This is a genomic window from Arthrobacter sp. P4_H3 (assembly GCF_056400885.1).
Genome location: NZ_JBFUKK010000020.1, coordinates 1 through 55,915 on the forward strand (window position 1 = coordinate 1; position 55,915 = coordinate 55,915).

Annotated in this window: 54 protein-coding genes; 29 read left to right on the forward strand and 25 right to left on the reverse strand. The window is 66.1% G+C overall.

Annotated features, from left to right (window positions below; all coding sequences use genetic code 11):
- Window positions 1-925 (forward strand): transketolase-like TK C-terminal-containing protein (locus tag AC1DRE_RS20200; RefSeq protein WP_476986285.1); only part of this gene is annotated, 925 nt, incomplete at its 5' end.
- 129 nt (window positions 926-1,054) lie between these two features.
- On the forward strand, window positions 1,055-1,663 hold the full coding sequence (gene nboR, locus AC1DRE_RS20205; RefSeq protein ID WP_476986286.1) for a nicotine blue oxidoreductase: 609 nt from the start codon (window positions 1,055-1,057) through the stop codon (window positions 1,661-1,663).
- Window positions 1,664-1,695: 32 nt separating this feature from the next.
- On the opposite strand, the gene AC1DRE_RS20210 is transcribed toward nboR, so the two are convergent.
- On the reverse strand, window positions 1,696-2,346 hold the full coding sequence (locus AC1DRE_RS20210; RefSeq protein ID WP_476986287.1) for a uracil-DNA glycosylase: 651 nt from the start codon (window positions 2,344-2,346) through the stop codon (window positions 1,696-1,698).
- Window positions 2,347-2,444: 98 nt separating this feature from the next.
- On the opposite strand from AC1DRE_RS20210, the gene AC1DRE_RS20215 reads away from it, so the two are divergent.
- Window positions 2,445-2,969, forward strand: coding sequence for a DUF488 domain-containing protein (locus AC1DRE_RS20215; protein WP_476986288.1), 525 nt, complete (start codon window positions 2,445-2,447; stop codon window positions 2,967-2,969).
- A gap of 46 nt (window positions 2,970-3,015) precedes the next feature.
- Here the strand turns inward: AC1DRE_RS20215 and AC1DRE_RS20220 are convergent, their stop codons facing one another.
- Together AC1DRE_RS20220 and AC1DRE_RS20225 are read right to left on the reverse strand one after the other, a co-directional pair.
- Complete coding sequence (locus tag AC1DRE_RS20220; protein WP_476986289.1) at window positions 3,016-3,756, reverse strand: HEAT repeat domain-containing protein; 741 nt, start codon at window positions 3,754-3,756, stop codon at window positions 3,016-3,018.
- Between the two features lie 51 nt (window positions 3,757-3,807).
- On the reverse strand, window positions 3,808-4,791 hold the full coding sequence (locus AC1DRE_RS20225) for an aldo/keto reductase (protein WP_476986290.1): 984 nt from the start codon (window positions 4,789-4,791) through the stop codon (window positions 3,808-3,810).
- Window positions 4,792-4,871: 80 nt separating this feature from the next.
- Between AC1DRE_RS20225 and AC1DRE_RS20230 the strand changes: the two genes are divergently transcribed.
- Complete coding sequence (locus tag AC1DRE_RS20230; RefSeq protein ID WP_476986291.1) at window positions 4,872-5,300, forward strand: DUF3592 domain-containing protein; 429 nt, start codon at window positions 4,872-4,874, stop codon at window positions 5,298-5,300.
- A 3-nt stretch (window positions 5,301-5,303) separates the two neighbouring features.
- Window positions 5,304-5,735 (forward strand): DUF3592 domain-containing protein, encoded by a 432-nt coding sequence (locus AC1DRE_RS20235; protein ID WP_476986292.1) that lies wholly within the window; start codon window positions 5,304-5,306, stop codon window positions 5,733-5,735.
- Window positions 5,736-5,748: 13 nt separating this feature from the next.
- On the opposite strand, the gene AC1DRE_RS20240 is transcribed toward AC1DRE_RS20235, so the two are convergent.
- The 5 genes from AC1DRE_RS20240 to AC1DRE_RS20260 all read right to left on the reverse strand — a co-directional run bounded on the left by AC1DRE_RS20240 (window position 5,749) and on the right by AC1DRE_RS20260 (window position 13,040).
- Window positions 5,749-8,622 (reverse strand): molybdopterin-dependent oxidoreductase, encoded by a 2,874-nt coding sequence (locus tag AC1DRE_RS20240; RefSeq protein ID WP_476986293.1) that lies wholly within the window; start codon window positions 8,620-8,622, stop codon window positions 5,749-5,751.
- Window positions 8,623-8,624: 2 nt separating this feature from the next.
- The gene (locus AC1DRE_RS20245) at window positions 8,625-9,599 is read right to left on the reverse strand and encodes an FAD binding domain-containing protein (protein ID WP_476986294.1); all 975 of its coding nucleotides are present in this window, start codon (window positions 9,597-9,599) and stop codon (window positions 8,625-8,627) included.
- Entirely contained in the window at window positions 9,590-10,843 is a 1,254-nt protein-coding gene (locus AC1DRE_RS20250; RefSeq protein ID WP_476986295.1) for an XdhC family protein, read from the reverse strand. Before AC1DRE_RS20250 ends, AC1DRE_RS20245 begins: the two co-directional genes overlap by 10 nt.
- Window positions 10,844-11,034: 191 nt before the next feature.
- Complete coding sequence (locus tag AC1DRE_RS20255) at window positions 11,035-12,531, reverse strand: NCS2 family permease (protein ID WP_476986419.1); 1,497 nt, start codon at window positions 12,529-12,531, stop codon at window positions 11,035-11,037.
- A gap of 14 nt (window positions 12,532-12,545) precedes the next feature.
- Entirely contained in the window at window positions 12,546-13,040 is a 495-nt protein-coding gene (locus tag AC1DRE_RS20260; protein WP_476986296.1) for a nucleoside deaminase, read from the reverse strand.
- 397 nt (window positions 13,041-13,437) lie between these two features.
- Between AC1DRE_RS20260 and AC1DRE_RS20265 the strand changes: the two genes are divergently transcribed.
- Together AC1DRE_RS20265 and ligD are read left to right on the forward strand one after the other, a co-directional pair.
- The gene (locus AC1DRE_RS20265) at window positions 13,438-14,820 is read left to right on the forward strand and encodes an 8-oxoguanine deaminase (protein WP_476986297.1); all 1,383 of its coding nucleotides are present in this window, start codon (window positions 13,438-13,440) and stop codon (window positions 14,818-14,820) included.
- A gap of 46 nt (window positions 14,821-14,866) precedes the next feature.
- Window positions 14,867-16,138: a non-homologous end-joining DNA ligase gene (gene ligD, locus AC1DRE_RS20270; protein WP_476986298.1), complete on the forward strand. Its 1,272-nt coding sequence runs from the start codon at window positions 14,867-14,869 to the stop codon at window positions 16,136-16,138.
- A gap of 80 nt (window positions 16,139-16,218) precedes the next feature.
- On the opposite strand, the gene AC1DRE_RS20275 is transcribed toward ligD, so the two are convergent.
- Window positions 16,219-16,434, reverse strand: coding sequence for a hypothetical protein (locus tag AC1DRE_RS20275; RefSeq protein WP_476986299.1), 216 nt, complete (start codon window positions 16,432-16,434; stop codon window positions 16,219-16,221).
- A 337-nt stretch (window positions 16,435-16,771) separates the two neighbouring features.
- Between AC1DRE_RS20275 and pucL the strand changes: the two genes are divergently transcribed.
- The 4 genes from pucL (at window position 16,772) to AC1DRE_RS20295 (ending at window position 22,047) form a co-directional block, all read left to right on the forward strand.
- Window positions 16,772-17,680, forward strand: a complete 909-nt coding sequence (gene pucL, locus AC1DRE_RS20280) for a factor-independent urate hydroxylase (RefSeq protein ID WP_476986300.1) — start codon at window positions 16,772-16,774, stop codon at window positions 17,678-17,680.
- A gap of 183 nt (window positions 17,681-17,863) precedes the next feature.
- Window positions 17,864-19,366, forward strand: a complete 1,503-nt coding sequence (locus AC1DRE_RS20285; protein WP_476986301.1) for a nucleobase:cation symporter-2 family protein — start codon at window positions 17,864-17,866, stop codon at window positions 19,364-19,366.
- 171 nt (window positions 19,367-19,537) lie between these two features.
- Window positions 19,538-20,362 carry a MurR/RpiR family transcriptional regulator gene (locus tag AC1DRE_RS20290; protein WP_476986302.1) on the forward strand — a complete coding sequence of 275 codons (825 nt, stop codon included), beginning with the start codon at window positions 19,538-19,540 and terminating at the stop codon, window positions 20,360-20,362.
- 122 nt (window positions 20,363-20,484) lie between these two features.
- Window positions 20,485-22,047 carry an NCS1 family nucleobase:cation symporter-1 gene (locus tag AC1DRE_RS20295; protein WP_476986303.1) on the forward strand — a complete coding sequence of 521 codons (1,563 nt, stop codon included), beginning with the start codon at window positions 20,485-20,487 and terminating at the stop codon, window positions 22,045-22,047.
- A 162-nt stretch (window positions 22,048-22,209) separates the two neighbouring features.
- Here the strand turns inward: AC1DRE_RS20295 and AC1DRE_RS20300 are convergent, their stop codons facing one another.
- Window positions 22,210-22,965 carry an IclR family transcriptional regulator gene (locus AC1DRE_RS20300; RefSeq protein ID WP_214951036.1) on the reverse strand — a complete coding sequence of 252 codons (756 nt, stop codon included), beginning with the start codon at window positions 22,963-22,965 and terminating at the stop codon, window positions 22,210-22,212.
- Between the two features lie 221 nt (window positions 22,966-23,186).
- On the opposite strand from AC1DRE_RS20300, the gene AC1DRE_RS20305 reads away from it, so the two are divergent.
- From AC1DRE_RS20305 to AC1DRE_RS20335, 7 genes are all read left to right on the forward strand, one after another.
- Window positions 23,187-24,611 carry an NAD-dependent malic enzyme gene (locus tag AC1DRE_RS20305; protein WP_476986304.1) on the forward strand — a complete coding sequence of 475 codons (1,425 nt, stop codon included), beginning with the start codon at window positions 23,187-23,189 and terminating at the stop codon, window positions 24,609-24,611.
- A gap of 27 nt (window positions 24,612-24,638) precedes the next feature.
- Entirely contained in the window at window positions 24,639-26,237 is a 1,599-nt protein-coding gene (gene aceB, locus AC1DRE_RS20310) for a malate synthase A (protein ID WP_476986305.1), read from the forward strand.
- A gap of 3 nt (window positions 26,238-26,240) precedes the next feature.
- Entirely contained in the window at window positions 26,241-27,515 is a 1,275-nt protein-coding gene (locus AC1DRE_RS20315; RefSeq protein WP_476986306.1) for a DUF6986 family protein, read from the forward strand.
- Window positions 27,516-27,525: 10 nt separating this feature from the next.
- Window positions 27,526-28,338 (forward strand): bifunctional allantoicase/(S)-ureidoglycine aminohydrolase, encoded by an 813-nt coding sequence (locus AC1DRE_RS20320; RefSeq protein ID WP_476986307.1) that lies wholly within the window; start codon window positions 27,526-27,528, stop codon window positions 28,336-28,338.
- A 143-nt stretch (window positions 28,339-28,481) separates the two neighbouring features.
- A complete protein-coding gene (locus tag AC1DRE_RS20325) occupies window positions 28,482-29,645 on the forward strand; it encodes a serine hydrolase domain-containing protein (RefSeq protein ID WP_476986308.1) in 1,164 nt (387 codons plus the stop codon).
- Window positions 29,646-29,718: 73 nt separating this feature from the next.
- Window positions 29,719-30,624 (forward strand): CHAD domain-containing protein, encoded by a 906-nt coding sequence (locus AC1DRE_RS20330; protein WP_476986309.1) that lies wholly within the window; start codon window positions 29,719-29,721, stop codon window positions 30,622-30,624.
- A 94-nt stretch (window positions 30,625-30,718) separates the two neighbouring features.
- Entirely contained in the window at window positions 30,719-30,937 is a 219-nt protein-coding gene (locus tag AC1DRE_RS20335; RefSeq protein ID WP_476986310.1) for a hypothetical protein, read from the forward strand.
- Here AC1DRE_RS20335 and AC1DRE_RS20340 read toward each other — a convergent pair.
- The 4 genes from AC1DRE_RS20340 to AC1DRE_RS20355 all read right to left on the reverse strand — a co-directional run bounded on the left by AC1DRE_RS20340 (window position 30,934) and on the right by AC1DRE_RS20355 (window position 34,867).
- A complete protein-coding gene (locus AC1DRE_RS20340; protein WP_476986311.1) occupies window positions 30,934-31,635 on the reverse strand; it encodes an HAD family hydrolase in 702 nt (233 codons plus the stop codon). The two genes, AC1DRE_RS20335 and AC1DRE_RS20340, sit on opposite strands and share 4 nt — an antisense overlap.
- Before the next feature lie 14 nt (window positions 31,636-31,649).
- On the reverse strand, window positions 31,650-31,961 hold the full coding sequence (locus tag AC1DRE_RS20345) for a hypothetical protein (RefSeq protein ID WP_476986312.1): 312 nt from the start codon (window positions 31,959-31,961) through the stop codon (window positions 31,650-31,652).
- A 101-nt stretch (window positions 31,962-32,062) separates the two neighbouring features.
- On the reverse strand, window positions 32,063-32,935 hold the full coding sequence (locus tag AC1DRE_RS20350) for a fumarylacetoacetate hydrolase family protein (RefSeq protein ID WP_476986313.1): 873 nt from the start codon (window positions 32,933-32,935) through the stop codon (window positions 32,063-32,065).
- Window positions 32,936-33,073: 138 nt separating this feature from the next.
- Complete coding sequence (locus AC1DRE_RS20355; protein WP_476986314.1) at window positions 33,074-34,867, reverse strand: glycoside hydrolase family 15 protein; 1,794 nt, start codon at window positions 34,865-34,867, stop codon at window positions 33,074-33,076.
- Window positions 34,868-34,991: 124 nt separating this feature from the next.
- Here AC1DRE_RS20355 and AC1DRE_RS20360 point away from each other — a divergent pair, with 124 nt between their 5' ends.
- Together AC1DRE_RS20360 and AC1DRE_RS20365 are read left to right on the forward strand one after the other, a co-directional pair.
- Entirely contained in the window at window positions 34,992-35,723 is a 732-nt protein-coding gene (locus AC1DRE_RS20360) for a DUF72 domain-containing protein (RefSeq protein WP_476986315.1), read from the forward strand.
- Between the two features lie 120 nt (window positions 35,724-35,843).
- Entirely contained in the window at window positions 35,844-36,902 is a 1,059-nt protein-coding gene (locus tag AC1DRE_RS20365) for an App1 family protein (protein WP_476986316.1), read from the forward strand.
- A gap of 35 nt (window positions 36,903-36,937) precedes the next feature.
- Here AC1DRE_RS20365 and AC1DRE_RS20370 read toward each other — a convergent pair whose 3' ends face one another.
- The 4 genes from AC1DRE_RS20370 to AC1DRE_RS20385 form a co-directional block, all read right to left on the reverse strand.
- Window positions 36,938-38,446 carry a GH1 family beta-glucosidase gene (locus tag AC1DRE_RS20370; protein ID WP_476986317.1) on the reverse strand — a complete coding sequence of 503 codons (1,509 nt, stop codon included), beginning with the start codon at window positions 38,444-38,446 and terminating at the stop codon, window positions 36,938-36,940.
- Window positions 38,447-38,487: 41 nt separating this feature from the next.
- Complete coding sequence (locus AC1DRE_RS20375; RefSeq protein WP_476986318.1) at window positions 38,488-38,877, reverse strand: hypothetical protein; 390 nt, start codon at window positions 38,875-38,877, stop codon at window positions 38,488-38,490.
- Window positions 38,874-39,287: a J domain-containing protein gene (locus AC1DRE_RS20380; protein WP_476986319.1), complete on the reverse strand. Its 414-nt coding sequence runs from the start codon at window positions 39,285-39,287 to the stop codon at window positions 38,874-38,876. Before AC1DRE_RS20380 ends, AC1DRE_RS20375 begins: the two co-directional genes overlap by 4 nt.
- 66 nt (window positions 39,288-39,353) lie before the next feature.
- The gene (locus tag AC1DRE_RS20385; RefSeq protein ID WP_476986420.1) at window positions 39,354-39,779 is read right to left on the reverse strand and encodes an Hsp20/alpha crystallin family protein; all 426 of its coding nucleotides are present in this window, start codon (window positions 39,777-39,779) and stop codon (window positions 39,354-39,356) included.
- Window positions 39,780-39,920: 141 nt separating this feature from the next.
- On the opposite strand from AC1DRE_RS20385, the gene AC1DRE_RS20390 reads away from it, so the two are divergent.
- Window positions 39,921-40,226 (forward strand): MerR family transcriptional regulator, encoded by a 306-nt coding sequence (locus tag AC1DRE_RS20390; protein ID WP_476986320.1) that lies wholly within the window; start codon window positions 39,921-39,923, stop codon window positions 40,224-40,226.
- Between the two features lie 7 nt (window positions 40,227-40,233).
- Here AC1DRE_RS20390 and AC1DRE_RS20395 read toward each other — a convergent pair whose 3' ends face one another.
- Entirely contained in the window at window positions 40,234-40,536 is a 303-nt protein-coding gene (locus tag AC1DRE_RS20395) for an MmcQ/YjbR family DNA-binding protein (RefSeq protein WP_476986321.1), read from the reverse strand.
- A gap of 6 nt (window positions 40,537-40,542) precedes the next feature.
- Complete coding sequence (locus AC1DRE_RS20400) at window positions 40,543-41,325, reverse strand: phosphatase PAP2 family protein (protein ID WP_476986322.1); 783 nt, start codon at window positions 41,323-41,325, stop codon at window positions 40,543-40,545.
- A gap of 147 nt (window positions 41,326-41,472) precedes the next feature.
- Between AC1DRE_RS20400 and AC1DRE_RS20405 the strand changes: the two genes are divergently transcribed.
- The 5 genes from AC1DRE_RS20405 (at window position 41,473) to AC1DRE_RS20425 (ending at window position 47,229) form a co-directional block, all read left to right on the forward strand.
- Window positions 41,473-42,588, forward strand: a complete 1,116-nt coding sequence (locus AC1DRE_RS20405) for a DNA alkylation repair protein (protein WP_476986323.1) — start codon at window positions 41,473-41,475, stop codon at window positions 42,586-42,588.
- Between the two features lie 310 nt (window positions 42,589-42,898).
- Window positions 42,899-44,023, forward strand: a complete 1,125-nt coding sequence (chvE, locus tag AC1DRE_RS20410) for a multiple monosaccharide ABC transporter substrate-binding protein (RefSeq protein WP_476986324.1) — start codon at window positions 42,899-42,901, stop codon at window positions 44,021-44,023.
- 100 nt (window positions 44,024-44,123) lie between these two features.
- Complete coding sequence (gene mmsA / locus AC1DRE_RS20415; protein WP_476986325.1) at window positions 44,124-45,653, forward strand: multiple monosaccharide ABC transporter ATP-binding protein; 1,530 nt, start codon at window positions 44,124-44,126, stop codon at window positions 45,651-45,653.
- Window positions 45,654-45,658: 5 nt separating this feature from the next.
- A complete protein-coding gene (gene mmsB / locus AC1DRE_RS20420; protein WP_476986326.1) occupies window positions 45,659-46,972 on the forward strand; it encodes a multiple monosaccharide ABC transporter permease in 1,314 nt (437 codons plus the stop codon).
- Window positions 46,973-47,019: 47 nt separating this feature from the next.
- Window positions 47,020-47,229 carry a hypothetical protein gene (locus AC1DRE_RS20425; protein WP_476986327.1) on the forward strand — a complete coding sequence of 70 codons (210 nt, stop codon included), beginning with the start codon at window positions 47,020-47,022 and terminating at the stop codon, window positions 47,227-47,229.
- A gap of 141 nt (window positions 47,230-47,370) precedes the next feature.
- Here the strand turns inward: AC1DRE_RS20425 and AC1DRE_RS20430 are convergent, their stop codons facing one another.
- The 3 genes from AC1DRE_RS20430 to AC1DRE_RS20440 all read right to left on the reverse strand — a co-directional run bounded on the left by AC1DRE_RS20430 (window position 47,371) and on the right by AC1DRE_RS20440 (window position 49,786).
- Entirely contained in the window at window positions 47,371-48,402 is a 1,032-nt protein-coding gene (locus AC1DRE_RS20430; protein ID WP_476986328.1) for an aldo/keto reductase, read from the reverse strand.
- Window positions 48,403-48,410: 8 nt separating this feature from the next.
- Window positions 48,411-49,283 (reverse strand): NAD-dependent epimerase/dehydratase family protein, encoded by an 873-nt coding sequence (locus AC1DRE_RS20435; protein WP_476986329.1) that lies wholly within the window; start codon window positions 49,281-49,283, stop codon window positions 48,411-48,413.
- Between the two features lie 185 nt (window positions 49,284-49,468).
- Window positions 49,469-49,786, reverse strand: coding sequence for a DUF3040 domain-containing protein (locus AC1DRE_RS20440; RefSeq protein WP_476986330.1), 318 nt, complete (start codon window positions 49,784-49,786; stop codon window positions 49,469-49,471).
- A gap of 200 nt (window positions 49,787-49,986) precedes the next feature.
- On the opposite strand from AC1DRE_RS20440, the gene AC1DRE_RS20445 reads away from it, so the two are divergent.
- Both AC1DRE_RS20445 and AC1DRE_RS20450 read left to right on the forward strand, forming a co-directional pair.
- Complete coding sequence (locus AC1DRE_RS20445; protein ID WP_476986331.1) at window positions 49,987-50,694, forward strand: hypothetical protein; 708 nt, start codon at window positions 49,987-49,989, stop codon at window positions 50,692-50,694.
- Entirely contained in the window at window positions 50,675-51,307 is a 633-nt protein-coding gene (locus AC1DRE_RS20450; RefSeq protein WP_476986421.1) for a response regulator, read from the forward strand. The genes AC1DRE_RS20445 and AC1DRE_RS20450 overlap by 20 nt, the downstream gene beginning before the upstream one ends.
- A 53-nt stretch (window positions 51,308-51,360) precedes the next feature.
- On the opposite strand, the gene AC1DRE_RS20455 is transcribed toward AC1DRE_RS20450, so the two are convergent.
- Window positions 51,361-53,031 carry a GAF domain-containing protein gene (locus AC1DRE_RS20455; protein ID WP_476986332.1) on the reverse strand — a complete coding sequence of 557 codons (1,671 nt, stop codon included), beginning with the start codon at window positions 53,029-53,031 and terminating at the stop codon, window positions 51,361-51,363.
- Window positions 53,032-53,299: 268 nt separating this feature from the next.
- Here AC1DRE_RS20455 and AC1DRE_RS20460 point away from each other — a divergent pair, with 268 nt between their 5' ends.
- On the forward strand, window positions 53,300-54,343 hold the full coding sequence (locus AC1DRE_RS20460; protein ID WP_476986333.1) for a glycosyltransferase family 4 protein: 1,044 nt from the start codon (window positions 53,300-53,302) through the stop codon (window positions 54,341-54,343).
- Window positions 54,344-54,365: 22 nt separating this feature from the next.
- On the opposite strand, the gene AC1DRE_RS20465 is transcribed toward AC1DRE_RS20460, so the two are convergent.
- Window positions 54,366-55,691, reverse strand: coding sequence for a phosphoribosyltransferase family protein (locus AC1DRE_RS20465; protein WP_476986334.1), 1,326 nt, complete (start codon window positions 55,689-55,691; stop codon window positions 54,366-54,368).
- Window positions 55,692-55,915: the final 224 nt, after the last annotated feature.

The window sequence follows — 55,915 nt, forward strand, 5'->3', positions numbered from 1 at the left end:
CTACTCCATGTTCGGCTTCCAGCGCACCGGCGACGCCTTCTGGGCCGCCGCGGACCAGATGACCCGAGGCTTCATCATCGGGGCCACCGCCGGCCGCACCACCCTCACCGGCGAAGGACTCCAGCACGCCGACGGGCACTCCCCCATCCTCGCCGCCACCAACCCGGCAGTGGTCACCTACGACCCCGCCTACGGCTACGAAATGGGCCACATCATGCGCAACGGCATCGAGCGCATGTACGGACCGGAGGTTGCCGCAAGCGGCGAAGGAACCGGAGCTGCATCCGATAAGAACCTGATGTACTACCTCACCGTCTACAACGAACCCATCACCCAGCCAAACGAGCCCGAGAACCTCGATGTCAACGGCGTGCTAAAAGGCATCTACCGGGTGTCGGCGTCGGGCGCTGAGGGTCCCAAGAGCCAGATCCTGGCCTCGGGTGTTTCGGTGCCGTGGGCGCTGGAAGCCCAGCGGATCCTGGCCGAGGACTGGGGCGTCTCCGCCGACGTCTGGTCCGTCACGTCCTGGAACGAACTGCGCCGCGACGGCCTCGCCGCGGAGGAGGAAGCATTCCTGAACCCCGGCGAACCTGCCCGGATCCCGTTTGTGGTCCAGCAGATGGCCGATGCGCAAGGTCCTGTCGTGGCGGTCTCGGACTACATGAAGGCCGTCCCGGACCAGATCCGCCAGTTCCTCCCCCACCAGTTCGCCTCCCTCGGCGCGGACGGCTTCGGCTTCTCCGACACCCGGGCCGCGGCACGACGCTTCTTCAAGAACGACACCCACTCCATCGTGGTGAAGACGCTGCAACTGCTCGCGGCGAGGGGCGACGTGGAGGAGGGCGCGCCGTCGTACGCCATGGACCGCTACAAGCTCCTGGACGTCAACGCCGGCACCACCGGCGGAGCGGGCGGCGACGCCTGACGCAGGCCATCCGGCTGTCCTCCTTTGGAGTTTTTGTCCAGATAATGCGCTTTGGAAGCACTTTTGAGGCCATTATCTGGACAAAAACTCGTATGTGATGTGGGGGACTCGCTTGTATATGGTGTGGGAATGACCCATCCGAACAAGCAGAGGACGACGGCGGTGCTGCTCGCCGCCGGGGCGGGCACCCGCCTTGGGCGGGGGCCCAAGGCGCTGCTGCCGTTCCGCGGCCGGACCCTGGTGGAAGTGCTGGCCGGCGTCCTGCTCGACGGCGGCTGCCGCGAGGTGGTCATCGTCCTCGGGGCCGACGCGGCGAAGGTCCGCGACACCACTGACCTGGCTCAGTACACCGTCATCGAAAACCCGGACTGGGAGTCCGGAATGGGCAGTTCGTTCAGACTGGGAATTGCAGCGGCGGCCACTGAAGACCAAGTGCTGATGGCACTCGTGGACCAGCCCGGCCTGACCCCGGAAACCGTGGCCCGCGTACTGGCAACGCACCGGCCAGGCCGGGTGACTGCCGCCGCCTACCGCGGCCCGGACGGCACCCTCCGGCGCGGCCATCCGCTGCTGCTGGACGCCGCCCTGCGTGCCGAAGCGGCAGAATCAGCAACGGGCGACGCCGGTGCCCGGCTCTTCCTGCAGGCCCGCCCGGAACTCATCGACCTGGTGGACTGCAGTGACCAGTCCGGCGGCGAAGACCTGGATACGCCGGACCAGTTGCGGCTGCTGAACTAGTCCACAGCCCGGGCCGCCGCCGGGAGAACGCCCTACTGCCGCGTCCCAGTTGAGAGCAGCTCCTCCAGGCCCCGCTTGAACCCGGATCTGCCGCCATGGGCGGGATGCCTGATTTTGGGCACATCCAGCCCGCTCCGCTGCAGGCTGCGGTGAGCCACGTTGCCCACGGCCACCACGGTTTCGATGCGAAACAGCTCCGTCAGCGCCTGCCAAAACGGAGTTCCGAGCGCTGCCTCGGCAGCCGTCGGCGTGCGGTTGGACAGCGGCCGCCCGGGCACATGCGTATGCCAGGGGCAGGCGCTCCACAACAGGGGAAGGAAGTCCAGCTCGGCCAGCACCTGCCACATCACTGTTGCCGTCGGCTCGGACGCGATGCCCGCAGCTTCGGCCGGGAGCACATAGCCCTTTCCCGGCCCGAACAGCCCGAAGCTGTTCGCGGGCCCTTCGAACATGGTGCGGTTGGTGAAGGGAACGCCGGTGATCCGCATTCCCCTGAAGCCGGGGGCTTCCCCCACGAGCAGCACCTTCGGGGCGCGGTCCAGCATCTCCTGCAGGTAAATCGCCAGGTTCCGGCGGCGCTGCGCATTGGCCGGCACGGCGTGATCGAAGAAGTTGTTGCACCCGGGCCCCGTTGCCACGGACGCGAGCCGGTCAGCAAAGGCGCTGATGGATGATGAAGTCATTCCATGCCCCTTTCGTTTGGCAGCTCGGTAGGGACATCAGAATATCCGTTGCCGCTTCATCGCGTCCCCGCCCCACTCCGCTGCCTTAGCATTGGGGCATGGCGGACATGACCATCTTCACGGTTGGGCACTCCACTCATCCCATCGACGAATTCATCGGCATCCTGAGGGCCCACGGCGTCAGGAAGTTGATCGATGTGCGCACCGTCCCGAAGTCGCGGCACAATCCCCAGTTCAATGGGGACGCCCTGGCGGCGAGCCTGCGTGCCAGCGGGATCACCTACCGGCGGATGCCATCCCTCGGCGGCCTGCGGCACGCCCGAAAGGACAGCCCCAACGCGGCCTGGCAAAACGCATCTTTCCGGGGCTACGCGGACTATATGCAGACCGAAGAATTCTCGACGGCCATCGGCCAGCTGCTGGAACGGGGGCGGACTAACAATGCGGCCATCATGTGCGCGGAAGCCGTCCCGTGGCGTTGCCACCGCTCACTGATCGGTGATGCGCTCGTGGTGCGGAGCGTCTTGGTGCTGGACATCATGACGGAAAAAACCGCCAAACCCCACACCCTGACCTCCTTCGCGCGCGTCGACGGAGTGCGGGTCTGGTATCCGGCAGACTAACCAGCAGAACCGTCGGGGAGCGGCTCAGCGTTGATGGAAGACGCGCTCATTCACCGGCCCGGTCCAATACGGCGGCCACGCGTTCGGCAGCTGAAGCGTCGGCCCTGGCCAAACGTGCCTTCTTGAGGTTTTCCCGCACGATCCAGCGCACATCCTTGTCGTCGCTGGTGGCCCATCTTTGCAGATGCCCGAAGCCCTCCGCCGGTGCAGCCGCAATTGCAACACTCCAGCAGTAACCCAGCCCCTGCCGCAGCACGCGGAACTCTTCGGTGTGCCGGGTCCCGGCCCCCGACCCTGCAACTGACACCGTGATCCGGTCCAGCGCCTCCAACGCCCGGCGCGCATCGTCCGGTGCACTCAGCAGGCGGGGTTCGCAGAAACCGGCCGCAATGGCGCGTTGCACCAGCGGTGGGCCATCCACCCACTCCGCGGCCACGGCCCACAAGGCCGGCATTCTCGCATCGCCAAGCCGCTGCAGGGCCATGGCGACACCCTCGCGAACCCGCCAGCGGGAATCGGTTGCCAGCGCCCTCAGCGCCTCCACGGCGTGCGGCTCGCCGTCGGCGAGCAAGCGGCCAAAGCCAACGGCGCCGCACATCGCCAGGTATTCGTCGCGGCTCTCAGCACACGCTCGGATAATGGCGGGGTCAGCCACATCGGCAAACGCCTCCGCAAGTTCTATGTTCCCCCTCGGACCGGGAAGGCCGGATTCCGCATTCAGGTACGCCACCCAGCGGTCAGGAGGCAGCGACTCCAGAACCGCCCTATAGTCCGATCGTTTGGTCATCAGTCACGTCCTCGCTGCCGGAGTGCGGCTGCCCCTGGAGAGTCCTGCGCCCTACCAGCGCGGGTGGATCGCTTCGCGGAAGTAGCGGTCGTAGATTTCGCGGACGCCGACGTCGAAGGTTGCGTCAATCCCGGTGACATCCGCGGCGGCGGCATTGGAGCGGGCCTGGTCCACATTCCGGGCGCCCGGGATCACCGTGCTGACACCGTCCTGCGCCGCGATCCAGGCGATGGCCGCCTGGGCGGTGCTGACGCCGTCGGGCACCAGTTCCTCGAACTCGGCCACAGCTTTGAGCCCCTGCCCGAAGTCCACGCCGGAGAAGGTCTCCCCGACGTCGAACGCGGAGCCGGTGCGGTTGTAGTTCCGGTGGTCGTCCGCCGCGAAGGACGTGTTCTCGGTGTATTTTCCGGAGAGCAGCCCCGAGGCGAGGGGAACCCGGGCGATGATGCCGACGCCGGCTGCCTCGGCCGCGGGCAGCACCACGTCCAGCGGTTTGAGCCGGAAGGCGTTGAGGATGATCTGCACCGTGGCCGTGCCCTCGTGCCGGATGGCTTCGAGGGCTTCGTCGGTCCGCTCCACGCTCACGCCGTAGTTCCGGATGGCACCTTCAGCCACGAGAGTATCCAGCGCGTCATAGACTTCGGGGTTGCTGTACACGGCGGTGGGCGGGCAGTGCAGCTGCACCAGGTCCAGCTGCTCCGTGCCCAGGTTGCGGCGGGACCGGTCCGTCCACTCGCGGAAATTGGCGAGGCTGTAGTTCTCCGGCTGCTGCTCCATCCGGCGGCCCATCTTGGTGGCCACCGTGATGTCCAGGCCGGCGTTGTCCGCAAGGAATGCGCCGATTGCCTGCTCGCTGCGTCCGTCGCCATAGACGTCCGCAGTGTCGAAGAACGTGACACCGGCTTCCACGGACGCCGCCAGGATGTCCCGTGCCTGCGCGGGGTCCACGTTGCCCCAGTCCGCGCCAAGCTGCCAGGTCCCCAGGCCAACAATGGAGACGTTCCGTCCGGTCTTGCCCAAAATCCGCTGTTCCATCATCCGACTATATGCCGTCGGCTTCCGTCCAGTGCGAGCCGGGATGGCATACTTTTGGTGACTCGAACCGGGGGAATAACTTGAAAATCGTACTGTACGCCGTCTGGGCGCTGTTTGCCGTCGGCATCACGTTGACGTTGATCCATCAGTATCGTAAATCGATGCGCCACGAAAAACTGATTGCCAGCTGGCCAAAGGCGCGGGCTACGGTGACCGGCAGCGTTGCAGGCTGGAGCAACGGCGGCGGCAGCGGAACAAGGAGCCGGCGCTTCTTCGCCACCTACCAGTTCGCGGACCCGTACGGGACTCTCTTTGCAGGCGAATCGGAGGTTTCAAACGCCAACCCGCCGATGCCCGGATCGTTTGTCGAGGTGGCCTACAACCCAATTAATCCCGTCCAGTCATTTCAGGTCCAGAACGGATCCACTGCAGTGCTCGGCATTGCGGCTGCTGTCTTCGCCGCAGTCCTCATGGGCATGTTCGTCTTTATCGGCGTCCTCACAGGCTGAACCATGGACTCCATAAAACTGATCTTCGTGGTGGTTCCGGGCATGTTCCTTGTCGTCGGCCTGATCCTCATAGGCCTCTCGCTGGCCCCGTCCTTTCGACGGCGCCGTGCCGTGTCCAAGTGGTCACGCACCTCGGCCATGGTCACCGGTAACCTCCATGGCACGGACGGACCCGGCAGCAACGGCAGGAACCGCTTCGCCCCGACCTACGAATTCACGGACTCAACGGGCAAGCGCTGGCTGGGCCAGTCGGACAACTACGGTTTCGACCAGGCGATCATCGGAACTACAATTCCGGTGCTGTTCAACCCGGCGAACCCTGCCGAATCCACGCAACCGGTCTTGGTCGTTGCCAAAGGCCTGATGTCCACGGGCCTGATCATGGTGCTCTTTGGGGCCGGGGCCATCACGATGTTTGCCACCGTTCTCTGGTAGCCTCCCGGCGCCGCTATAGGCCGCTGGCCCCCTCCAAGCGCGACGCCCGGCCTGCTTCCTTCAGACCCAGGTAAATCTTGTCCCTCGCGATCGGCAGCTCGGCGAACCTGACGCCGGTGGCGTTCCGGATGGCATTCGCCAGCGCCGGAGCCACCGGATTGAACGGGCTCTCGCTCATTGACTTGGCCCCCAGCGGACCCATCTTGTCGCTGGTTTCGGCGAAGTACACCTCGCTGCGGGGCACGTCCGCGAAGGTGGGGATGTGGTACTGCCGCAGGATGTCCGTGGTGACCTTCCCGCCGTCGTCCACCCTGACGTCCTCATACAGCGCAGCGCCGAGGGCCTGGGCGATACCGCCTTCGATCTGGCCGCGGCACTGCCGCGGGTTGACCACCACGCCGGCGTCGGCGGCCTGGACGCTCTGCAGGATCTTCAGTTCGCCGGTTCCGGTGTTGACCGCCACCCGGAAGCCCTGGACGTTGAACGCGACCGATCGCGGCGTCCCGCCCCAGTGCCCTTCGGTGGCAAGCTCGACGCCGGCAGCTTCGGCGGCGCGGAAGATTTCGGTCAGGGGCACCCGGGTTCCCTCGCAGACCACGGCGTCATCCTCCAGCACGCAGCCGGAGGACTGCACCTGCCGGATCCCGGCAGCGAATGCCCGGATCCGGACTGCGAGCTCCTCGGCCGCGGCCAGCGTGGCCTTGCCGGCCACCACCGTTCCGGCGGAGCCGAAGGCGCCCGTATCGTGCTGCACCAGGTCCGTATCCGACTGCCGCACGGTGACGCGCCCGGCCGTCGTGGACAGGGCGGTGGCCGCGAGCTGGGCGTGGACAGTGGTGGTGCCGTTGCCGAATTCGGCGGTCCCGACGTCGGCCGCGTACGTTCCGTCCGGAAGGAGCCGGACCTTGGAGTGGGCAAAGTGGCCGCGCGGCGGGACGGTGTCGATCATGGACAGCGCCGTCCCCTCCCCCGTGACCCAGTCCGGGCCAAGGTCATCCAGCCCGGCGGCCCGGTACCGTTCGAGCCCGCGTGCCAGTGCGTCCTGCACCAGCCGGGTGCACTGGTCCAGCCCGTAGCTGCCGTAGTGGACGTCCTCTTCCGGTTCGGAATGGGTGGACAGCATGTCGTCGCCCTCAAGGACCATGTTGCACCGGCGGAACTCCAGCGGGTCCATCCCGATCCCGGTGGCGAGCTCGTCGATGCCGGACTCGATCGCGAAGATCATCTGGCTCAGGCCGTAGCCGCGGAACGCCCCGGAAGGAACCGTGTTGGTGTAGACGGCGTGGGCGTCCACTTTCTTGTTGGCGCACTTGTACACGCCCAGGGATTCGCCGCAGCCGTGGAACATCACGCCCGGGGCATGGTTGCCGTAAGCGCCGGTGTTGGTGAGAACGTCCAGCTGCAGCGCCGTGAGCCGGCCGTCCCTGCTGGCGCCGGCTTTGAGGTGGATGGTGAACGGGTGCCGGGTGGTGGAGGCCGTGAACTGCTCCGTCCGGGTGAATTCAAGCTGCACCGGCCGCCTCAGCTTCAGCGCCGCCAGGGCGACGACGTCCTCGGATAGCACTTCCTGCTTCCCGCCGAAGCCGCCGCCCACGCGGCCGGCCACTACGCGGATCTGATCTTCCGGCAGGTCAAAGATCCGGGACAGGGTGCGCCGGACCAGGAACGGCACCTGGCTGGAGGTGCGGACCTGGAGCCGTCCGTCAGGGTCGACCGAGGCGATGGAGGCGTGCGTTTCCAGTGCGGTGTGTTGCACGCGCTGGGTCCGGTAGGTCTGTTCATGGATGAAATCGGCCTCGGCAAACCCGGCGGCCACACTGCCGAGTTCAGAATGCAGCTCCGCTACGACGTTCCGCTCGGGCCGGCTGATCCGTGCGGTGCTGGCGTTCTTTTCGCCGTGAACGGCCGGCGCACCCGGCCGCATCGCTTCCTCGGGCGTGAAGACGGCGTCCAGCACCTGGTAGTCCACTTTGAGGGCGCGCACGCCGGCTTCCGCCGCCGCCACGGAATCGGCGACGACGGCGGCAACCTTCTGGCCGATGAACCGGACCACGTCGTCCAGGACGCGCGTATCGTCCGGGTCGTCGGTATACAGCTCGTGCTGGGCCGTGGAGAACAGCTGTGCCGGGGCGTCCTCGTGGGTGAAGACGGCCACCACGCCGGGGATTTCCAGGGCCGCGGTTGAGTCGATGGAGAGCACCCGGGCGTGCGCGTGCGGTGACCGCAGGAGCTTCAGGTGCAGCAGCCCCGGCAGTTCCCCCGCGGGCACATCCAGGGTGTAGCGGGCCTTTCCTGTCACGATGGCGAGGCTCGCGGGCGCGGGCACGTCGTCGCCAAGCTGGCCCGGCTTGGGCTCGGGCTGGCCCTCGCCGGCGATCCCCGACCCCGGGCCTTTGGGGTCCGGGTGCCCCTCATGGCCGCAGACGGCATCCTCGATGGCCCGGTACCCGGTGCAGCGGCAGAGATTGCCCTTGAGGTTGCGGGGCAGGTTTTCCTTCTGCTCCCCGTCGAACGTGGCGGCCGTCATCACCATGCCGGCAGTACAGAATCCGCACTGGAATCCCTGGCGGTCCAGGAACTGCTGCTGCATCGGGTGGAGGGCACCGGCGTCGGACGAAACCCCGTCGGGCGTTCCGCAGGTGCGGGCCAGGCCCTCGACGGTGGTGACGGCGTGCCCTTCGGCCCGGACGGCCGGGTAGATGCAGCTGTGCACGGGGGTGCCGTCCACATGGACCGTGCAGGCCCCGCAGTCGCCGCCGTCGCAGCCCTTTTTGACGCCGAAGTTGCCCTGCTCCCGCAGGAACGTGCGCAGGCACTGACCGGGACGCGGTTCAGCCGCGGCCGGAACGCCGTTGATTTCGATGGTGCGGGTGGTGTCGTTGGCCATGCTCAGGCCCCTTCCTGCTGAGGCGAAGCCTGCGATGAAGCCGTGTGCCGGGTGTTGTGCTGCGGCGGGGTCTCCTTGGGCGGCCAGAAATCCCCGGAGACACGGACGGGCGGAATCCCGGCCGGGGCCCCGAGCTCGGCCCGGATCTCCTCCGCGAGGCGGTACGTCATGTCTTTCCGCCAGGCCGGCAGGCCGTGGATGTCGTTGTGGTACAGCTCCGCGGGAATGGCGGCATCGAGTGCCTCGACGAGGGCAGCCGCCGACGTCGCGGCACCGTGCGGCGCACCGAAGCGCAGCTGGACGGGGCGTTTGGTGGCGGCGGTGACGGTGAGGACCAGGGTGCCGTCGGCGTCGAGCCTTCCAATCAGCAGCGCCCCGGACCGTCCCAGGTTGCTCAGCGACAGCCGGCGGAACGCCACCCTGGCGGCAAGGGCCTGCGCCGGGAGGTGGATGCTGCGCAGCAGTTCCCCGGGCGCCAGGCAGTTGCGCCCGTCCCCCGTGACGAACTCGGCCACCGGCACGGTGCGGCGGGCACCGCCCGGTCCGAGCACGGTGGCGTCGCCGTCAAGCGCGGCGCACAGCGAAATCATGGGACCGGCAGGCAGAGAGGTGCAGAGGTTGCCGCCCACGGTGGACATGTTCCACACCTTGAAGGAGGCCACGAAGGAGTCGCAGCAGGGGCGGACGAGGCTTAGGGCGGGCCAGGCAGCTGCCCGCTCCCCCAAAACCTCGGACGATGGCAGGGCGTAGAGCTCCGCCACAGTGCATGTTGCCGCGAGCTCGATGCCCGCTTCAGTGACTGTGACGGCGGGCCAGGCCGCGGCGCCGAGGTCCAGCAGCCGGCGTAGCGGCTCCTTGCCGAAGGCGAGGCTCCCGTAGGAGAAGAGGACCGTTCCGCCTGCGAGCCAGGCATCCCCGGCGCGCCATTCGGCCGGGTCCTCGGTGCGGACCACGGCCTCGATGGTGTTCATGTCCATGGGGTCTCCTGGTGTTGCGTGGTGTTGACGTTGTGAATGGGGCCCGTGTGAATGGGGCCCGTGCCGTCCTTCAGCGACGATGCCGGCACGGATGCCCCGGCGGAGCGGCTGCGGCTGGCCACCAGCTCGGCGGTGATGGACACCGCCACCTCGGCCGGGGTCACGGCGCCCAGGTCCAGGCCGATGGGCGAATGCAGCCGGGACAGTGCCTCCGCAGGAACCCCGGCGGCAAGCAGCAAGTCGACACGCTGCCGGTGGCTTCGCCGTGATCCCATGGCGCCCACGTAGGCAAGATCCAGGCTCAGCGCTGTTTCCAGCAGCGGGATGTCGAACTTCGGGTCGTGGGTCAGGACGCAGGCCACGGTCCGGGCGTCGATCCGCCCCGCCGCGGCTTCCTCAGCGAGGTAGCGGTGCGGCCAGGCCGTGACCACCTGGTCCGCGCCGGCGAACCGTGACTGGCCCGCGAAGGCGGGCCGGGCATCGCACAGCGTCACGTGGTAGCCCAGCAGCTGGGCAGCGGGCAGCATGGCGGCGCCGAAGTCGTTGGCGCCGAAGATCAGCAGGCGGGCCGGCGGAAGCCGGCTCTCCACGAGCAGGGTGATGGGCTCCGGACCGGCCGCTGGGTTTGTGGCTGGGCAGCCCTCCGGCGGGGCGAGCCGGACCAGGCCGGTCCGGCCTCCGCGCAGCAGCGGTTCCAGCTGGGCAGCGGCCGCCAGCAACAGCCGCCCGGCGGCCAGTGCCCCAAGAGAGGCAAGTCCCAGCAGCGCCGCGAGTTCGGCCGAAGAGTCCACCCGGTACGTTGCCGGATTCGGGATCACGACGGCGCCGCCCCCGTGGGCGTCCACCCTCCTGACCAGCGCCAGGGCACTCGCGGGGCCATGGCCGGCGAACGCCTGCAGGCTCTCCAGCCTGAGGCCCCCCGGGGCCGAGCCGAGCGGCTCGATGTGGATCTCCAGCTCGCCGCCGCAGGTGAGCCCGACGGCGAACGCGTCCTCGGCGCTGTAGCCGAAGAACTCGCGGCGGGTGCCGCCGTCGTGCATTGCCGCAAGGGCCGCCTCCACGACGGCGCCTTCAACGCAGCCGCCGGACAGGCTGCCGAGGACGTCGCCCGCCTCGGACACGAGCATGGACGTGCCCAGCGGCCGCGGCACGGATCCGCCGGCGCCCACTACGGTGGCCACGGCGCAGCGCTGGCCGGTAGCGGCGGGCTGCCATTCCTTCAGTGAAGGCATCAGATCCAACATTGCTGCACTCCCTTTTCCTGTGCCGCGATGGTGTCCATATTCTCGTTCCTATCCTGCGCCGGGGGAAGCACCGGCAGTAGTGGCGCCTGCCGTAATTTCCTTGCAGCCAGCGATGTTGCAGTTTGGTGGACCGGGGCCGGCCCCATCTGCCTGCCCCGGTCCGGTCTGTGTGGTCCCTACGCGGGGGTCCCCTATGCGCCGAGGAGGGCGTTGATGGGACCGCGGGCGAAGTACACCAGGAAGCCGGCCGTGACCACCCACATCAGCGGGTGCACCTTGCGGATCTTGCCGGAGCAGGCACTGATGACCGCCCAGGAGATGAAGCCCACGCCGATGCCGTTGGCGATGGAGTAGCTCAGCGGCATGGTGACGATGGTCAGGAACGCCGGGAGCGCCACCGAGAACTTGCTGAACTTGATCTCGCGGATCTGTGCCATCATCATGGCGCCAACCACCACCAGGGCTGCGGCGGCCACTTCCAGCGGCACCACTGACGTGAGCGGGGTCAGGAACATCGAGCCCAGGAACAGCACGCCCGTGACCACGGAAGCCAGTCCGGTGCGGGCGCCTTCCCCGATGCCCGCGGCGGAATCGATGTACACCGTGTTGGATGAACCGGAGGTGGCACCGCCCGCGACAGCTCCCAGGCCTTCGACGATGAAGGCCGACTTCAGCCGCGGGAACGTGCCGTCCTTGTGCGCCACGCCGGCGCTCTTGGCCAGGCCGGTCATGGTGCCCATGGCGTCAAAGAAGTTGGTGAACACCAGGGTGAACACCAGCATGGTGGCGGCGAGTCCGCCGATCCGGCCGAAGGCGCCGAACAGGTCGAACTGGCCAACCAGGCCAAGGTCCGGGGCGGACACGAGCTGACCGGAGAGAACAGGGGTGTTCAGGTGCCAGCCGCCGGGGTTGCTGTCGCTGCCCGGGCCGATCTTCATGACTGCTTCGACGACCGCGGCCAGCACGGTGGTGGCCACGATGCCGATCAGCAGGCCGCCCTGCACCTTGCGGGCCACGAGGACGCCCATGACCAGCAGCCCCACGATGAACACCAGGGTGGGAACCGAGGTGATGGAGCCGTTGTCACCCAGCTGGACCGGAGGGCCCGCCGTCGTGGCCCGGACAAAGCCCGAATCCACGAACCCGATGAAGGCGATAAACAGGCCGATGCCCACCGTGATGGCGGCCTTCAGCTCCTTGGGCACTGCCCGGAAGATGGCTGTCCGGGCGCCGGTGACGCCGAAGAGCACAATCAGGATGCCGTTGATGACCACCAGGCCCATGGCCTCGGCCCAGGTGACTTCCTGGATCACTGCCACTGCCAGGAAGGAGTTGATGCCCAGGCCTGCCGCAAGTCCGAAGGGGAGGTTGGCGATCAGTCCGAACAGGATGGTCATCACGCCGGCGGTCAGGCCGGTGACGGCACCGACCTGCGCTGCGGACAGCCAGCCCCCGGCAACGTCGGTCGGGGCATTGTCCGCGCTGAAGCCGCCCAGGATCAGCGGGTTCAGGATCACGATGTAGGCCATGGTGAAGAAGGTGACCAGTCCGCCGCGGACCTCGCGGGCCACGGTGGAGCCGCGCTTGGTGATCTCGAAGAAACGGTCCAGGAAGGCGTTCGACGGCCGCGGGCGCTTGGGGGCGGCAGGCTGCTGCCGCTCTTCGACGGTGGTGTCCAGGATTGTCATGTCAGCCACCGGCCCTAGTAGTCAATCCTGGAGTCGAGCGTGTTCCAGGTGTTGAACGGTTGGAGGACCGGCGGCGCCTGGGGGTCCCCGAGTTCCAGCTTGGTCACCGGCATCAGCGCGTCACGCTGGTCGTTTTCGAAGTATTCGTAGAACACGGCGTCGTCGAAGCCGACGGAGGCTGCGTCGTGCCGGTCCGCCGCGAACACCACGCGCTCCACCCGTGCCCACAGCGCCGAGGCCAGGCACATGGGGCACGGCTCGCAGCTGGTGTAGAGGGTGGCTCCGGTGAGGTCGAACGTGCCAAGTTCGCTGCACGCCCGGCGGATGGCCGTGACTTCGGCGTGGGCTGTGGGGTCATTCGTGGCGGTGACGCGGTTGACGCCGTCGAACGTTTTTCCGTCTGCCGTGACAATGACGGCGCCAAACGGTCCGCCGCTGTTCAGGACGTTGGCCGTGGCCAACTCGATGGATTTGGCCAGGAATTCCTGGGCCGTGACGGTGGTACTCATGATGCGACTCCCTTTGCTTGGAAGCCGGTACGCCGAGGTGGAACGAAAGGGCCAGATGCGACGGTTACCAGGCTTCAGCATGTGCTTTTGAAGGTTAAGTTGCGCCTGGTAGATAGCTTCCCCGTAGTCCCGGGGGCCCGCCTTTGGCAAAATCGAGATTAGCACCAGAACGTGAGCTGCGCCATAGGTTTTGGAAAGTTAATTTCGTGATGTGAAATTTGGATGTCCAAGTTGTCACATCGGGTTGGCTCCGCCCGGAGCGTTGACGCGCCCCTTCCCGCCGTCCTACGCTGATGCCCAACCGGCGCTCGCGTTACCTGCCGCCGGGAGCCTGGATCAGCAGACAGGCCTTCACTGAGCTGGCATTTCATCCGCACACTCAGACAGGAGCGCCCACATGTCCACGCACCCCCCGCACCCCCCTCACCCCACGGAATCCCGGCTCTGGATCCGGAATCCGCTCGCAGCCTTCACCGCCAACACCCTGGACGCCTCCGGCGGCATCGTGGTCAGCGGCGGAGTCATCACGGAGGTTCTGGCCGCCGGCCAGCTCCCGTCCGCACCCTGCCAGGAGACATTCGACGCCTCCGGGCATGTGCTGCTGCCGGGCCTGATCAACACGCACCACCACTTCTACCAAACGCTTACCCGCGCCTGGGGTCCGGTGGCCAACGCACCCCTGTTCCCGTGGCTGCAGAACCTGTATCCCGTCTGGGCACGGCTCAAGCCGCGGGACCTGGAGCTGGCCACCACCGTTGCGCTCGCGGAACTGCTGCTCTCCGGCTGCACCACTGCCGCGGACCATCACTACCTTTTCCCCGACGGCATGGAAGACGCCATCGACATTGAGGTCCGGGCAGTGCGCGAGCTGGGCATGCGGGCAACCCTCACCCGCGGTTCCATGACACTCGGGGAGGACGACGGCGGGCTGCCGCCGCAGTCGACTGTCCAGGCGCCGGAAGTGATCCTGGCGGATAGCGAACGGCTCATCCGCGAGTACCACGAGCGCGGCGACGGCGCCGTCATCCAGATTGCCCTGGCCCCGTGCTCGCCGTTTTCCGTGACGAAGGAGATCATGGCCGAAAGCGCCGCCCTGGCGGAACGGCACGACGTACGCCTGCACACGCACCTGGCCGAAACCCTGGACGAGGAAGACTTCTGCCGCGAGATGTTCGGCCTGCGCACCGTGGAGTACCTGGAGAGCGTGGGATGGCTGGGCAGCCGGACCTGGCTGGGCCACGGCATCCACTTCACCGACGCCGAGATCGCCGCGCTGGGGGCCGCGGGCACCGCCGTCGCGCACTGCCCCACCTCGAACATGCGGCTGGCCTCGGGCACTGCCCGCGTGCTCGAACTGGAAGACGCGGGAGTGCCTGTGGGCCTGGGAGTGGACGGTTCGGCGTCGAACGATGCCTCGAACATGATCCTCGAGGCGCGGCAGGCGCTGTACCTGCAGCGGCTGCGCTACGGGGCTCAGGTCCCGGTGGAACGGGCGCTGGGCTGGGCGACGCGCGGGTCGGCGGCGGTGCTGGGCCGGTCCGACCTGGGGCAGCTGGCCCCCGGAATGCAGGCGGACCTGGCCCTGTTCCGGCTGGACGGCCTGCGCTTCTCCGGCAGCCATGACCCCCTCGCCGCACTCCTGCTCTGCGGGGCGGACCGGGCCGACCGGGTGATGGTGGGCGGGCAGTGGCGCGTGGTGGACGGGCAGATTCCCGGACTCGATGTTGCCGGACTCATCGCGGAGCACTCGGCCGCGGCGCGGAAGCTGGTGGCGGGGTAGCTCTCGCTGTCTGGCTGGGACATCCGATCGTTGCTAGCGTGACGGAATGAACCCGTCGAAGGCCCCGGCCGAGATCCTCACCATTGACGGCGCCGAGGTGCGCATCTCGAGTCCGGATAAGGTGGTGTTCCCCGAGCCAGGGCTGACGAAGCTCGACCTGGTGCGCTACTACCTCGCCGTCGCGGACGGTGCGCTGCGCGGCGCCGGCGGCCGGCCAATGGTGCTCAAGCGCTTCCCGAAGGGCATCGACGCCGAACCGTTCTTCCAGAAGCGCGTGCCCGAAAACCATCCCGCCTTCATCGATACGGCAACCCTGCACTACGCGTCCGGGACGTCGGCTGAGGAGGCCGTCATCCGAAATGCCGCGGGCCTGGCGTGGGTGGTGAATCTGGGGTGCCTCGACCTGAACCCGCATCCCGTGCGCGCGGAGGACCTCGAGCACCCCGACGAGCTCCGGGTCGACCTCGATCCGATGCCCGGCGTCGACTGGTCCCAGATCGTCGACGTCGCGTATGTGGCGCGGGAGGTGCTCGGCGACGTGGGACTCGTGGGTTGGCCGAAAACGAGCGGGTCGCGCGGACTCCATATCCTGGTGCGCATCGCGCCGCAGTGGTCGTACCGCGACGTGCGGCTCGCTGCCGAGACTCTTGCCCGCGAGGTCGAGAACCGCGCGCCCGGCCTCGCCACCGCGCGGTGGTGGAAGGAGGAGCGCGGCGAGAGCGTGTTCGTCGACTTCAACCAGAACGCCAAGGACCGCACCGTGGCATCCGCGTACTCAATCCGGGCACTGCCGGATGCCCGGGTGTCGACGCCGCTCACCTGGGACGACGTCCGCTCCACCCGGCCGGAACAGTTCACGGTGCGCACAGTACTCGAGCGCTTCGCGGAGGTGGGCGACCCCCACGCCGGCATCGACGACGCGGTCGGCTCACTCGGCGGTCTCCTCGCCTTGGCTACCGAGCTCGGCCCCGCCGAGAAGCCGCCCCGCGGCGGCGACGGCTCCGGCCGCAGGCAGTCGGTGATGCCGCTCATCGAGGTGGCCCGCACCCGGACCAAGCCCGAGGCGCTCGCGGCACTCGATGAGTGGAAGACCCGGCATCCGGATCTCATCCCGGCCCTGCATCCGGCCGATGTGCTCGTCGACGGAATGCGCGGGTCGAGTTCGCTCTGGTACCGGGTACGGGTGAACCTGCAGCACGTTCCCGAAGCGGACCGTCCGGCTCAGGAGGAGCTCATCGCCGACTACGACCCCTGGGCCGGCAAGGAGTGGCCGGGGCGGACGGGTCCTGACACCGGCGACGCGCAAAGTTCCTCGTGACGCGCAAAAGGCCTGGCGACACCCGAATTCGGGTGTCGCCAGGCCTTTTGCGTGTCGCTTACCGGATTGCGCGTCCCGAGCTACGGGCGCTGCCGGCCGAAAACCGGGAGCGCCCGCAGCCAGCGGGAGAGTCCGCGGTCGGTGCGGTCACAGTCGGCCGGGATGTAGAAATCGGGATCCGTGGCGCCGAACGGCAGGTACAGCTCCTGGCCGGGTGCCGGAAAGTCAGCGACGTTGTTCTTATCCTGCGAGTCCATCTGTTCCTCCTCGTTCTTGCGGGGCTTCATTTCCGTCATTCGGAAAAGATTTATTGTTATGTGGAAATCCTAGTGGCCGAACCGGGGCGGGTCAAGACCCCTGCCCAATGCCGCCCCCTCACGCGAGGGGCCGCGCCGGTCACAATCCGATTTTTCGATTAGTGATGTACACCACGGCAAAGCTCGGCTACGCTTTAAGTCAACTCGTGGCGTAGGTCACGTAACCTGGGAGCAGCAGGCAGGGTCGTAATGAGCTGGCGTCATTGGATGCCGGCTCTTTTTTGTTGGGTCGGCTCCATCAGAAACGCGTGGGAAACACGCGCTTAATTTCAATGATGGAACCTAGGTTCCACATCACGGAAGTTGGGAACAGACCATGAGCAGCAAAATCATCCTCGGCCAGAACCAGTACGGCAAGGCCGAAGTCCGCGTCGTCAAGATCACCAGGGACACCGACCGCCACGAGATCGAAGACCTGAACGTCACCTCGCAGCTCCGCGGGGACTTCACCGCGGCCCACCTCGAAGGCGATAACAGCCACGTCGTGGCCACGGACACGCAGAAGAACACCATCTACGCCTTTGCCCGCGACGGCATCGGCTCGCCGGAGGCTTTCCTCCTGCGCCTGGGCGAGCACTTCACCTCCAGCTTCGACTGGGTCACCGGCGGCCGCTGGGAAGCCGAGTCCTACAGCTGGAACCGGATCCAGGCCCACGGTGCGGAGCACGACCACTCCTTCGTGCGCAACGGCCAGGAAGTCCGCACCGCCGTGCTGGTCCGCGACGGCGCGGCAACGCACCTCATCTCGGGCCTCAAGGACCTTACGGTGCTCAAGTCCACCCAGTCCGGATTCGTGGGATACCCGAAGGACCAGTACACCACCCTGCCCGAGACCACGGACCGCATCCTGGCCACGGACGTTTCCGCACGCTGGCGCTTCAATGCCAACACCGATTTCAGCGCCCTTGATTTCAACAAGAGCTACGAAGACGTCAAGAGCCTCCTCCTGGAAGGCTTCACCGAAAAGTACTCGCACGCCCTGCAGCAGACTCTGTTCGACATGGGTGCCAAGGTCCTGGAAGCCCACGGCGAGATTGACGAGATCAAGTTCTCGATGCCCAACAAGCACCACTTCCTGGTGGACCTCTCGCCGTTCGGCCTCGACAACCCGAACGAGGTCTTCTTTGCCGCCGACCGCCCGTACGGCCTGATCGAGGCTACGGTCCAGCGCGAAGACGCCGCTGCGGCGGACGTCGCCTGGAACGGCATCGCCGGCTTCTGCTAAACCCCTCCTAGCGCGCCCGTTCCGCCGGCTCGGAGTTTTTGTCCGGATATCGAGGCCTTACCACCCCTAAGCGGCCATTATCTGGACAAAAACTCCGGCCCGGGCCCTCAACGATTCAAAACTGTTAGCCAGACACCGTTAGCCAGACAAAGACGTCTGCCATGAACACCAAGAAAGTCTGCCATGAACATCAAGAAGAAATCGGCTGCAGTAGCCGGCACCGGCCGCAAGCAGTCCGACCGCCCGGAGGACCAGCGGCTTCCCCTCGGAAGCACCTTCGCCTACGGCTTCCAGCACGTCCTCACCATGTACGGCGGCATCATCGCCCCGCCGCTGATCATCGGCGCAGCTGCCGGGATGTCTTCGCAGGACATCGGCCTGCTGATTGCCGCCTGCCTCTTCGTCGGCGGCCTGGCCACGATCCTCCAGACTGTCGGCATCCGGTTCTTCGGATCCCAGCTGCCCCTGGTCCAGGGCGTCTCCTTTGCCGGCGTCTCCACCATGGTGGCGATCGTCCACGGCGGCGGCGGCATCCAGGCCGTCTTCGGCTCCGTGATCGCCGCTTCGCTGATCGGGCTGCTCATCACCCCGCTGTTTTCCAAGATCATCCGCTTCTTCCCGCCGGTGGTCACAGGCACGGTAATCACCACCATCGGCCTGACGCTGATGCCGGTCGCGGCCAACTGGGCCATGGGCGGCAACAGCAAGGCGCCGAACTACGGCAGCGTGGCCAACATCGGCCTGGCTGCGGCAACCATGGCAATTGTCCTGTTGCTAAGCAAGGTGGGCAGCGCCGCGATCTCCAGGCTTTCCATCCTGCTGGCGATGGTGCTCGGCACGGTGATTGCCTTCGTCTTCGGCATGGCTGACTTCTCCAAGGTGGGCCAGGGAGACATCGTCGCGTTCCCCACCCCGTTCGCGTTCGGTCCGCCCACCTTCGAAATCGCCGCGATCATCTCCATGCTGATCGTCATCCTGGTGACGCTCACCGAGACCTCCGCGGACATCATTGCGGTCGGCGAGATCGTGGGCACCAAGGTGGACTCCAAGCGCATCGGCGACGGCCTGCGGGCGGACATGCTCTCCAGCGCCATCTCGCCCCTGTTCAACTCCTTCACCCAGAGCGCCTTCGCCCAGAACGTGGGCCTGGTTGCCATCACGGGCGTCAAGAGCCGGTTCGTGGTCAGCGCCGGCGGCCTGATCCTGGTGATCCTGGGCCTCCTGCCGGTTCTTGGCCGGGTTGTGGCAGCGGTGCCGACTCCCGTCCTGGGCGGCGCCGGCGTCGTACTCTTTGGCACGGTTGCCGCCAGCGGCATCCGGACACTTGCCAAAGTGGAGTACAAGAACAACATGAACCTGATCATCGTGGCTGCGTCCATCGGTTTCGGCATGATTCCGATTGCGGCTCCGGCGTTCTACGATCAGTTCCCGTCCTGGTTCGGCACCATCTTCCACTCCGGCATCAGCTCGGCCGCCATCATGGCCATCCTGCTGAACCTGCTGTTCAACCACCTCAAAGCCGGCAACTCGGAGAACCAGTCCGTGTTTGTGGCCGGCACGGGGCGCGTGGTCCGCGAAGAGGACCTCAAGTGCCTGGCCGACGGCGACCGCTACGAAGGCGGCAAGCTGATCGACTGCGACGGCAAGGAAGTCCCGGTGGAGTCGTCGTCGAAGTCTGAGCACTAAGGCTCCCGCGCCAGTTCCCGGCCACCGGCACACAAGCGCGAACGGACAGTTGCGGCCCTCTTTCCCAACCTTGGATGAAGGGCCTCAACTGTCCGTTCGCGCGTGCTCGTGTTGATGCCTGATGCCTGATGCCTGATGCCCCGGATGCTGCCGGCGTGAGACGGTTGTTTCATGAGGATCGACGAACGTATCGAACGGCACTATGCGGAGCTGAGCCCCCAGGAACAGAAGGCGGCAGACACGCTCTTGGACCGTCTCGGCGACCTCGCTACCTACAACGCCGCGGAACTCGCCAGGCTCAGTGGAGTCTCCAAGGCAACCATGAGCCGGCTGTTCCGGCGGCTCGGCTTCGAGGATTTCAATGAGGTCAAGGAACACACACGGTCCATCCGTTCCAGCGGCATGCCGCTCGGTCCGCAGTCGTCCGACGACGGCCTGGCCGCCCACCTGGGGCAGGAACAGGAAAACCTGCGGCGCCTGGCGGAATCTTTCGACGAGGACAAGCTGTCCGGGGCCAGCAGCGCCCTCGCCAGCGCCGGAACCGTGCTGCTGCTCGGCTTCCGCAACAGCTATCCGGTGGCCCTGCATTTACGGCAGCAACTGCTCCAGTGCCGCAAGGGCGTGGCAGTTGCCCCTCAGCCCGGGCAGAGCCTTGGCGAAGAGCTCGCTGGGCTGGGATCCGGGGACGCGGTTGTCCTCTTCGGCTTCCGACGGCGGCCCGCTGAGTTCCGCAAAGTCCTCCAGGCAGCTTCGGCCACCGGGGCCGCAATCATTCTGATCGGCGACCCGAGCGCCCGCCGGCTGGCTGCCGACGCCACCCTTTGGTTCGAGTGCCCGCTGGATGGCGCCCACGCCTTTGACAGCTACGCTGCGGCGATGAGCCTGGTCACCGTGCTGGCGAACGGCGTACTCCTGGTGCTGGGACGTGCCGGCCGCGAGCGGGTGCGGGAGGTCACGGGCCTGTTCGACTCGCTGGGCGAGATCGAGGCTCGCTGACGCCGCCACGGCGGAAGTAAAGAGGATTTGTTCCAGTAGAAACAGCACTGAAACATTGGTTCCATCTAATTGAGAGCGTGAAACGGCCGGACCGGCGGCTGTCCCAATCTTTAGAGGAATCCATGACAGAATCCGCAACGGCCGCGGCCCAGGTTGAAGCACCAGCCCGCACCGGCCAACTCCCCGACTACGATCCGCAGCTCAGCAACGAGGACCTCGTGCCGCTGAAGAACCAGCGCTGGACCAGCTACAACCTCTTCGCCTTCTGGATGTCGGACGTGCACAGCATCGGCGGCTACGTGACGGCAGGAAGCCTGTTCGCGCTGGGCCTGGCCAGCTGGCAGGTCCTGGTAGCTCTGCTGATCGGCATCGTGATCGTCAATGTCTTCTGCAACCTCGTGGCCAAGCCCAGCCAGCTCACCGGCGTCCCGTACCCGGTCATCAACAGGGCGGTGTTCGGCGTCAAAGGCGCCAACATCCCGGCCATCATCCGCGGACTGATCGCAGTCGCCTGGTACGGCGTCCAGACCTTCCTGGCGTCCGAGGCACTGGTGATCGTCTTCCTGAAGTTCTTCCCCGGCATGGCGCCGCTGTACGACGTCGAACAGAACGGCTTCCTGGGGCTCTCCACCCTGGGGTGGATCTGCTACGGCATCCTCTGGGTGGCCCAGGCCGCACTGTTCTGGAACGGCATGGAGAGCATCCGCAAGTTCATCGACTTCGCCGGCCCCGCCGTGTACGTGGTGATGCTGGTCCTGGCCATCTACCTGGTCTCCAAGGCCGGTATCGGCAACATCAGCCTGAACCTGTCCAGCGGCGAGCCCTTGGACTTCGCCGCCTCCATCCCCGTGATGATCTCCGCAATCGCCCTGGTGGTGTCTTACTTCTCCGGGCCGATGCTCAACTTCGGTGACTTCGCGCGCTACGGCAAGAGCTACAAGACGGTCAAGAAGGGGAATCTCCTGGGCCTGCCGGTGAACTTCCTGTTCTTCTCACTCCTGACCGTGATCACGGCGTCCGCCACCATCCCGGTGTTCGGCCACCTCATCACGGACCCGGTAAAGACAGTCCAGGAAATCGACACGGTGTTCGCCGTGCTGCTGGGCGGGCTCACCTTCGTCATCGCAACGGTGGGCATCAACATCGTGGCCAACTTCATCTCGCCGGCCTTCGATTTCTCCAACGTCAGCCCGCAGAAAATCAGCTGGCGGGCGGGCGGCATGATTGCCGCCGTCGGCTCCGTCATCCTCACCCCATGGAACTGGTACTCCAACAACGACGCCATCCACTACACGCTGGGCGTCCTGGGCGCGTTGATCGGGCCGCTGTTCGGCATCCTGATCGCCGGGTACTACGTGGTCAGCCGCCAGAAGGTCTGGGTGGATGACATGTACACGCTGAAGACCACCGGCCGGTACTGGTTCCGGAACGGCTACAACCCGAACGCCGTCAAGGCCGTGGCCATCAGCGGCGCCATCTCCATCGCGTCCGTGGTGATTCCCAAAATCCTTCTCGACACCGGCGCCACCGCGGTGAACGCCACCTGGATCGGAAACTACAGCTGGTTCCTCGGATGCGCACTTGGCTACGTCGTCTTCCGGGCTCTGGAGCGCAAGTCCCCGATGATCTCGCTCGAGCCTGCCGGCGGAGACAGCGGCGCGGTCAGCGACGGCACGCTGGTTTAGCACCCGCCGCCGTCGAACACTCCGACTATGTGACGCCGAACGGACAGTTGCGGCCCTCTTTCCCAAAGGATTGAGGGCCTCAACTGTCCGTTCGCGCGTGCTGCTCCCGCCGTCGTCGTACGGACGCGGGACGTACGGACGCGGGACGTACGGCGGCGGGACCTAGCTTTGGTTGAGCTCGTCCGAGATCGTCTGGGCTGCTTCGCGCAGCAGCGGCACAGCACGTTCCGCGAAGGACTGGTCCACGCGGGACACCGGCCCGGACACCGAGATGGCCGTGGGCGTCGGCGCATTCGGGACAGCCATTGCGAAGCAGCGGACGCCGATCTCCTGCTCCTCCTCGTCGATGGAATAGCCGCGTTCACGGATCAGCTTCAGGTCCAGGAGCAGGGTGTCGATGTCGCCGATGCTCTTGGGCGTGGGCGTGGGCATGCCGCTGCGCTGGATGATGCCGCGGACGGTGTCGTCGTCCAGCTGGGCCAGGATCGCCTTGCCGACGCCGGTGGCGTGGGTGTGCGCGCGGCGGCCCACCTCGGTGAACATGCGCATGGAATGCAATGACGGCACCTGGGCCACGTAGATGACCATGTCCGAGTCCAGCACGGCCATGTTGGACGTCTCCCCGAGCCGGTCCACGAGGGATTTGAGCTGCGGCCGGGCCAGTGCTCCGAGCTGCTTGTTGGCGCCTTCGCCAAGCCGGATGAGCCGCGGGCCGAGGGCATAACGCCGGTTCGGCAGCTGGCGGATGTAGCCCAGGGTGACCAGGGTGCGCAGCAGGCGGTGGATGGTGGGGAGCGGCAGATCGGTGGAGGAAGAAAGCTCGCTGAGCGTGACGTCTCCGCCCGCGTCAGTAATCAGTTCCAAAAGTTCGAAGACGCGCTCAACGGACTGCACGCCTCCCGGGGCTTTTTCAGCCATAACCGTGGTCTCCTGCGGTATCGGTTCCGACAACTCTTATCCACATCGTGAAAAAAATTGCTTAGAAGTCCCAAGATACAGCACGCTCCGGCCATCGTCGATGCGCCTTCGGGGCTTGTGTTTCCACAAAGTAGATAATAATATCCATAATACGAAAACATTTGATTGAGCACCAAGCCCTGATGTGCAGCGCATCGGGGCCCGACCAGGAGGAACATTCAATGGCGAACCCGAGCCCCGGAAATTCGATCACCCTGCGCGTTGAAGCACCGTCCAGCTTCACCGCCACGAGCGAGCTGGCCGCCGCCGTCGGAGCCGCCGGCGCAGCAATCACCGCCCTGGACGTCACCGAGTCCCACCACGAGACCCTGGTTGTGGACGTCACCTGCAACACCACCGATGACGAACACGCCGCCCGCGTCAAGGACGCCCTGAACGCGCTCGACGGCGTCACGGTCCAGCACGTTTCCGACCGCACCTTCCTGATGCACCTCGGCGGCAAGCTCGAGGTCGTCCCGAAGGTGGCTCTCCGCAACCGCGACGACCTTTCCCGCGCCTACACCCCCGGCGTCGCCCGCGTCTGCCTGGCCATCGCGGAAGACCCGTCAGCGGCCCGCAACCTGACGGTCAAGCGCAACACGATCGCCGTCCTTACCGACGGTTCAGCCGTCCTTGGCCTGGGCAACATTGGCCCGGCCGCCGCGCTGCCCGTCATGGAAGGCAAAGCCGCCCTTTTCAAGCAGTTCGCCAATGTTGACGCCTGGCCGGTCTGCCTGGACACCCAGGACACCGAGGAAATCATCATGATCGCCAAGGCCATGGCCCCCGTCTACGGCGGCATCAACCTCGAGGACATCGCGGCGCCGCGCTGCTTCGAGATTGAGAACCGCCTCCGCGAAGAACTGGACATTCCGGTCTTCCACGACGACCAGCACGGCACGGCAATCGTCACCCTGGCCGCTTTGGTCAACGCCCTGCGCGTGGTGGACAAGAAGCTCTCCGAGGTCAAGATCGTTGTCTCCGGCGTCGGCGCCGCAGGCTCGGCCATCATCCAGCTCCTCAAGGCCCAGGGTGCACGGCACATCATCGCCGCCGGCCGCTCCGGCGCCATCCACTCCGGCCAGGAATACAGCGACGAACACCGCAGCTGGATCGCAGCCAACACCAACGAAGAAGGCTTCTCCGGAACCCTGCACGAGGCCATCGTCGGAGCGGATGTCTTTATCGGTGTCAGCGCCCCCCATGTGATCGGCGAGGAGCAGGTGGCCGCAATGGCTGAGAACGCCATTGTATTCGCCATGGCCAACCCCACACCGGAAATCGACCCGGTGGTAGCGTCGAAGCATGCGGCAGTGGTGGCTACGGGGCGCAGCGACTTCCCCAACCAGATCAACAACGTACTGGCATTCCCGGGGTTCTTCCGCGGGCTGCTGGATGCCGGGGCCTCAGACATCACGCCGGACATGCTGGTGGCCGCAGCGGAGGCGATTGCCAACCGCGTGGCGGACGATGAACTCAACGCCAGCTACATCATCCCCAGCGTCTTCGACCCCCACGTTGCCGGCGACGTCGCAAGTGCCGTAGCACAAGCAGCAGCCAATGCAGCCAAAGCCGCGCACGCAACCCCAGAACCCGCCAACGCCTGATTCGCAAGCCTAGAAAGGACCCGGACAATGGCTCTCTCAGTCACAGACCCGCAGCCGATTGCACGAGCAGAGGAAATCCTCACCCCGAAGGCACTGGCCTTTGTGGAGGAGCTCCACAAGCGGTTTGCGGGCACCCGCGCCGAACTCCTCAAAGCCCGCGTGGCCAAGCGCGAGCAGGTAGCCCGGACCGGAAAGCTTGATTTCCTGCCGGAAACCAAGGATGTCCGCGAGGGCGACTGGAAGGTTGCGCCGGCGCCTGCAGCACTGCAGGACCGCCGAGTGGAAATGACCGGCCCCGCCTCACCGGCCAAGATGGCCATCAACGCCCTCAACTCCGGAGCCAAGGTGTGGCTGGCCGACCTCGAAGACGCCAGCACGCCCACCTGGGCCAACGTCATCGACGCCATCCTTAACCTGCGCGATGCCGCCACCGGATCCCTGAGCTACACCTCCCCCGAGGGCAAGGAATACCGGCTCCGCACCGATGCTCCGCTCGCCGTGGTTGTGGCCCGTCCCCGAGGCTGGCACATGGATGAACGCCACCTCCTGCTCAACGGCGAACACACCGTGGGCGCACTGGTGGACTTCGGCCTGCACTTCTTCCACGTGGCCAAGCAGCTCGTCCTCAACGGCCACGGTCCGTACTACTACCTGCCCAAGATGGAAAGCCACCTTGAGGCGAGGCTCTGGAACGACGTGTTCGTCTTCGCGCAGGAATTCCTGGGCCTCCCGCAGGGCACCATCAAGGCCACCGTGCTGATCGAGACCATCCCCGCAGCGTTCGAGATGGACGAAATCCTGTACGAGCTCCGCGACCACGCCGCCGGGCTGAACGCCGGACGGTGGGACTACCTGTTCAGCATCATCAAGTACTTCCGCGATGCCGGAGCGGACTTTGTGCTGCCGGACCGCGCCACGGTGGCTATGACGGCACCCTTCATGCGCGCCTACACCGAGCTGCTGGTCAAGACGTGCCACCACCGCGGCGCCTTTGCCATGGGCGGCATGGCTGCAGTCATCCCCAACCGGCGCGAACCCGAGGTCACCGCCCAGGCGTTCGAGAAGGTCCGTGCGGACAAGACGCGCGAGGCCAACGACGGCTTTGACGGCTCCTGGGTTGCGCACCCGGATCTGGTGCCGGTGTGCCAGGAAGTGTTCGATTCCGTCCTCGGGGAGCGCCCCAACCAGCTGGACAAGCAGCGCCCGGAGGTCAGCGTCACCGCGGACCAGCTGCTGGACATCGCCTCGGCTGACGGCACGGTCACCGAGGCCGGGCTGCGCCTGAACCTCTACGTCGCCGTCGCGTATACGGCCGTGTGGATTTCGGGCAACGGCGCGGTGGCCATCCACAACCTGATGGAGGATGCCGCCACGGCCGAGATCTCCCGCTCACAGGTCTGGCAGCAGATCCGCAACGAGGTGGTCCTGGCCGACACCGGCAATACGGTCACGCGTGAACTGGTCAGCACCATCCTCGCCGAGGAAACCGAAAAGCTCCGCAGTGAAGTGGGCGAGGAAGCCTTCGCGAAGTACTACCTCCCAGCCAGCGAGCTGATCGCGGACATCTGCCTTTCCGAGGACTACACGGACTTCCTCACCACTCCGGCCTACGAACTGGTGGGCTGAGGCATGGCAGTACCCTCAGGTTCCCTCAGCCCCAACGATCTCGCGCAGATCGACGCCCAGCTGGCCGCCACCGACCAGCTGCTGGAGCGCAATTACCCGGGTGACGACGGCAGCCGCCAGCCGGTACATACCGTGTATGTACCGGCGGACCGTTTCACGCCGTCGTTCGCCGCTGACTGGGGCGCCCAGGCGCTGGCGACCACGGATGCCCACGGCGGCCTCGGCCGTCTCGGCCACCTGCTGGGCCAGGACGCCGACCTCGCCCAGGCAGTGGCGTCCCGTGTCCAGGCGAAACTGGAAAACGAACCGATCGAGGACCTGCGCCTGGACTTCGAGGACGGGTTCGGGGACAGGGGCGACGACGCCGAGGACGCTGCCGCTGTAGCGGCAGCTTCCGCCGTGGCCGCCGCCGTTGCGGCCGGCACAGCGCCCCCGTTCATCGGCATCCGCTTCAAGTGCTTCGAGGCGGCCACCCGGGCCCGCGGCCTGCGTACGCTGGACCTGTTTGTCTCGGGCCTGGCCGCAGCGGGCGAACTCCCGCAGGGCCTGATCCTCACCCTGCCCAAGGTCACCACCGTGGCGCAGGTCAAGGCCATGGATTTCGCCGTCTCCCGGCTGGAGGAAGCCCATGCGCTGCCCGCAGGCCGGCTGCGGTTCGAGGTGCAGGTGGAGACCCCGCAGCTCATCCTCGGACCGGAGGGCACCTCACCGGTGGCGCAGCTTCCGCACGCCGTCCCGGGCCGGATCAGCGGCCTGCACTACGGCACCTATGACTACTCCGCCTCCCTGCAGATCTCCGCCGAATACCAGTCCATGGAACATCCGGTGGCGGACTACGCCAAGGAGGTCATGCAGCTGGCAGTGGCCGGAACGGGCATCCGGCTGTCGGACGGTTCCACCAACATCATCCCGGTGGGCGACAACGTGGAGAATGCGTGGCGCCTGCACGGGCGGCTGGTGCGGCGTTCCCTGGAACGCGGCTACTACCAGGGCTGGGACCTGCACCCGGCCCAGCTGCCCAGCCGGTTCGCGGCCACCTACGCGTTCTACCGCCAGGGGCTGCCCGCCGCGGCGGCCCGGCTGCGCAACTACGTGGATCACACCGAAGGCGGGGTCATGGACGAACCCGCCACGGCCCGGGCGCTGGCCGCATTCGTGCTGCGCGGCGTCCAGTGCGGCGCCGTGGGCGCCGACGACGTCCAGGCGCTTGCCGGCGTCGGAATCCCCCAACTCACCGGCCTGGCCCACCCAAGGCTGGCCCACTCCACTTCGAAGTAAGGACCCAATGATGGGCAAGTACTACTACCCCCAGGGCGGCCTGCCGCCGCAGACCCACCTCACCACTGAACGGGCCATCGTCACGGAGGCCTACACGGTCATCCCCAAGGGCGTCATGACCGACATCGTGACCAGCACCCTGCCGGGATTCTCCAACACCCGTTCCTGGATCCTGGCCCGCCCTATCTCCGGGTTTGCCACCACGTTCTCCCAGCTGATCGTGGAGATCGGACCCGGCGGCGGTGCCCCGAAGGCCGAGTTCGAAGCAGGCGTCGAAGGCGTCGTCTTCGTCACCAAGGGCAAGGTCAACCTGACCCTCGACGGCGAACTGCACCCGCTGGAGGAAGGCGGCTACGCCTACCTGGCGGCCGGTTCCACCTGGGGCCTGGAAAACGTCTCGGACGACATCGTCTCGTTCCAATGGATCCGCAAGGCCTATGAGCGGCTCGAAGGTTACGAGGCCAAGTCGTTCGTCACCAGTGACGCGGAAGTCGAACCCACCGCGATGCCGGATACGGACGGCGCCTGGAAGACCACCCGCTTCACGGATTCCAGCGACCTGGCCCACGACATGCAGGTGAACATTGTGACGTTCCAGCCGGGCGGCGTCATCCCGTTCCCGGAGACCCATGTCATGGAGCACGGCCTGTACGTGCTGGAGGGCAAGGCCATGTACCTGCTCAACAACGACTGGGTGGAAGTGGAGGCCGGCGACTTTATGTGGCTGCGCGCCTTCTGCCCGCAGGCCTGCTACGCCGGTGGTCCCGGCCAGTTCCGGTACCTCCTGTACAAGGACATGAACCGTCAGATCCGGTTGACCTAGCCCACCGAGACTGTCGCCCACCGAGCGACGCCGAGATCGCCGGAAGTCTGCCAATTCGCCGTTGGCTTCCGGCGATTTCGCGCGTTTCCGGCGAATTCGGCGGCATCTGCCAGCTATTGACGCGTCCGAACGCCCTGAGGAACATGAGTTTCGTGGCACGGATTCGCGCACTGCCGTTCCGGACCGCGGCCGCGGCAACCGTCGCCGTACTGGTCGCCGCACTGGGCGGCTGCACTGCGGCCCCGGAGCCGCCGGAGCAGCCCTCGTCCCTGGCACGGCTGGCGGCAGCGCTGGAAGAGTTTGGCAACGAAATGCTCGACGACGGCGCCCCCGCCGTCCTGATGCAGGCCAAAGTGCGGGGCCAAGAATGGTCCCGCACTTCCGGTGTCAGAAGCCTGGAGGGCCGGGAACCGCTGGAGATTCACAATCCCACGCCAATCGGAAGGGTGACCGAATCCTTCGTTGCCGTGTCCGTGCTCAAACTCGCAGCGGAAGGCAGACTTGGCCTTGAGGACCCTGTCAGCCAGCATTTGCCGGACTTCGAGAGCATCATGCACCCGCCTGGGCCCGTCACGATCCGGCGGCTGCTGCAGCACGAATCCGGGATGCCGGACTACCTCATCCCGCTCCTTCAACAGGGCAGCCCGGGCGAGGTGCTGGCCACCGCCCGCAGCCACCGGGAACTCCTCGCCTTGGCCGCGACCCAGCGGTGGGAGCCGAGGCTGGCGCAGGGTTATGAGTACTCGGGTTCAAACTACATCGCGCTGGGCATGATCGTGGAACGGCTGCGCGGCCTGCCGATCGGCGACGTATTGCGGTCCGACGTGACCGGGCCGCTCGGCCTCACCGCCACGTGGATGACCGAACGCGGTCCCGTCCCTCCCGCGCTGGTCCACGGCTACGTCACCAGTTCCGGCGAGCGCCTCGACGTCAGCTATCCCGCGCTCCGCGCCGGCGATCCTGCCGGGGGCCTGGTGTCCAGCGTCGGCGATTTGAACACGTTTTATGCCGCGCTGCTCGAGGGCCGCCTGATCCCACGGGCCATGGTCACGGACATGCAGACCCCGCCATACGCCCGGTACGGGATGGGGATTCAACGCTGGAACGATACCTGCACCAACAACTTCTACTACGGCCGCGCCGGGGACACAGCCGGCTACGGCACTATTTCGATGTCCAGCGCCGACGGAACCCGGCAGGCATCGGTCTCCCTCGCTACCCCGCCGCAGCCCTTCAGCGTGAAGGGCAACGGCATGGCGGAGGACCTGATGGACGTCGTCGAGGAAGCACTCAACGCCAGTTGCTAAAACACGCAGAAGCCGCCGACACGGCATGACAAACGGCCCTTCTGGCGGCACCCCCGCCGACGTAGAGTGAGGCATGCCCACCACAGCCGGCGAGGTCCTGACAAACTACTTGGCCCAGCAGCTCGCCGAGCTCAGGCATCAGGAGCCCTTGGTGCGCCAGGACGAACCGGACTCAGTCCATCAGATGCGGATGTGCGCCCGCCGGCTGCGGTCAGTGCTCGCAACAGGGAAGAAGCTCTTTGACGACGGCGCCGTGACTGATGTGAGGGCAGAGCTGAAGTGGCTCTCCGAGGTGCTCGGTTCGGCGCGGGATCCGGAAGTTATCCACGACCGGCTCCGGGAGCTTTTGGCCGGCGAACCCGAAGCGTTGGTCTTCGGACCAGCGGCCCAGCAAATCGACAACGAACTTGATTCAACGTCCGCCGCTGGCCGCCGCGCCGTCCTGGAGGCCCTCGACGGCGGCCGTTACACCACCCTGGTTTCCCGCCTTGAGGAGCTGGTAGCGGCTCCGCCCCTGGCCGCGAAAGCTGCAGGCGGCGCCCGCAAGACCATGCGGAAGCTGGTGTCCAGGGAAACCAAAAGGGTCCGGCGCAGAGTGCGGGCACTGCACGAACAGCACGACGGCGGCAGTCCCGCGGCGAGCTCCGGTTCCACTCCGGACGGTACGGCCCGCGACGCCGGCCTTCATGAAGTGCGCAAGGCGGCCAAGCGGCTCCGCTACGCTGCCGAGGCCGCCGCACCGGTTGCGGGGAAGAAGTCCGCAAGAATGGCCAAACGTGCCCACGAACTCCAGCAGATCCTTGGCCTTCACCAGGACAGCGTGGTGGCACGGCACCTCCTCGCCGATCTTGGCGGACGGGCCTTCCGCAGCGGGGAGAGCGGCTTCACGTACGGTCGGCTCCACGCGCGGGAAGAAGCACGTGCGGAACGGGCCGGGGCTAAATTCAGGAAGGCCTGGAAGAAGTTTCCCCGCAGCTAAGCAGAAAAACTAAGCAAACTGAGTAAATCCCTTGCCTGAGGAGGCAGCGGATCATAGCGTTGGATCATCCCCAGCATCGAGGAAAGGCAACGACATGACGCTGTACCAGCCAGAGCCGGTGGAGATTTCCACGCGGATGCGTCCCGGCGAGTGGACCGAATCCAGCCTTGAAGACCTGGTCACGTCCTACCGGGCCAAGCTCATGGAAATGGGGGCGGGGCCTACCGATGTCATCACCGAGGTGGAACGGGACGACGACGGCTCCGTCAGTGTTGCGGTGTCCTGGAACAAGGGCGACATCGCCGACGCCTAGGACCTGTCGGCGAGCCTGCCTACGGCGCTGTCACGCAGGTTCGCCAGCAGGTCCCGGGGATTCTCGTAAATTTCCACGGCACCAGCCTCCAGCAGCTCCGCCGCGCTGGTACCGCCGCAGGTGAGCCCGATCGTGGGAATGCCCAACCTGGCGGCGGCGTATACGTCCCACACGGCGTCGCCGACGTAAACCGCATCCTCGGCCGACAGGCCAACGGCCTCCAGTGCCGCCTCGAGGATGTCCGGGTCCGGCTTGCTTTCCTTGGCATCATTGGCGCTGGTGGCAGCGTGGATGAAGGAATCGGCGCGAAGCGTGGCGCGCAGCACCCCAAGGTCCTGCGCACGGGCCGATGATGCGAGCGCCACGGCGAATCCGCTTTCATAGCACTGGGCCAGGAGGTCCCGCGCCCCGTCGAACGCGCGCAGCGCGGGCCAATAGGTGGCGAACACCGCACCGTGGGCGGCCATAATTTCCGCATCGCGGGCCTTGTCGCGCCCGGCCGGAAGGAGCCGGTCAACCAGCTTGTCCCCTCCCATGCCGACACAGCGGTGAATGGACGCCATCGGTACATCCAGGCCTGCCTGCCTGAACGCCTGCCACCATGCGAGGGTATGGAGGTAACTGGAATCCACCAGGGTCCCGTCGACGTCGAAGAGAACGCCGCGTTTCCGCCGGGCGCGGGGTCCGATGTTGGGCATGGCCACCTTTAGGCTCAGTGATGCGTGCGGGCTCGCTTTTGACCTGTGGTTCCCGTCGGCCGCCCCGCCCCCAGAACGCCTATGTTCTTGGGCGCCTTGACGTGTTGCCGCACCGGCGGCTGCTTGAGCGGCTCGGAGTCCTGGCTTTCGCTCAGGTCACGGATCAGGCCGGTTCCCGCGATCTCCCGGGCCTTCGCCACACCCGCCGCGGCGGCGCGCTTGGTGGGAAAGGTGACTGAGATGGCCATCAGGGTTCCGGTTCCGTCGATGAGCTTGACGCGGTAGCCGCCGTCGGGGGCATCAACCAGCTCGAAGTATCCAGCCATTGCAACTCCTCCGTTTACACCCCGATCTGAGGTATTAGTAAGTATACTTACCTCTGCTGGATAGGGAAGTCCCGAGGCATGTCCGGGCGACGGCTTCCGGGCTAGAGTACAGCGGTTTGGCGAAGAACCTGGCGCTGACGGCCCAGTCCTTCGACTTCCAGCTCCAGCACATCGCCGTCCCGAAGATAGGGAAAACGTCCGGAGAGGGCCACGCCTTCCGGGGTACCGGTCAGAACGATGTCGCCGGCTTCCAGGACCATGAACTGGCTCAAGTGGTGCACGATGGCGGGAACGTCGAAGATGAGGTCCGCCGTGGATGAGTCCTGGCGCGGCTCGCCATTTACCCAGGTCCGCAGCCGAAGGTCCGTTGCGTCCAGGTCAGCGGCCGGGACGAACCACGGGCCAAGGGGCGTGGACGCCGGCAGCGACTTTCCTTTGACCCACTGGCCGGCCGCGCCGGGCAACTGGTAGTCCCGCTCTGAAAGGTCGTTGGCCAGGACGTAACCGGCAATGCAGTCCGCGGCCTCGCCCACCGACCTCAGGTAGGAGGTGCGCCGCCCGATCACGACGGCGAGCTCAACTTCCCAGTCGTACTTGCGGGACAGCGGCGGGATGGGGGCGTCGTCGAACGGGCCTGCCACCGTGTTGGCTGGCTTGAGGAACACCACCGGCACGTCCGGCACGGCGGCACCTGACTCGGCCGCATGGCCGGCGTAGTTCAGGCCGATGCCCACCAGCGCGCCGGGGCGGGCCAGCGGGGCACCCGTGCGAAGCGCACCGGCGTCCGTGATCTCGGCCAGGTTCCCGGCAGCGAGCGCGTCCCGGACGCGGTCAACGCCACCGGCTTCCAGGAACGTTCCGTCGATGTCCGCTGTGAGGCCCGCGAGGGAATACCATTTTCCGTTCGAGTCTGCCCCGCCGGGCTGAACGGCCGGCTGCTCCCTGCCTGGATCTCCGAGACGCGCAAATTTCACCGGTCAACACTCCTTCGTGCCTGCTCCGAATAGGTTCCGTGACCATGGAACCACGCAGCTGCCCCCGGCCCCCAGCTGAACGAAATGTGACCGCCTCGCGGGCCGCCGCAGTCCGCCGGCTGGCCGCCGGCTCCCCCGTCAGCTCCCCCGGACGGGGGTGTCGCTGCGGTGCACGCTGTCCTCGTGCAGTTCCAGTGCACTCATGATCAGTGCGAAGTGGCTGAAGGCCTGCGGAGTGTTCCCCAGCTGGCGGCCGCTTTCGACGCCCCATTCCTCGCTCAGGAGACCCACGTCGTTGCGCAGCGCCAGGAGCCGCTCGAACAGTTCCTTGGCTTCGCGGCGCCGCCCCACGCCGATGAGGGCTTCCACCAGCCAGAAGGAACAGGCGAGGAAAACGCCCTCGTCCCCCGGAAGGCCGTCGTCGGCTTCCGCCGTCCGGTAGCGCAGCAGGAACCCATCGTGGGTGAGTTCGCGCTGCACGGCTTCAATGGTGCCCACCACCCTGGGGTCGTCCGGCGGGAGGAAGCCGACGCGGGGCAGGAGCAGGAGGCTGGCGTCCAGCTCCGGCCGCCCATAGGACTGCACAAAGGTGCTCCGCTCCGCGTCGAACCCGTGGGCCATGACATCGGCGCGGATGGTGTCCCGGAGCTCCTCCCAGCGGTCAGCCGGGCCCACCAGACCGAAATCCCGTACGCCCTTGACCATCCGGTCGGCGGCAACCCATGCCATCACCTTTGAGTGGGTGAAGTGGCGGCGGGGACCTCTCATCTCCCACAGGCCGTTGTCGGGCCGCCGCCAGGCACCCTCAAGGTGTTCCATCAGGGCAACCTGGACGTCCCAGGCCTCGTCGCTGTGCTTCAGCAGGGAGTGCCTGGTCAGGGACAGGCAGTCCAGGACCTCGCCCCACACGTCCAGCTGGAGCTGGCCGGCGGCACCGTTGCCGATCCGCACCGGAGCGGACTTTTCGTAGCCCTGCAGCCACGGGAGCTCCATTTCCGGCAGCCTCCGCTCGCCGTGGATGCCGTACATGATCTGCAGGTCCGCGGGGTCGCCGGCCACTGCCCGCAGTAGCCAGTCGCGCCAGGAGGCTGCCTCTTCGGTATAGCCGGCGGCAAGCAGTGCCTGCAGCGTGAGCGTGGCGTCCCGGAGCCAGCAATAGCGGTAGTCCCAGTTGCGGGAGCCACCCAGCTGCTCCGGCAGGGACGTGGTCACAGCAGCCACGATGCCGCCCGTTGGATCGTAGGTCAGTGCCTTGAGCGTGATCAGCGAGCGCTGGATGGCCTCACGGTAGGGGCCGGTGATGGTGCATTTCGCGGACCAATCCAGCCAGAAAGCCTCCGTGGACGCCAGGACAGCCTCCGGATCGATGGACCGCGGACGGTAAAGGTGGCTGGGCGACCAGGTGAGCACGAAGGGCACTCTCTCCCCCGCCCTGACGGTGAAGTCGCTGACAGTCTTCATGCGCTCGCCGCGCAGGGGTGCGTCAGTGACCAGGTAGGCCGCATCGGGGCCGGCGACGGCGTGGATTCCGTGGTCATCGTGCCGGACCCAGGGGACGATGTGTCCGTAGTCGAACCGCAGGGCCAGTTCGCCCCGCATCCTGACGTGTCCGCGGACGCCAACCACGATCCGCACAATGTCCGCCACGGCGTCACGGGGCGGCATGAAGTCGATGACCTTCACCTTTCCGCTTTCGGTTTCCCATTCGGTCTCCAGAATGAGCGTCCCCTTGCGGTAACGGCGCCGGGTGCAGTCTCCGCCGCCGGCAGGTGCCAGCAGCCACCGTCCCGACTTGGGTGTGTCCAGCAGCGCGTTGAAGCAGGCCGGCGAATCGAAACGCGGCAGGCATAGCCAGTCGATGGAACCCTCGGTACTGATGAGTGCCGCCGTGTGCAGGTCGCCCACCACCGCGTAGTCCTCTATGCGTGCCATGGGACTCACAGTGCCACATGCCGCCTCGGCGGACTACTATCCATGGCATGCTGCAACGGAATGTCGGAGATTCGATTCCGGCCGTATGCGTTGTACGCGCGGCTGACTGACGGCGAGGGGCAACTTGGGGATCCACATCGGCACGTCCGGCTGGAGCTACGACCACTGGGAGAACGTGCTCTACCCGCCGGGGCTGCCGGCGCGCGACCGGCTGGCGCACTATGCGGCGCGCTTCAATACCGTGGAGCTCAACGCGAGTTTCTACCGCTGGCCCCGGGAGTCCTCGTTCGCGAGCTGGCGCCGCCGCCTCCCCGCGGGGTTTGCGATGTCGGTCAAGGCCCCCCGCGGCCTGACGCACGGCAAGAAGCTATACGGCCCCGAGGTGTGGGTGGAGCGGATCATCAGTTGCTGGCATGAGCTGGGTGACAAACGCGCCGTGCTACTGGTCCAGCTCCCGCCTGATTTCGGCCGCGATGATGCCCGTCTTGGCTACTTCCTGGCGGCGTTGCCGTGGTGGGTCCGCGTGGCGGTGGAGTTCCGGCACCCCAGCTGGGACCATCCTGACGTGTACGCCCTGCTGGAGCGCCACGCGGCCGCTTATTGCATCATGAGCGGCGCAAACCTCCCCTGCATCCTGCGGGCTACGGCGCCGTTCGTGTACGTCCGCCTGCACGGCCCGGACCACCAGCACCTCTACGGGGGCTCCTATTCGGAGGATGACCTTCGATGGTGGGCAGACCGCGTCCGGGAGTGGCAGGGCTCGGGCAAGGACGTGTTCGTCTATTTCAATAACGACGGCGGCGGCAACGCCGTGCGGAACGCCGACACGTTGCGGTGGCTGCTCGGAGAGGGCTGACTCACCTGCAACGGCCCCTTGGCAGGGAGCTCCCGCTGCACCTCCGGCGGGTTGTTACGGTGCAGCGCCTTAGTGTCCGGCGGCGGTTGCCGGAGGGCCCCCTTGTGGCAGAGTGGAGGCATGGAATTGGCGTCGCAGGAATCACAGTTGCCCGGAAACCACGCGCTCCGGGTGGCACACAAGGTCTCGGATACGGTCAACGGCGTCCGCATCCAGCTGGCCCGGCGCTGGAATTTTGTTCCGCAGACCCTTGCCTACCAGGGGTACGGCTCCACGTCGTGGGTGCGGGTCCTTGGCCGGGTAGTCCTCACCACCAAGCCGAAACCAGGCAGCCGCGCTGAGCACGCCGCGAAGAACGGCAACCAGAATGTCCGCGGCTGGAGGGCGTTCACCAGCGTGCCCCTGCAGTTCACCAGTGTGGACATCGAAATCGAGGGTGTGACTACCCGCGTCAAGGCGGACCGTGGCGGCCTGGTTGACACAGTGGTAAAGGTTGAACTGTCCCCGGGCTGGCACACCGCTACACTGCGCGCCGAAGGGACCGAGGCCGTGAAGGCCAGCATCCTGGTCATAGGCCCGGACACCAGGTTCGGAATCGTGTCCGACATCGACGACACCGTGATGGTCACGGCGCTCCCCCGCCCTTTCCTGGCCTTGTGGAACACCTTTGTACTGAGTGAGCGGGCGCGGATGGCCACACCCGGCATGCCGGTGCTGATGGACAGGCTGGTGGTGGAACACCCGGACGCCCCGGTGATCTACCTTTCCACCGGACCATGGAATGCGGCCCCGACGCTGGCTCGTTTCCTCAGCCGCAACATGTACCCGGCGGGCCCCCTGCTCCTGACGGACTGGGGGCTGACCCAGGACCGCTGGTTCCGCAGCGGCCAGGAGCACAAGAACGGCAACCTGGACCGGCTCGCGCAGGAATTCCCGGATGTGCGGTGGCTGCTGATCGGCGACAACGGCCAGCATGACGAGCAGATCTACTCCAGGTTCGCCCGGGATCACGGCGACCGCGTTGCCGCCATTGCCATCCGCCAGCTCTCCGTTGGCGAATCAGTCCTGGCGGGCGGCCACTCTGAAAACGGGGACCACAGTGCCTCCGCCGTCCCGTGGATCTACTCCCCCGACGGTGCAGGCATCACCAGGGGCCTCGCCGACCTGAAACTGGTCTGACCTGCGGGCTGGACCCAGCCTGCACGCGCATCCCGTCAGGGGACAGGCTCCGACTCTCCGGCAGCATCGGCAGCACCGGCGTCAACTGCAGTGGCGGCCGCGTCCTTGCGCGCGGCGAGCACCTCCTGGAGCCAGTAGTAGGAAGCCTTGGGCGTCCTTGCCAGCGTTTCGAAGTCAACGTGCAGGAGACCGAACGGCTGCTTGTAGCCGGCTGACCATTCAAAGTTGTCCAGCAGCGACCACACGTAATAGCCACGAAGGTCAATGGCCTCCGCCTCGCCGCCCGGGGCTGTGGCCTCCAGCGCTGTGGCGATGTGCTGGGCCAGGTAGCGCAGCCGCCGCTCGTCGGGAATGATGATCCGGTCCGCGGCCCTGTCCCGGACCACAATGTCCTCAAAACTTCCCCCGCCCTCGGTAATGAAGACCGGCGGCAGGTCCGGGTAGCGTTCCGCCATTTCCCTGAGCGCCACCGCCATGTATTCGGGCTTGATGGGCCAGCCGTAGGCGGTCGTTTCGGCGTCGGGGAAGGGGGCGATGTGGAACGGGGCCCCGGGTGCGGTTCCGCTCAGGTCGTCCCCCATGGCCTCCGCCATCCCTGGCGGAACTGCACCTTCGCCGGGCCCGGCGGCAACACTCGTGGGCATGTAGTAGTTCAGGCCATAGAAATCCATGGGCTGGGAGATAAGTTGCATGTCTTCGTCGGAGGGGCTGAACGGGGTAAAGAACGTGGCAGCCCGGATGACGTCCGGGTACTTTCCGAGCAGGACCGGGTCCGCGAACAGCCTGTTCTGGAAGACGTCCATGAGCCCCGCACTCAGCTTGTCCAATGGATTGCCTGACGCGGGAACCATGGGCGAGTACACATTAGTCATGCCGATTTCGCCCGGGACTTTCGCTGCTCGCAGCGCCTGCATGGCCAGGCCGTGGGCAAGCAGCTGGTGATGGACGGTGGGCAGGGCCTGCAGGAGCTGCGATTCACCCGGCGCATGAAGGCCAAGGGCATAGCCATTGGTGGTGACCGTGGCCGGTTCGTTGACCGTCACCCAGCGTGCCACCCGGTCGCCGTAGGCAGCAGCCGCTATCGAGGCAAACTCGGCCAGCCGGTACGCCGTGTCCCGGTTCATCCAGCCGCCGGCTTCGTCCAGGGGAAGGGGCGTATCCCAGTGGTAGAGGGTCACCATCGGCGAAATACCGCTGGCGAGCAACAGGTCCAGCAGCCTGTCGTAGAAATCGAGCCCCGGCCTGTTGACCGGGCCGCTGCCGCCCGGCTGGATCCGTGACCAGGACAGTGAGAACCGGTAGGAATCGATCCCCAGTTCCTTCATCAGTGCAACGTCTTCGGGCATCCGGTGGTAGTGGTCGCAGGCAATGACGGGGCTGTGGCCGTCCACGATCGCGCCGTGCTTCTGCGCGAACACGTCCCACCCGGAGGGTCCGCGGCCGTCCTCGTCGAGGGCACCCTCGATCTGGAAGGCGGCGGTTGCAACCCCCAGGGTGAAGGACGGCGGGATCTTTGCTGCCAGGTCTTTGGCGGAGAAGGTCATTGGCTCGATCCCTTATGTAGTTTGCGGGTAGTGGATTGATATTAGTGCACCGCGGGCTCCGTGCCGAAGAGAAATTCCTTGGCGTGCGCCAAGGCTTTCTTGAAGGCATCATTGCGCAAGGTGATCAGGTGCTCCGTGTCATTTGCCGCCGGTTCCAGGTAACCGGTGAATCCCGGCCGAAGCACCCAGATGTCGCCCGTCGGCGGGAGATAGAAGACGCCAAAGGACCGGTGTTGGGGGTCGTCCGGCGTCCAGATCGGGACTACTGCGAGTGCCGCGCCCGACTCGGGATGGATCCACTGCGCCCGCGGGAGCGGCTCCTCATGGGCCTCCGGGTCCAGGAACGGGGCTGTGCCCGCACCCCATCTCTGCTCAAAGCGTTCATGGAACGCCGGAATCAAGTGGGAATCATAACGGCGCCAGGCGCTCATGGACTGCTCCTTCTCTTCTTATCCGGTTCCCGCTGTCCGGAGCCTGCCTTCGGGCCGCGTTCCCAGAGCACGGGACTAACCCGCAGCAGCGGAGGCTGCTGCGCATGAACATGGCGGACCGGCACCTCGATCGGCCCGCCGCGGCGGGTGGTCGGGACGGACATGGTGCGGTCATATGCGGCGCGGGTTTTCGGATCCCCGAGCACCGCAAAAGCCTCCATGATGTCCAGCAGCCCGCTGCCGCCGTCGGCTTTACCGCCATTGCCGGTCCCACGGCCGGCCGGCACGGTGCCGTCGACGTCCGGGTGGTGGAGCCGCATCAGCGCGCGGTATGCGCGCGCGATTTCCCGCCGGGTGGCCGTTCTGTCCACCTTCAGCACTTCGTAATAGTCAGGCGGTTGATTACTCATGGCCATAGTCCGCGACGGGGCGGCCGCCAGTCACCACCGGCACCCGCCCCGCGCTTCATTTACCGGCTAGCTGCCGATTTCGTGCATGCTGTCCTGCTTGGATTCGATTTCGATCTTGCGCGGCTTGGCCTGCTCGGCGATCGGGATGCGGAGCGTCAGGACGCCGGCGTTGTAGCTGGCCTTGACGTTGTCCGTGTCCAGGGTGTCGCCGAGGATCAGCTGGCGGCTGAAGACGCCGCGGGGGCGCTCCGAAATGACCAGCTCCACGTTGGGCTGCGTCTGATCGCGCCGTTCAGCCCGCACAGTCAGCACATTCCGCTCAATATTGAGGTCCACCGAATCGACGTCGACTCCAGGCAGATCGAACGACACCACGAACTCCCCGTCTTCCTGCCAGGCGTCCATCGGCATGGCCGCAGGCCGGGCAGCGGTTCCAAAGACCTGCTGGGTAATTCTGTCCAGTTCACGGAACGGGTCCGTACGCATCAACATCATTTCCCACTCCTTCGACATGTGGTTGTGGCTGCATTTCTTTTCCTTGCCCGCCCTTATCTATGGTGGCGGGTATAGATTTTTTATAGCACCAGTGGGAGACTGTGGCAAGGGCAAAAATGAAGAAACCGGGGAGGGCCCATGGCAGCGCGTGGTGAGGAGACGGGCGTGTATGCCATCTCCGTGGTCGCCCACCTTGTGGGCACAGGCCAACAGAACATCAGGCTCTACGAACGGAAGGGCCTGCTCACGCCGGACCGCACCTCCGGCGGGACGCGGCAGTACAGCGAGGCGGACCTCGCCGTACTGAAGCGCATCGGCGAGCTGCTGGACGAAGGACTCAATCTTGCCGGCGTGGCGAAGGTACTGGAACTTGAGGCAGCCAACGCGAGGCTCCGGACCGAACTGAAGAGGGCGCGCGCCCGCCCGCAGGACTCAGGGGCATGAGCGGCGGCTACTTGCCGCCGGCAAGCAGGTAGGACTCCTCGAGAAGTTCCGCCAACTCCTCCACCTCGATCCGGTCAAGCCGGACCAGGACAAGCTGCGGCGAGCGCTCGTGGTGCGGAGTCCAGAAGTACGTGCCGGGGTCCGTTCCGGCGAGCGCTTCCCGTTCCGCCGTCTTGACGGTCAGGACACCGTCCTCCCAGATCCTGGCCATGAGCGTCCGGGCAAACCATGCCGGCTGGTTCCAGCTGGGCCGCTCGGTGACGCCAGGCAGAGCGAGGCAGATGCGCCGGACGTCCTCTTCGCCGGCCATTCCGCGCTAGCCTTCCTCCGCATCGGCCTTGGACAGTTCACCGGTGATCTGTTCTCCCGGGACGCGGGCCGTGCGCCACGTATCCACCGCGATGACGGCCCCCAGCACCACGAAGGAAATGAACAGCGAGGCCAAAGCGTCGCTGACCCAGTGGTACCCCAGGTAGAGCCGGCTCACCGAGGCCAGGACAATTCCGATGGCGGCAGCGGCGAAGCCGGCCACAGCCGGCCACGTGCTTTGGCGGCGCGAGAAAACGAGGAACGCGGTGACCAGGAGGAAATCGCAGGCACCGAGCACATGCCCGGAGGGGAAGGAGAACGTGACGTCCGGACCGAACAGCATAAGGTCCAGGGGCGGCCGCTGGCGGCCCACCGACCGACCGATGATCTGGGCCAGCGCCACGCCCGTCAGCATGGCTCCGGCCAGGAGCAGCGGGCGCCAGGCGTGCTTGGCGGCGATGCCCCAGGCCACGGTGACCACCAGGACGATGATGGGGAGCGCGACGGGTCCGAAAACGATCGCCAGGAAGATCATGACGGCGGTGAGCGGTTCCGAGCGCTGACTTAGCAGCCAGGCCCGTGCGGGTTCGTCCAGGCCGGTTAGTCCGTCCCTTCCGAGGACATCCGCGAGAGTCAGCACGAACAGCCCTGCACCCAGGATCATCAGGATCAGGGCGATCCGGTACAGGTTCTTCCGGGAGCCCGCACTCATGTACCGCTCTTCGACCACGAATTTGTCGTGGAAGACCCGCCACCAACGGGGCGATTTCCGCGATTGATCTTCAGCCATTTTAACGCCCCGCCTCAGCAGTCCCTAACGATGTTCTCCGCTGAGATTATCCCGGTTCCGCCGTTTTGGCCCGCGGCGGACCGCTGACAGGCCGGACCCTGACCGCCGCTGGCCGATCCAGTCAGGCCGCCGCGGTAGCCTGACTGGATGGGTGCCATGAACGAACTGATTGACCGGGCCGCCGTCGGCCTGCTGGCCCGGGTCCTGACGGACGCATCACCCGGCACGTCCTGGACGAATGTGACGGCTTCCGGCGGCGCGCTGGACCACCTCAGCCTCCGCGGCCGCACAGACCACGTCAGCCAGGGACTCCTGGCGGACATCGCCGGAGTGGCCGGACCTCAGGGGAAGTATCCGACGGCGGCGCGCATCTTCCGCCGCGCCCTCAAGGACGCCGACTTCACGGGTTGGATCCTCTGGCCCGTCACGGAAACGGCCGTGACCCTCGCCCTCGATTCGACGGAGTCCGCCGACTTTGACGACTGCCTCCGGCTTCTCGCCGAGCTGACGCCACGACTGACCGGGGAGTTCGCCATCCGCCGGCTGCTTGCCGCCGACCTGGACCGGGCGCTCGCCGTCGCGCTGACCTGGACGGCCCACCCCGACGAACACGTCCGCCGCCTCGCCAGCGAAGGCACCCGCCCTTACCTTCCCTGGGCTGTGCGGATTCCCGGCCTGATCGAACGGCCCGGGGCCACCATTCCCATCCTTGATGCCCTGTACCGCGACCCGCATGAGTATGTCCGGCGTTCGGTGGCAAACCACCTCAATGACCTGGCACGCCACTCCCCCGAAGCAGTGCTGGCGGCAGCTGCAGGCTGGGCCGCGGAACCGGACGGCAACACGAAATGGGTGATCCGCCACGGACTGCGCACCCTGGTCAAGAAAGCCCACCCGGGCGCCCTGGCCCTGCAGGGGTTCGCTCCGGCGTCGCTCACGGTAACCCCGCCGAGGCTGGACCGGAGCGTCGTTGAACTGCCGGCGGACCTCGCCTTCGAATTCGAGATCTCAAACACGGGGACCGTTCCGGCCAGGCTCGCTGTGGACTACATCGTGCATTACATGAAGGCGAACGGCTCGCAGTCCGAAAAGGTCTTCAAGCTGGCGGCCCTGACCCTGCACCCCGGCGAAACCAGAACGGTGTCCAAGCGCCACGCCTTCCGGCAGATGACCACGCGGGTGCACCACGCCGGCAGCCACGGCCTGGAACTCCAGATCAACGGCGTCAGATATGCGCACACCCACTTCCTCGTGGAGACCTGATCCGGCAGCCTCCGCGACCGGCGAAGCCCGGGCGATCTACCACCGGAGGTATAAAATGTGATTTGACTCACAAGATTACGGCCGTTATGCTCAATTCGTTGTTAGCGCTAACATATCAGCCATCCTTGTGGAATCATATCCTGGAACCGCCCACGCGGCGGGTCCGGGCAACGAAGTACTTCTGGTGACGGATCTCCGGGTCAGGCACCAATCGACCGGATCCTTCCGGCCGGCCCCCGGCCGGGAAGCGCAGATGCCTCCCGGCTCAGTACCAATTCGCGGACTGTGTTGTCCGCGGAAGGAGATAAACGTGAGAATCAAGAAACTCCTGGGCGCACTCGCCGTCGTCCTCGCAGTCACAGTGGGGGCCACAGGGTGCGGAAGCCGGGGCGGAGCGGCCACACCTTCCGGCAGCGCCGATGCAGCGGGCTCGCTCGTGGGCATTTCAATGCCCACCCAGACCTCCGAACGTTGGATCGCGGACGGCAAGAACGTCTCCGATTCGGTCACGAAACTGGGCTACAAGGCGGACCTGCAGTTCGCCAATGACGACATTCCCACGCAGGTCTCGCAGATCGAAAACATGCTGACCAAGGGCGCCAAGGCCCTCATCATTGCGGCCATTGACGGCACCACGCTCACCGACGTCCTCGCCAAGGCGAAGGAGCAGAACGTCAAGGTGATCGCCTACGACCGCCTGATCAACGGCACACCGAACGTGGACTACTACACCACGTTCGACAACTACACCGTGGGCGTCCAGCAGGCCACGTCACTGCTCACCGGGCTTGGCCTGGTTGATGCCAGCGGCAAGAAGGTGGAGGGCAAGGGCCCGTTCAATGTGGAGCTCTTCGCCGGCAGCCCGGATGACAACAACGCCAACTTCTTCTGGACCGGCGCCATGGACACGCTCAAGCCGTACCTGGACGCCGGAACCCTGAAGGTCCCCAGCGGACAGACCAAGTTCGAGCAGGCAGCCATCCTGCGCTGGCAGGCCCCCGTTGCCCAGAAGCGCATGGAGGACATCCTGACCGCGGCCTACAGCTCCGGCACCAAGCTCGACGGTGTCCTCTCCCCCTATGACGGCCTGTCCATCGGCATCATCTCCGCACTGACCAGCACCGGCGGCTACGCCAAGGGCAACCTTCCGATCGTGACCGGCCAGGACGCAGAGAAGGGCTCCGTGAAGTCCATCATCGCCGGCGAGCAGTACTCCACCATCTTCAAGGACACCCGCAAGCTCGGCGAGCAGGCAGTGAAAATGGTTGACGCCGTGCTGAAGGGCCAGCAGCCTGAAACCAACGACACCGAGACCTACAACAACAAGGTCAAGGTGGTCCCGGCCTTCCTGCTCGAGTCCGTGATCATCACCAAGGACAACTACAAGCAGGAACTGGTTGATTCCGGCTACTACACGGAGGCAGACATCAAGTAGCAGCCGTACCGGGTGCGGCCGGGCCGGGTCCCGGCCGCACCCCGACGGGGGACCCTGCATCCGCAGGAGTCCGGCTCTGACAAGTCATCGGGAAATCACCATGAACGTACCTATTCTTCAAATGCGGGGAATCACCAAAACCTTTCCCGGGGTGAAAGCCCTCCAGGACGTCACCCTGGATGTGAACCGCGGCGAGGTGCATGCCATCTGCGGTGAAAACGGCGCAGGTAAATCCACCCTTATGAAAGTCCTCTCCGGCGTGTACGCGCACAACACCTTTGAGGGCGACATCCTCTTCGAAAACGAACCGTGTGACTTTTCCAGCATCAGCGACAGCGAAAAGCGCGGCATCGTGATCATCCATCAGGAACTGGCGCTGAGCCCTTATCTTTCCATTGCCGAAAACATCTACCTTGGCAACGAGCTGGCCAGGAACGGCTGGGTGGACTGGCGCCGGACCAACCTGGAAGCCACGAAACTGCTGGCACGCGTCGGGCTGAGCGAAAACCCCGTGACCCCGATTCAGCACATCAGCGTCGGTAAGCAGCAGCTGGTCGAAATCGCCAAGGCGCTGTCGAAGGAAGTGAAGCTGCTCATTTTGGATGAGCCGACCGCGGCGCTCAACGATGAGGACTCCGACCACCTGCTGGACCTCATCCTGCATTTGAAGGGCCAAGGCGTCACGAGCATCATCATCAGCCACAAACTCAACGAAATCCGCAAGGTCGCCGATGCCGTGACCATCATCCGCGACGGTAAATCGATTGAGACCCTGCGGCTCGACCAGGGGCAGATCACCCAGGAACGCATCATCCGCGGCATGGTGGGCCGGGACCTGGAAAGCCTGTATCCGGACCGCAAGCCCAGCATCGGGGAGGAAGTCCTCCGCATTGAAGACTGGACCGTGCAGCATCCCCAGGATGCCAGCCGCACGGTGGTCCACAACGCCAGCCTGAACGTGCGGAAAGGCGAAGTCGTCGGGCTGGCCGGCCTCATGGGCGCAGGCCGGACCGAACTGGCCATGAGCGTCTTCGGCCGGACCTATGGACGCGCCGTTTCCGGCAAGGTGTACAAATACGGCAAGGAAATCAACACCGCCACCGTCTCCGATGCCATCCAGCACGGGATCGCCTATGCCACCGAGGACCGCAAGCACTACGGCCTGAACCTGATCGAGGACATCAAGCGCAATATCTCGATGGCAGCCCTGCACAAACTCGCGAAGCGCGGCTGGGTGGACAAGAACGAGGAAACCACGGTGGCCAACCGCTACCGGAAGAGCATGAACATCAAGGCGCCCTCCGTGGCCGCCATCACGGGAAAGCTCTCCGGCGGGAACCAGCAAAAAGTCGTGCTGAGCAAGTGGATGTTCTCAGACCCCGACGTGCTGATCCTCGATGAACCCACCCGCGGCATCGATGTCGGGGCGAAGTTCGAGATCTACACGATCATCGCCGAGCTCGCAGCCGAGGGGAAGGCCGTGATCGTGATCTCCTCCGAACTTCCGGAACTCCTGGGCATCTGCGACAGGATCTACACCCTGTCCGCGGGCCACGTCACCGGCGAGGTCCCTATCGCCGAGGCCACCCAGGAATCCCTCATGCACTTCATGACCCAAGAGAAGGAATAGCGAACATGTCCGCCCTACGAGAATCCCTTGGCTTCCTCACAAGCCGCCTCCGCCAGGTTGGCATCTTCGTCGCCCTGATCCTGATCGTCCTGCTCTTCCAGGTCCTGACCGACGGCATCCTGCTGCAGCCGCAGAATGTCACCAACCTCGTGGTTCAGAACAGCTACATCCTGATCCTGGCCATCGGCATGGTCATGGTCATCATTGCCGGCCACATCGACCTCTCCGTGGGGTCCATCGCCGGTTTCATCGGCGCCGTATCGGGTGTGATGATCGTCCACTGGGGCTGGGCGTGGTGGATTGCCATCCCGGCCTGCCTACTCGTCGGCGCCCTTGTCGGCGCCTGGCAGGGCTACTGGATCGCCTACGTTGGAATCCCCGCGTTCATCGTGACCCTCGCCGGCATGCTCATCTTCCGCGGACTGACCCTGATCACGCTCAAAAACCAGCAGATCACCCCGTTCCCCGCTGAACTGCGCGCCCTCGGCGGCGGCTTCCTGCCCGACATCTCCGGCGGCACCTCCGTACTCGAATGGCTGACCGTTATCCTGGGCGTCGGAGGCACGGCAGCCATCCTCTTCCAGGCCATCAAGGAACGCCGCGTCCGCCGCAAGTTCAACCTCGAAAACGAACCCATGGCGTGGTTCGCCATCAAAACCGGGTTCATCGCCCTGCTGATGCTCACCATCACTTTCCTGCTCGCCAGCTACCGGGGAACGCCCATTGTGCTGATCGTGCTGGCCGTCCTGGTTATCGTCTACTCGGCGCTCATGAACAACAGCATCTTCGGCCGCCACACCTATGCGATCGGCGGAAACCTCCACGCGGCCGAACTGTCAGGCATCAAGACCAAAGCAGTGACGTTCCGGCTGTTCGTCAACATGGGTGTGCTTGCCGCGCTGGCGGGCCTCGTGTTCACGGCCCGCCTGAACTCCGCCCAGCCGGCCGGCGGCACAGGCTTCGAGCTGGACTCCATCGCTGCCGCTTTTATTGGCGGTGCCGCAGTACAAGGCGGCATCGGCACCGTGGCCGGAGCCATGGTGGGCGGCCTGATCATGGGTGTGCTCAACAACGGCATGTCGATCCTCGGCCTCGGCACCGACTACCAGCAGCTCATCAAGGGCCTGGTGCTCCTGCTCGCCGTCGGCTTCGACATCTTCAACAAGAACCGCAGCAGCGGCGGCGGATCTGCCATCGGAAAGCGGTTCAAGCTCAGGACGACACCTCCTGCCGGTGCCGAAACCAAGGAACCGGCCCAGGACCGCCCGGTGGCTGTGCCAGCCGGCACCGAGCAGGCAAGCACCGTCAGCAACCCCTGAGCCGGTCCACGCACCGGACGCCCTGCCCAGCCAGAGAAGGACAGCCCATGCCCACACTCATTGAGCCGATCGACATTCAGGTCACCACTCGGCGCATTCTGGACGAACGCCTCGAGGCCGCCGTCAATGACCTCCGGGAGGTGGCGATGCTGACGGGAACCCACGGGATCCTAGTCACCCGCAACCAGCCCGGACACTACACCGTGGCCCTTTCCGAAGAGGTTCCGTTCGGAACGACCCGCGAACTGATTCGCTGAAGTCGGGTGCTCTCGTGCATCCATGCTATGGCTGAAGTTTGACGGCAACACAGACCACACAAGGGAGGCCGACGGCGGCAGTCACATGCCGCCGTCGGCCTCCTTTTTCGGTGGTTCCGTCCGTTGTGCTTCCGGCGCTGGTTAGCGCCCGCCCTCGATCTTCCGGGAGCGCTGCTCCTGTGCCATCGGACCGTACGGGTACACGCCCAGCTGCGGCTCGCTGACCTCGGTCAGGCGCCGGGTTTCGTCCTCCGACAGCCGCAGGTCCGCCGCGGCAAGGTTGTCCGCCAACTGCTCCGTGGTGCGGGCCCCGAGGATCACGGACGTCACCGCCGGGCGGTCCGCCAGCCAGGCCAGGGCGACCTGCGAGGCGCTTACGCCATGGTCCGCCGCGATCTTCTCCACGGTTCCGATGACCTCCCAGGTCCGCGGATTGTCGTTGCGGGCCTGCCAGGCTTCCATCCCGCGTTTCGGATTCTCCCCGAGCCTGGTGGCACCGGCCGGTGCCTCGTCACGCTTGTACTTGCCGGAGAGCCAGCCGCCGCCAAGGGGTGACCACGGCAGCAGGCCGATGCCGGCGTCGAGGGAGGCGGGAACAATCTCCGATTCAATTTCGCGGACCAGCAGGCTGTATTGCGGCTGCAGGGTGACCGGGGCGCTCCAGCCGTTGGCCCTGGCGACGTGCACCGCCTTGGTCAGCTGCCAGCCCAGGAAGTTGGAGAAGCCGTAGTAGGCAATCTTGCCGCTGCTGACGGAGTCGTGCAGGAAGCGCAGCGTTTCCTCCAGCGGGGTGATGGGATCCCACGCGTGCATCTGGTACAGGTCGATCTGTTCGACGCCGAGGCGCCGCAGCGAATCGTCGAGGGCACGCGTCAGGTGCCGGCGCGAGGTTCCGAGATCGTTTGGAGCCTTGCCCATCGGGAAGCGTCCCTTGGTGGCCACAACAGCGCGGTCCCGGACGTCGGGACGGGCCGCCAGCCAGCTGCCGATGATCTGCTCCGAGACCCCCTGGCTGTAGACGTCCGCGGTGTCGATGAAGTTGCCGCCGGCTGCAAAGTAGTCATCAAGGATGGCGAACGAGGTGTCCTCGGTGGCCTCAGCACCGAATGTCATGGTGCCCAGCGCGTAGTTGGAAACGACGGCGCCGCTGTTGCCCAGTGTGCGGTATTCCATAGTGCTCCTCAGTCCTCGGTGGGGGTGGTGCGGTTCGGGTGGTAGCTGCGCCAGCTGTGCTCGGGGGCGTAGCCCAGGAGACGCTTCGCCTTGTCGATGGACAGCATGGTCTCGTGTTCGCCGAGTTCCCGGGTCACCTTGACGCCGGGAAAGACTTCCGCGGCCAGGCTGGCACTGGACCGGCTCATGACCGTGTCCTCGTTGGCAATGATGAACGCCTCGAACCCGGGTTTGCCGTTCTCCAGCGCCCTGGCCACGGCCTGGGCGCCGTCGCGGCCGTCTATGTAGCCCCACAGGTTCCACTTCCGCAGGGTGGCGTCGGAGTCAAAGGCCGGAAAGTCCTCGTAGTCCTCAGGGTCCATGACATTGGAGAACCGCAGTCCCACAATGCTCAGTTCCGGGTCCCAGCGGGTCAGCTGGATGGCCATCTGCTCCTCCAGGTGCTTGACCAGCGAGTACGTACTCTCCGGCCGGGCCGGATATTCCTCGTCCACCGGGATATAGGGCGGCTCGACGTCGAACGGGAGTCCCAGCACCGTCTCGCTGGAGGCGTAGACAATGCGTTTGATCCCGGCACGGCGCGCGGCCTGGAAGACGTTGTAGGTGGCCAGCATGTTGTTCTCGAAGGTGGCGGCGTCCGGCGCCAGGCCGGGCGCCGGAATGGCACCCAAGTGGACCACCGCGTCGAAGCCCTGGTGGCGGTCATCGAGGCCAAGGATGACGTCCAGCACCTGGCCGTAGTCGCGCAGGTCCACTTGGGTGAAGCCGCGGGCCCTCGCGCCCGAGCGGTCCAGGTTCAGGACGTTGTGCCCGTCCGCGGCGAGCCTGCGGACCACGCTTCTGCCCAGCTTCCCGCTTCCTCCGGTAACAGCAACTCTCATCAGGAACTCCTCTGGGTTGTTGGCGGCAGCAGTGCACCGGGGGTCTTCCGGCACCGCCGTCGTCATTCCACCCTAGGGGCGCTGCGGCACGCGCGCAGCCCTTTTGGCTGGCCCTCTGAGTCCTAGGAAGAAGCGGCCCTGCCTGTGGGAGCACACGGCTCGGACGGAACAGGCGTATGGGGTTCTTAGATATGCTGTGACTGGCCTGGCAGGCCGAGGCTCGGGCGGCCGAACGGAAGCCTGCTCGGACCGATCCCCAGCGAGACGTAGTAGCCACCGGCCACCATCACCGCGAAGCCGGAGACGCCTAAATACAGCAGCTGCAGGACGGCACCTGCGATCACCATGAGGAATCCGAAGACCACGCACAACGCCCCGAGCACCACCCGGCGCATCAGTAAACGCCGCCGGCCTTCCATACGCGCGGCGAATCGCGGATCATCCTCGAGGAGCGACTTTTCGATCTGCTTGAGGATGTCCCTTTCATGTTCAGAAAGCGGCATCGTTACCTCCGAACTGGATTGATATTAAGGATCGTCCAGTCTGGCGTTATGTCAATAGAGCCAAAAGACATGGACGAAAGCCGGTGGCTTCAGGGCTACCGTGTTCAGTGACTTTGTGCCCTAATCCCGGTTGGTGCCAAGCCCTAACCTGAATTCATGAGCGCGGTGAGCACCGCGCGCCACGTCCCGGGAGCATCGTCATGAAAGCAGCAACGGCGAGCATCACTGCAGGCGCAATCCTGCTGCTGGCGGGCGCACTGCTGCTGCTGGACTCGCTGGAAGTGGTCAACTCCGGGGTGCTGGTGTGGCCGTTTGTCTTTGGCGCCGCCGGCGCGGCCTTCCTGGCGGTATTTTCCAGAAGCCGCGCCAACTGGTGGGCGGCCATTCCGGGGTTTGTCCTCCTGGGGCTGGCCGCAGTCATCGCCACCACCGGGCTGTGGCCCGGACAAGCGGGCGACTGGCCGGGCTCGTTGTTCTTCCTCTTTATCGCCGCCGGCTTCGCGGCGGTGTACTTCCGTGAACAGGCCAACTGGTGGGCGCTGATTCCCTGCGGCGTGTTGCTCACCCTGGCCCTGGTGGTGGCATTGCCGCCCGGACTCGACGGAACACCGGTGGCGGCTGTGCTGTTCCTGGGCCTCGCCGCCACCTTCGGCGCTCTGGCCCTCATTCCGGAGCGGATGAAATGGCCCTTGATCCCGGCTGCGGTGCTTGCCGCCCTGGGGCTGTCGTTCGCCGTTCAGTCCACCGTGACTCTCGGCGCCATGGACTACATCACTGCCCTGGTCCCGCTGGTGGCTGGCGTGTACCTGTTGTATTACGCCTTCCACAGCCGCCGGCAACCGGCCCACGGGCAGGGCGGCTACCATTCCGATGAACCAGGACCGGGTGATGCTCACCGTGGCCACTGACCCAGCACACGGGGACAACGTTGTTGGGGGGACGCGGGTATACATCCTCGACAGCCATGCCCTGGTCCGGCTGGGGCTCCGGGAGCTGCTGGAAGAGGCGCACTTCGTGGTGGTGGGCGAGAGCGGCTCGGCCGCCGAGGCGAGCCAAGGGATCCCCGGGCTGAACCCGGATCTGGTGGTGATCGGGGCGCACCTGCCGGAGGGCACCGGCATCGAGGTGTGCCGGGAGATCCTCTCCGACAACGCGTCGCTCCGGTGCCTGCTGCTCAGCAGTTACGACGACGACCATGCGTTGGGCAGTGCGGTATTGGCCGGGGCGGCCGGCTATGTGCTCCGGCAACTGCCCGGAACCGCCCTCATCGAGGGAATCCGCAAGGTGGCCACCGGCGAATCGTTGCTGGCGCCGGGGGCCAAACGCAGGGTAATGGAGGGCTTGTACAGGGTCCAGGCGGACCGTAGCGGCCTGAGCCCGCACGAGCTGGAGGTTCTTGCCCTGATGGGGCAGGGCCTGACTAACCGTGAGATCAGCGAGGAAACCAGCTTTGCCCGGGCCGCAGTGAAAATGCAGGTGGCCGGGATCCTGGTGAAGCTGGGCTTCGAGCTGGGCAGTTAGGTCCCGGCGCCTACCGCACCGTCCCGGTGCCTACCGGGTCACCTTGTCCCGGGTCATCTGGAGGGGGCGCTCCAGGTCAGGCGGGTGCCGCGCCCCGGGCTGCTCTTGATGGAGCACTCCCCGCCCAGGGCCACGGCCCGGTGCTTCATGTTGGCGATTCCGCTGACACGCAGGGGGTTTTCGAACCCGCAGCCGTTGTCCGCAATCCTGAGCTCCACACCGTCTGTCCCGGCAGTCAGGGTGATGTCGATTTCGTCGGCGCCCGAGTGCCGTACTGCGTTGCTCAAGGCCTCGGACAGCACAGGCAGCAGCTGTTCGACGACGGCGTCGGGCACCGCTTCGTCCACCGGTCCCGTCAGCTGGACCTTGGGTGAAAATTCAGAGTTCCGGATCCCCTCGTGGATGGTCCGCATAATGAGGCCGGTCAGCGGCTCCTTTTGGCCATGGCCGGTCCGCATCGAGTAGATGGTGTCCCTGAGTTCGTGGATGGTGCTGTCCAGCTCCGCGGTAACCGCCGAGATGCGGTCCTGGGCCACGGGGTCCGGGATGTACCGCCGCAGGCTCTGCATGCTCAGGCCCGCCCCGAACAGCCGCTGGATCACCAGGTCGTGCAGGTCCCGGGCGATCCTGTCCCGGTCGGTGGACAGCAGCTGCTCTTCCCTACGCTCCCTCGCGCGGAACAGCCCCAGGGCCAGCCCGACCCGGGAACCGAAGACGGCGCTCGACTGGATGTCGGCTTGGAGGTAGAGGGCCGCTCCTGCGGGCCGGGCGAGGATCAGGAGGCCGCATTCACTGCTCTTGCGCCCCAGTGCCGCCACCAGCAGCGGACCCAGTTTCGCGTCAGTTCCGGGCCCGAAAACATCGCTGGGATCCCGGACCAGCGCCGACATTCCGGTGCCAATGACCTCGGCGACGATCTTCGATGCCGGCAGCTCCTGGCCGGCAGGGAAGGACTGGACGCCCACCATCGTCCGGCAGCGCTGGGTGCCGTCGGCATCGGGATAGGCCACCACAGCCAGGATCGAATCCGAAACGGTCAACGCCCGCTCGGCCACGAGGTCCAGGTTGTCCGTTTCACCGGGAAACAGCGCCGAACTCAGCTGGTCGCTGACCTCGAGCCCGGCTTCAAGCCACCGTTGGCGCCGCCGCGTATCCTCGTACAGCCGCGCATTCTCGATGGCGACTCCCGCGGCCGCCGCCAGGGCCGAGGCCAGCTCCTGGTCCTCCGCGGTGAACGGTCCGCCGTCGAGCTTCTCTGTCAGGTAAAGGTTCCCGAATACCGCACCCCGCACACGCACCGGTACGCCGAGGAAGGTCTTCATATCCGGATGGTTCGGCGGGAACCCGCTGGCCATCCGGTGGGCTCCCAGGTCGTCCAGCCGCAGGGCTTCGGGCTGGTTGATCAGGTGCCCGAGTACGCCGCGGCCGGTGGGGAGCTCACCGATCAGCCGGATGCCGTCGTCGTCAATTCCCACCGTGATGAAGTGTCCCAGTTGGTGGTGGTCGTCGAGCACGCCAAGGGCGCCGTAGCGCGCTCCCACCAGTTCGCAGGCGGACTGCACCACACGGTCAAGGACGGCTTCGAGGCTGAGGTCTTCGGTGAGTGAGACTACGGCGCCAAGCAGGCCCTGCATCTGGTCCTGGGCGCGCACCAGCTCGTCCGCCCGGGCTACGAAGTCGCGGAGCAGGTCCTCGGTGCGTCTCCGGATGGGTTCACGCCACATGGCGCCATCGAACGCAGGATAGGTACGGGTTGAAAACCGGAAGGTCTGGGCTCATGCGACTCCCCCATGCAACGAGACTCACACGGCGGACTTCTTCACCGAGTTCCAATAAATCAACCCCAGACTGATGACAACACAGTACCAAGACGGGCACAGCCGCTCAAGGGAAACGGTGCGGGACTAAAGGCACTGGGAAACCCGCAGGCGCGGATGGGAACCTAAAACAGCGGAATACCGCGGCTCCCCGGATGTGAGGAGGTGATCGGACGTGCGCATCGGACTGATCGCCCCGCCATGGTTGCCGGTGCCTCCACCACGCTACGGCGGCACCGAGGTGGTGGTGGACGGGCTGGCCCGCGGGCTGGTTGCGGCCGGTCATGACGTGCTGCTGGCTGCCCCGGCGGGAAGCACGTGCCCCGTTCCGCTCGTGCCGGACATGCCGAAGCCGAGCATGGGCACATCCGCCACCTGGTTCGCCGGTGCCGAGCTGTACCATGTGGCCCGCGCCTATGCCGCCATGACGGATGTGGACCTGGTGCACGACCACACCGTGGCCGGCCCCTTCTTCCGCTACCGCCCGGCCGCCCTGCCCGTGGTCACCACCAGCCACGGGCCGTTCAGCTCGCACCTTGGAGATCTCTACCGGCTAATGGGGCCCGACGTCTCCATGGTGGCGATCTCGCATCGGCAGGCCGCCGATGCCAAAGGCATCAGCGTCGCCCGGGTAATCCACCACGGCATCGACGTGGACGCCGTTCCGGTGGGCGACGGAAGCGGCGGTTACGCGGCGTTCCTCGGCCGGATGAGTCCGGACAAGGGCCCGAGGGAAGCCATCCTGGCCGCCCGTGAGGCGGGACTCAGGCTGCTGATGTCCGCCCGCATCCAGGGCGAGGAGGAGGCCGACTACTTCGACAGCCAGGTTGCCCCGCTTCTGGGGCCGGACGTGGAGTTCCTCGGTGAACTGACCGCAGCGGAAAAGTACCAGCTGCTGGGCGGTGCGGCAGCATTCCTCAACCCGATCCAGTGGCCGGAACCCTTCGGCCTGGTGATGATCGAAGCACTGGCAACCGGCACTCCCGTGGTGGGTACGGGTTCCGGCGCGGCCCCTGAAATCGTGGAGGACGGCGTCACCGGCTACCTCCGCGGCACCATCCGGGAACTGGCCGAAGCCCTGGTCCTGGCGTCGGCCCTGGACCGGCGAGCGTGCCGGCAGTCGGCCGAGATGCGCTTCAGCATCGGGCGCATGGTGGCCGACCATGTCTCGCTATACCGCGACGTGTTGGAGGACAGGCTGCCCCAGCACGGCGGCTAGGTGCCCGCCCCGCCCAAATCCGTCACCCCGTCCACTCACTTCCGCCCGGCACGAGGTAGCGGACGAACCAGTCCTTGGCCAGTGCCGCAGCTTCAGCCAGCGTCCCGGGTTCCTCGAACAGGTGGGTGGCTCCCGGAACCACCGAGAGCTGGTTGGGACACCGCATCAGGGCCTGGGCCCAATGGTTGAGCTCCAGCACCTCTCGGTCGGCACCGCCCACTATCAGGAGGGTGGGCGCGTGGACGGCAGGGAGCCTCTTGCCGGCGAGGTCCGGACGGCCTCCGCGCGAAACTACGGCCCCGATCCGCGCTCCGGGTTCCGCCGCCGCCCACAACGCTGCGCCGGCGCCCGTACTTGCACCGAAGTACCCCACGCGGCTTCCGGAGGTGTCCGGCCGGCCGGCTAGCCACGCTGTTGCCCCCGCCAGCCGGCCCGCAAGCAATTCGATGTCGAACACATTGGCACGGTTGAGTTCCTCGGCGGGGGTAAGCAGGTCAAGGAGCAGCGTCCCAAGCCCCGCCCGCTGAAGGAGCGAGGCCACAAAACGGTTGCGGGGACTGTGCCTGCTGCTGCCGCTTCCGTGGGCGAACACCACCACGGGCGCCGCCCTCACCGGGAGGTAGAGGTGCCCCTGGAGCTGCACTGCGCCTACCTCAATCTGCACGTCCTCATCGACGCCGATCCCGTTGGCGGCGGACTGGGCGCTGTGCAGCCGCTTGGCTGCCACGTCGAGCAGCAGCACCACTTCGTCGTCGCCTGTGGGGGAAAAGTCGCGGTAGTGATAGCCCACGGCGGTGAAGTGGCGGGGCGTGGCCAGGCATACGATTTCGTCCGCTTCGCTGAGGGTCGAGAGCGTGTCTGCCGGGGCCACCGGAACTGCGAGCAGCACCTTGGCAGCGCCCAGCTGCCGGGCAATCATGCACGCCACGCGCGCCGTGGAACCGGTGGCGATGCCGTCGTCGACAATCACGGCGGTGCGGCCTGTCAGGTCCATGCGGGTCCGTCCCTTCCTGAACCGTTCCACCCGAGTCTCGAGCACGGCGCGCTCCCGTTCCTCAACCGCTGCGAGTTCGGCTTCCGACACCCTGACGCGGGAGATGATGTGCTTGTCCAGCACGCGTGCCCCGCCTTCACCGATGGCTCCCATCGCCAGCTCAGGCTGGAACGGCACTCCCAGCTTCCGCACCACAATGACGTCCAGGGGCGCGTCCAGCGCCGCGGCGACTTCGAAGGCGACGGGAACACCACCGCGGGGCAGTCCGAGGATCACGATGTTCTGGCCTCGAAGGTACTCGAGGCGCTGGCCAAGCCGCCGCCCCGCTTCAACCCTGTCCTCGAAAATGCTCATCGCCAGCCGTTCGCAGTGTGACATTGGCCGCTGTCGGCGTCCGGGCAATCCATCGGTAGGCAGGGATGCGGGGAGGGGCTTCGGCGACCGCCCTTCTCCCACTATCCGGCAGGCGGGAGCCGGGAGCGAAGGGCCTTTCGGCCCGGATTCAGAGGACATCGAGGGCATCGCTGCAGCCGCCCGCCCGGCCCCCGGCGCCCAATGTCACACGCGACCGGAGCCCG

Coding starts and splice junctions, on each gene's coding strand:
- AC1DRE_RS20235 (WP_476986292.1), top strand. CDS start 5,304: ATGGACTCCATAAAACTGATCTTCGTGGTGGTTCCGGGCATGTTCCTT.
- AC1DRE_RS20440 (WP_476986330.1), bottom strand. CDS start 49,786: ATGCCGCTTTCTGAACATGAAAGGGACATCCTCAAGCAGATCGAAAAG.
- AC1DRE_RS20365 (WP_476986316.1), top strand. CDS start 35,844: ATGGAATTGGCGTCGCAGGAATCACAGTTGCCCGGAAACCACGCGCTC.
- AC1DRE_RS20400 (WP_476986322.1), bottom strand. CDS start 41,325: ATGGCTGAAGATCAATCGCGGAAATCGCCCCGTTGGTGGCGGGTCTTC.
- AC1DRE_RS20385 (WP_476986420.1), bottom strand. CDS start 39,779: ATGTTGATGCGTACGGACCCGTTCCGTGAACTGGACAGAATTACCCAG.
- nboR (WP_476986286.1), top strand. CDS start 1,055: ATGACCCATCCGAACAAGCAGAGGACGACGGCGGTGCTGCTCGCCGCC.
- mmsA (WP_476986325.1), top strand. CDS start 44,124: ATGAACGTACCTATTCTTCAAATGCGGGGAATCACCAAAACCTTTCCC.
- AC1DRE_RS20340 (WP_476986311.1), bottom strand. CDS start 31,635: ATGCCCAACATCGGACCCCGCGCCCGGCGGAAACGCGGCGTTCTCTTC.
- AC1DRE_RS20290 (WP_476986302.1), top strand. CDS start 19,538: ATGAGGATCGACGAACGTATCGAACGGCACTATGCGGAGCTGAGCCCC.
- AC1DRE_RS20375 (WP_476986318.1), bottom strand. CDS start 38,877: ATGAGCGCCTGGCGCCGTTATGATTCCCACTTGATTCCGGCGTTCCAT.
- AC1DRE_RS20370 (WP_476986317.1), bottom strand. CDS start 38,446: ATGACCTTCTCCGCCAAAGACCTGGCAGCAAAGATCCCGCCGTCCTTC.
- AC1DRE_RS20250 (WP_476986295.1), bottom strand. CDS start 10,843: ATGTTGGATCTGATGCCTTCACTGAAGGAATGGCAGCCCGCCGCTACC.
- AC1DRE_RS20345 (WP_476986312.1), bottom strand. CDS start 31,961: ATGGCTGGATACTTCGAGCTGGTTGATGCCCCCGACGGCGGCTACCGC.
- AC1DRE_RS20295 (WP_476986303.1), top strand. CDS start 20,485: ATGACAGAATCCGCAACGGCCGCGGCCCAGGTTGAAGCACCAGCCCGC.
- ligD (WP_476986298.1), top strand. CDS start 14,867: ATGAACCCGTCGAAGGCCCCGGCCGAGATCCTCACCATTGACGGCGCC.
- mmsB (WP_476986326.1), top strand. CDS start 45,659: ATGTCCGCCCTACGAGAATCCCTTGGCTTCCTCACAAGCCGCCTCCGC.
- AC1DRE_RS20455 (WP_476986332.1), bottom strand. CDS start 53,031: ATGTGGCGTGAACCCATCCGGAGACGCACCGAGGACCTGCTCCGCGAC.
- AC1DRE_RS20315 (WP_476986306.1), top strand. CDS start 26,241: ATGGCAGTACCCTCAGGTTCCCTCAGCCCCAACGATCTCGCGCAGATC.
- AC1DRE_RS20265 (WP_476986297.1), top strand. CDS start 13,438: ATGTCCACGCACCCCCCGCACCCCCCTCACCCCACGGAATCCCGGCTC.
- AC1DRE_RS20355 (WP_476986314.1), bottom strand. CDS start 34,867: ATGGCACGCATAGAGGACTACGCGGTGGTGGGCGACCTGCACACGGCG.
- AC1DRE_RS20255 (WP_476986419.1), bottom strand. CDS start 12,531: ATGACAATCCTGGACACCACCGTCGAAGAGCGGCAGCAGCCTGCCGCC.
- AC1DRE_RS20300 (WP_214951036.1), bottom strand. CDS start 22,965: ATGGCTGAAAAAGCCCCGGGAGGCGTGCAGTCCGTTGAGCGCGTCTTC.
- AC1DRE_RS20335 (WP_476986310.1), top strand. CDS start 30,719: ATGACGCTGTACCAGCCAGAGCCGGTGGAGATTTCCACGCGGATGCGT.
- AC1DRE_RS20430 (WP_476986328.1), bottom strand. CDS start 48,402: ATGGAATACCGCACACTGGGCAACAGCGGCGCCGTCGTTTCCAACTAC.
- AC1DRE_RS20390 (WP_476986320.1), top strand. CDS start 39,921: ATGGCAGCGCGTGGTGAGGAGACGGGCGTGTATGCCATCTCCGTGGTC.
- AC1DRE_RS20425 (WP_476986327.1), top strand. CDS start 47,020: ATGCCCACACTCATTGAGCCGATCGACATTCAGGTCACCACTCGGCGC.
- AC1DRE_RS20445 (WP_476986331.1), top strand. CDS start 49,987: ATGAAAGCAGCAACGGCGAGCATCACTGCAGGCGCAATCCTGCTGCTG.
- AC1DRE_RS20405 (WP_476986323.1), top strand. CDS start 41,473: ATGGGTGCCATGAACGAACTGATTGACCGGGCCGCCGTCGGCCTGCTG.
- AC1DRE_RS20245 (WP_476986294.1), bottom strand. CDS start 9,599: ATGGACATGAACACCATCGAGGCCGTGGTCCGCACCGAGGACCCGGCC.
- AC1DRE_RS20330 (WP_476986309.1), top strand. CDS start 29,719: ATGCCCACCACAGCCGGCGAGGTCCTGACAAACTACTTGGCCCAGCAG.
- AC1DRE_RS20450 (WP_476986421.1), top strand. CDS start 50,675: ATGCTCACCGTGGCCACTGACCCAGCACACGGGGACAACGTTGTTGGG.
- AC1DRE_RS20320 (WP_476986307.1), top strand. CDS start 27,526: ATGGGCAAGTACTACTACCCCCAGGGCGGCCTGCCGCCGCAGACCCAC.
- AC1DRE_RS20285 (WP_476986301.1), top strand. CDS start 17,864: ATGAACATCAAGAAGAAATCGGCTGCAGTAGCCGGCACCGGCCGCAAG.
- AC1DRE_RS20325 (WP_476986308.1), top strand. CDS start 28,482: ATGAGTTTCGTGGCACGGATTCGCGCACTGCCGTTCCGGACCGCGGCC.
- AC1DRE_RS20380 (WP_476986319.1), bottom strand. CDS start 39,287: ATGAGTAATCAACCGCCTGACTATTACGAAGTGCTGAAGGTGGACAGA.
- AC1DRE_RS20240 (WP_476986293.1), bottom strand. CDS start 8,622: ATGGCCAACGACACCACCCGCACCATCGAAATCAACGGCGTTCCGGCC.
- AC1DRE_RS20305 (WP_476986304.1), top strand. CDS start 23,187: ATGGCGAACCCGAGCCCCGGAAATTCGATCACCCTGCGCGTTGAAGCA.
- AC1DRE_RS20395 (WP_476986321.1), bottom strand. CDS start 40,536: ATGGCCGGCGAAGAGGACGTCCGGCGCATCTGCCTCGCTCTGCCTGGC.
- AC1DRE_RS20215 (WP_476986288.1), top strand. CDS start 2,445: ATGGCGGACATGACCATCTTCACGGTTGGGCACTCCACTCATCCCATC.
- AC1DRE_RS20210 (WP_476986287.1), bottom strand. CDS start 2,346: ATGACTTCATCATCCATCAGCGCCTTTGCTGACCGGCTCGCGTCCGTG.
- AC1DRE_RS20465 (WP_476986334.1), bottom strand. CDS start 55,691: ATGAGCATTTTCGAGGACAGGGTTGAAGCGGGGCGGCGGCTTGGCCAG.
- AC1DRE_RS20260 (WP_476986296.1), bottom strand. CDS start 13,040: ATGAGTACCACCGTCACGGCCCAGGAATTCCTGGCCAAATCCATCGAG.
- AC1DRE_RS20435 (WP_476986329.1), bottom strand. CDS start 49,283: ATGAGAGTTGCTGTTACCGGAGGAAGCGGGAAGCTGGGCAGAAGCGTG.
- pucL (WP_476986300.1), top strand. CDS start 16,772: ATGAGCAGCAAAATCATCCTCGGCCAGAACCAGTACGGCAAGGCCGAA.
- AC1DRE_RS20220 (WP_476986289.1), bottom strand. CDS start 3,756: ATGACCAAACGATCGGACTATAGGGCGGTTCTGGAGTCGCTGCCTCCT.
- AC1DRE_RS20225 (WP_476986290.1), bottom strand. CDS start 4,791: ATGGAACAGCGGATTTTGGGCAAGACCGGACGGAACGTCTCCATTGTT.
- aceB (WP_476986305.1), top strand. CDS start 24,639: ATGGCTCTCTCAGTCACAGACCCGCAGCCGATTGCACGAGCAGAGGAA.
- AC1DRE_RS20275 (WP_476986299.1), bottom strand. CDS start 16,434: ATGACGGAAATGAAGCCCCGCAAGAACGAGGAGGAACAGATGGACTCG.